Source organism: Pallidibacillus thermolactis, from assembly GCF_025660415.1.
Lineage (GTDB): Bacteria > Bacillota > Bacilli > Bacillales > Caldibacillaceae > Pallidibacillus > Pallidibacillus thermolactis.
On sequence record NZ_JAOUSE010000013.1, the window covers coordinates 1 to 57,671 of the forward strand.

Sequence of the window (57,671 nt, forward strand, 5' to 3'; positions counted from 1 at the left end):
TGGACATGGAAAAGACCATGTCCAGCCTAAATAAGATAAGAATCTTAGAAAATGATGAGCAAAAAAAGACAAATCCCAACTCAAATGAAGCATTTGAGTTGGGGTTTGTCGACAGTCTGAAACCTTCAGTTAGAAAACTGAAGGTCTTTTTTACTCGTTTATATTATAGATTTTATTTACCAACTTTAATTTTACCTGTCCATTTTTTAAAGCCACCCTGAAGTTGATAAAGCTCTTTGCATCCATTTTTATATAAGATCTGTGCAGCTCTGCCACTACGAGAAGTATTTTGGCAATATAAGTAGACTGGTTTATCTGTTCTTATTTCTTTTAAACGCATTTTTAATTGTGTTAATGGAATGTTTCTTGCCCCGAGAATATGCCCTGACTCAAATTCATTCGGTTCACGAACATCGATTAATTGGGCTTTACGATATCCTTTTATAAACTCATCTTGTGTTAAAACAGTAAGAATACGTTTTTGTTGAAGTTTATTAAATGCCCACCAAGCAAAGATAGCAATAATGATTGCTAGTAAAATGAGAAATGACGTCATTATTGTTCCCCTTTCTAAAACATATACGCTAATAAATATTATATATCTAAATACTGTTTTAGCAAACGAAAATATTATTTAATCATAATTTATTTTCATTGCAAATGAAATTTCATTGAAACGAGAAGAGGCTGCATAAATACAAGGGATTCGAGAAATATATTCTCAAATTTTTTAAACCAATGATGAGTTTTTTTATCGATTGTTAAAAAAATATGTTAGAATGAAAAAGTTAGTATTTAAACCGATAAAAAAATAGATGACTATGAAGTAATCAAATATCTAGCAAAAACTTATTTTCAATGTGGTGCCTTCGTAAAATTCCTTCCAAAATAAAATATTTTCCTTTTAAAAGATGAAATTATTGACAAAATTTATGAAATATGCATCCAAACACAATATATAGTGTATATAAAAATGTTTTTGCACTATATATTGATTTGTGATTGTTGTTATGTTATCTTTAGGTTACAAATTAATAGACAGCTAGAAGATGCAGAGTGATTTTTTTATTGTGTAAAGGAGATGGATGTATGGCGGTAACAATGACGAATCAGCCACAGATTAACGTGAAAAAATTAAATGAAGCAATACGACTCTTCCCACAAGTATTTCCGATTACAGAAGATATGCACATCACATATAAAGGTGTCTCGAGACTTGTAATGTTGGATCGCTATTCTTTTAAAGATACTGAAAAGTTAACTTTAACAGAAGGCGATTTTGTTGTGTTAACGATCAAAGAAGATACAAAGTTCCCTGCTCGTGGACTAGGATTCGTTCTACATATTGATTGGGAGGGAAATAAGGCACGAGTTTTAGTTGACGAAGAATATCGGAATATTTTAGAAGACCCGGAAGAAGCAGAATCAGGTATTATTACACGTTCACTAGATGTAATTGAAAAACCGCTTGAAGTATACTACGAACAAATTGCGAAAAGAAATGCGGCTGGACTGGCAGAAGTAGAAAAGACGCCTGAATTACGAGAAGAATGGTTTCATAAGTTTTATCAAGAACTTGTACAACTCAACTTTGTTCCGGCAGGTCGCGTTCTCTACGGTGCTGGTTCTGGAAAAGAAGTAACCTACTTTAATTGTTATGTTATGCCATTTGTACATGACTCTCGTGAAGGGATTTCTGAACATCGGAAAAAGGTAATGGAAATTATGAGTCGTGGCGGTGGTGTAGGCACGAATGGTTCTACGCTACGACCTAGAAATACATTAGCTAGAGGAGTTAATGGTAAATCAAGTGGTTCAGTATCGTGGTTAGATGATATCGCCAAATTAACTCATTTAGTTGAGCAAGGCGGATCCCGTTGAATAAACGGCGGGATTAAAATCTCGCGAATTGCTGGGACACCCTTAGAGCTATCTTCACCACAACGTGACTGGTGACAGTGAGCGTGATGGTTTAAAAAGAAGATAGATTGGGCAATCAGCAGCGAAGCATCTCTGGAAACGGAGATGAACGTTCAACGACTATTGAAATTTCCTAAGGTTCCCAATAGCAAACGATAAAAAGGGAATGGGAACTATGGAAAGAGTAAACCATAACAAACGGCAACGTGGTTATGGGGCGCGAGACAAAGAAGAAATAATCGAATCAATGATAAATCTTAATGATAGTTATAGCCAAGTTGATATAGCTAAAATATAAGTCGTGGAAGGATAAAAATTTAAAATGAGGAATTACATTATCAAGCTATATCAACATGGAGAAAAAAGCTGATTCGAAAGTTTACAAATTTTCTTCTTTGATGAGATAGTCTGATCTCATACGAAAGTATGAGAGGATGGCAGAAATGACCATCCCCGTTCAATATTAATGAACGAGTAACAAAAAGCGTGGAGCTCAAATGATTATGCTAGCAGATTGGCATCCAGATATTATTGAATTCATAATTTCAAAAATGCAAAATCCTCGTATTTTACGGTTTTTAATCGAAAATGCGAAGGATGAACAAATTATTCGTCTTGCTCAAGAAAAATTAAAATTTACTCCGCTAACTGAAAAAGAACGAACAATGTATCAAAGCATTGTTAATTTCAAACATATTCCAGGTTATGGTGGTTTTACAGAAGAAATCATTAAAGATGCCGAAGAAAAATTGCGTGATGGCGGAACTTACGATGTCAATAATCCAGAATTTTTAACAGGAGCCAATATTTCGGTTTGTTTAACAAAAGAATTTATGGAAGCTGTTGAAAATGATGGAGAATATGAACTTCGTTTTCCTGATGTTGAAAAATATAATCAAGAGGAAATGAAGATTTACAATGAAAAATGGCATGAAGTTGGTGATGTTCGCGAGTGGGAAAAAATGGGGCATAAAGTTCGCACATACCGTAAAATAAAAGCTCGTGAATTATGGCAATTAATTAATATATGTGCAACTTATTCAGCAGAGCCTGGAATTTTCTTTATCGATAATGCAAACGACATGACAAATGCGAAAGCATACGGACAAAAAGTTGTTGCGACAAATCCTTGTGGTGAGCAACCTCTTGCACCTTATTCAGTCTGCAACCTAGCAGCGATTAACTTAGCAAATATGGTAAACAAGGAAACGAAGGAAGTTGACTTTGAAAAATTAAAACAAACAGTTAAAGTTGGTGTTCGTATGCAAGATAATGTCATTGATGCGACCCCATATTTTTTAGAAGAAAATAGAAAACAAGCTCTTGGCGAACGTCGTGTTGGACTAGGTGTTATGGGATTAGCAGATCTGCTCATTTATTGTGAAAAGGTTTATGGCTCACAAGAAGGAAATGAACTTATTGATAAAGTGTTTGAAACAATTGCAACTACAGCTTATAGAGAGTCTGTTGAATTGGCTAAAGAAAAAGGGAGCTTTCCATATTTAACAGGTGAAACAGAAGACGAAACAATCGCATTACGAAAAGCCTTTATCGAAACAGGCTATATGAAAAAAATGCCAGAAGATATTAAAGAGGCTATAGTAGAACATGGAATTCGTAATTCGCATTTGTTGACGGTAGCCCCGACTGGATCTACAGGTACAATGATTGGTGTCTCGACAGGACTTGAGCCTTACTTCTCCTTTAAATATTATCGCAGTGGCCGTTTAGGGAAGTATATTGAAGTGAATGCGGAAATTGTTCAGGAATATTTAGACAATCACTCAGAAGCTTCCGCTGACAATTTACCAAAATGGTTTGTATCAGCAATGGAATTAACACCTGAAGCACATGCAGATGTTCAATGTGTTATCCAACGATGGGTAGATAGTTCTATCAGTAAAACAGTTAATGCGCCAAAAGGATATACCGTAAGACAAGTACAAAAAGTCTATGAACGCTTGTATAAAGGTGGAGCTAAAGGTGGTACTGTGTATGTTGATGGAAGTCGTGATACTCAAGTTTTAACTTTAACAGCAGAACAAGAATCAAATGAGATGGCGGAGGACGTTCAAACAGAAGAACCGATGGTTGTTATAGTAGATACGATTCAGGATGTCCGTTCTACCGACGTCACAGTAGGCTCAGAAATCGGTGATACTTGCCCAGTATGTCGTAAAGGTAAAGTCAAAGAGATCGGTGGTTGTAACACGTGTGACAATTGTGGTGTACAATTGAAATGTGGTTTATAAATTAGCTTATTCAGGTCAGCTGTAGGCTAGAAAAGAAGTCGCGATGTTTTGAAAAGTTGAAATGAAGTACCCCTTTGGACTATATTTGTCTAAAGGGGTGTTTTTTAACGGGAACATGGGTTATTTTAGATTTAGAAAAAAATTACTTTTATATTTCTGAATTCTCTGAATTTGTTATTTTCATATTGTTATTGGTAATGAATTAGGGATTAAACATTCTACAAATCCAAAAACGAATAAACCAGTTGTAATGACTATAGATTTTCTATTAACAATAGATAAGGATAATAGTTTAATTGATGTTGCAAGAACGATAAAGTGGAACGATGTATTATTGAAAGACCTTGTTGTTAGGAAATTTTAAATTGATAGATTTTGTTGGAAAATAAGAGGGGTGATAGGGGAATTGTAACGGAAGTAAGTTAAATGACCTAGAAGAGCTAATTTTCCCTTATTTCTCAGAGCACGAATTTTATTCTTAATATTGTATTATGCACCATTTTATGAAGATCTTCACGCTTATAAACAAACAAGCATTTATCGCCAGTGAAAAAGTGCGTCAGTGTATAAGTAGTTAAGGAAGTAGGGAAATCTTGGTCGAAATGAGGAATTAAATGAAGTACACTTTGATGGGGTGGAAAAACCCGGCGATTTTATTATTATCTATTGGTTTTTCTAGTATAGGAGACTTTATTTATTTAGTTGCAATTAATATTATTGTATATAAGTTAACAGGATCGGCAGCTGCAGTTGCAGGACTTTAGATAGTAGGTCCACTGACAAATATTTTTACAAAGTTCTGGACTGGGAGTTTTATTGATTATCGCAGCAAGAGAAAAGTAATTATTGTAACGTACATAGTCAGATCTGTTTTCATCTGCTTAATTCCATTCGCATCAAACATGGTATTTATATATGGAATTTTAGTTGTCTTAAGTGTGGCAAAAGCATTTTTTAATCCATCTTCGATGACGTATATTGCTATATTAGTTCCAAAAGAAAAAAGAAAACGTTTTAACTCTATTCAATCCTTTACTAGTTCTGGGGCGTTTATAATAAGACCAGCAATCGGTGGATCACTTATTTTCATAACCTCTGTTGAAATAACATTGTGGCTAAATGCTTTCTTCTTTCTGATTTCGGCAATTTTATTATTTTTTCTACCAGAAAAAGAAAACATTGATAAAGAATCAATTCCGACATTGACAATTACTCAAGTGATTCATGACTTTACGATTGTGAAGAAATTCATGGTCAACAATAAATATGTCTCTTTTGTTTATCTAGGTTATATTATGATTATGATTTTTTCTTTTGCCATGGATGCACAAGAAGTCGTTTTCACTCAACAAGTAGTAGGTCTTTCCGAACTTGATTATAGCTTATTAATTAGTATAACGGGAATCGGATCGGTTGTAGGAGCTTTTTTATTGTCAGTTTTCTCAAATAAATTCTCACTTAGATATATGATTTGTATCGGTCTAATCATGATGACTTTTGGTTATACAATCTATGCCTTTTCATGGTCTTTTACATCGATTGTTGTTGGTTTTGTAATCTTAGGTTTTTTTAATGTGTTTTTAAATGCAGGAATTATGACCTTCTATCAAAATAATGTTCCTACTCATGTAATGGGAAGAGTTACAAGTATCTATCAGTTCATCCAAAGTGTTGCTCAAGTAAAATTTCTTTTATTTATAGGTTTCATTGCAGATCTTATAAACTTACGACTTACAATAGTAGTGTTGGCACTAGTTATGCTGCTATCATCTTTTATTTTTTCAGTTTCAATATTGAAACCGAGTAAAAAGGGCTTTTATCAAGAAGATGATATAGAAAAGAGGAATTAAATTTATCATTATAATAAAATTGAGCCAGTACAGGGTGGTAACGTCCATCTGATTGTATTAACTATAGGAACTTCAATAGCTGGAAATTTCGTAAGTACAATGGACAAAATTTCGCATTTTACTCATCTTCTACCGTTCACATATTTAAACAGTGGAAAAATCATCAATGGCGAAATTGCTACTATACTCAATAACAATTCTATCGGGATAAGTTCAGGTGTCGTTGTATTACTATTTAGTTCACTTATTTTATATTTAATCGGAGTTTTCACTTTCAATAAAACAAACACATAAAAAGGATTCATTCTGCATATGAATCCAGAAAAAAATAATATAAAGCAAAGTTCCAATGATTTATTCAAAAGAATTTATATATAGCTCTCTAACTTAATTCAACTAACGGGGGACTTTAACAAAACACTTCACAATGGCGTCTTATCTGATTAAAGGGGAGGATTGTGATAAAATGTGTTGGAATTTTATGGTAAAATAAGTATACTATTTTAAAGTGGAGGAATTTATGGGCTTAGGTACAACAATTTTAGGACTGGTAATAATCTTTGTGTTCCAACTTCTAATATCAGAATATTTTGTTAGAAGATTGGACATCAAAAGAACAAAAATAGGAGTGTTCTCAAAAGGAAGAAAAAAAGGCTTTATTGCTGTTGAAATAATCCTTATGGTCTTATTCATAATTAGTCTTTATGCACTTTTTGACTATTTTCTTTATTCAGTTAGTCTTTCTATGACTATGTATTTCACATTAACATATTTGTTCCGAGGAATTGAAGAATGGGTTTATAAAAAAGAGAATAAAGACTATTTTCACGAATGGTTAGCTTCAATTACATCTTTAATTATGTTTTTATTTTTTATAGGTGACATGACTTTAAACTAACAGGGTACTTTTCTTAAATAAGGAAAAGTGCCTTTTTTTACTAACGGAAAATTACTTTAAGTAGGAAATCAAAACTTACTGGGATAAATAAATGGAGAGGTGTTTTTTATGAAAAAGATCATAATAGGATTATGCACAGTGTTAATTTATGGTACTCGATGAATTTAAAGGAAATGAAAATACAAACTGTATTGATAAAATGTTTTTTGATCAAGTTTTTGATGACATATAAGAGTAATATACTGTACACGGAATAGGGGTTAGTCCAGAAAAAGTCCTTACAGTTAGAATTGAAAAAACACAATAAAAGGAACAGGCTGAAAAATACTTTAGAGCTATTTTAAATGCTTATGGTATGAAAAGCTATAAACTTGAAGTATTTACTGATGATTTAGATTTACATTAAAGATATTGTGAAGTGATATAGTGAAACTAACGGGTGCGATTGTTGGTTGAAGATAAGCAGAGAAAATGATCTAACTATTTTTTAAAGCTACATCGGCAATTTGTCGATCTTTTTATCTAACATTTTATGCTCAAGAATAAAATAAAAAATTTATTTATAGATTTTAAAAAAACAGTTTGTCCGCTGTACTAAAACAAATAGACACAGATTACATATGAAATAATGAAGTACTTGTTGGAGGCGGATGAATTGGACATTGATGGCGTATTTTCTGGAGGAGGCATTAAGGGGTTAGCTTTTGTCGGTGCGTATCAAGAACTGGAAAAACGCGGTTATCGATTTAAAAGACTAGCAGGAACAAGTGCAGGATCTATTGTGGCTGCAATGATTGCTGCAGGATACAACTCTAAGGAAATGTTGGACGAATTAAATTCATTAGAAGCTGAAGAAATACTAGATGAACAACGTTCGATATTTCCATTTAAATTTATTAAATGGATACCGATCTATTGGAGACTAGGTCTTTACAAAGGGCAGGCATTAGAAAATTGGATTGATGAACGACTCAAAAAAAAAGGCGTCAAAACTTTCGGAGATTTGCCGCCTGGTGGTTTACGCGTGGTCGCATCAAATTTAACAAACGGGAAAATTTTAATCATACCTGATGATTTGTATAAATATAATATACCTTTCGAAAGTTTTTCTGTAGCTAAAGCGGTACGGATGAGTTGTAGTTTACCTTATTTTTTTGAGCCCGTACGTCTTAAAACGAGTGAAGGAAAGGTAATAATCGTAGATGGTGGTGTATTAAGTAACTTTCCTATGTGGCTATTTGATCAAGAAAATGTTAAAAAAATTCGACCTGTCCTTGGGCTAAAACTAAGTCCCGATTATAAGAATATACCACCGAATGAAATTAACAATGCACTACAAATGTTTGAAGCATTATTTACAACGATGAAAGATGCTCACGATGCTCGCTATATATCTAGGAAACACGAAAAAAATATTATATTTATACCAACGGAAGGAATTTTAACAACTGAATTTGGTTTAACCGAAGAGAAAAAACAGGAACTTGTAAATATTGGTAGAGAACAAACAATTAAGTTTTTACAAAAATGGACATATTAACTTTAAACCTTACTCACTTTTAGTATTGTCAATGAAGGGCACGATTCTTTTTCTTCCCTTTTTTTCCTTCGATAACCGTTAGATGAGTTGAAGATGCAGTTCGTTTCCGAATTGCATTTTTCTTTTTATATGTTGGTTGTTTCGTATTCCTTCTATATTTTCTTTTCGAAAATCGAGCTGCTTTTTGAAATGCTTTATGTTCCTTAGTAAAAATCGTACTACTTTTAAACACAAATTTTTTCATAATAAAATAAATGATACCGATGATTATTGCAGTAATAAGAATAAAACGGAAAAGCCACATCGGATCATTCATGAGAGTGATGAGTAAACCGATAAATGAGAACGATAATAAACTAACAAAAAGAATGTAGCCGATTTTATTATTCATGCTAACACCTCCTACATGCATCATGAGCAAAAATTCTTTATTTTAAACAAATATCTTTATTTTTATGAATTCTTTTTTATAATTCATAATTCCTTCTGTTTTGGAAAAATATTATGACGAAAAGTTTTTAATGTGTCGGAAGTTGTGGGATAGGAAAGCCCAAGGAATAGTTAAATCAATATTATTGAGGCGAGTATATGAGTTGATGTTAAGATTTAGTACAGAATTTCATATTTATATTCATTGTATTACGTATTTAATTTTATTTTACAAAAAAAAGGGCAAAACCTCTACAATAATTACCTGATTTATGTAAAACATGGATAAACGGGCATACTAATATTGGAGGTGTCGTCATGGCAGACAAAAAATTAGAACAAGATAAGCATGCAAAGCCATTATCACTTACTGCAATTGCCGCGATTACAGGCTTTTTTGGTGGAATATTTTGGGGATTCGTCGCTTTAATTGCCCATTTCTTTAAATTTTCAGAAATTAGCCCAACGACAATATTAGAGCCTTGGACGGTAGGAGAATGGAAAACAGGGTGGATCGGTATTGTTTTTTCATTATTATTACTTGGTGTATTAGGAATTGGTGTAGCATATATATATTATTTTACATTAAAAAAATATAATAATATTTGGGCAGGTTTACTATATGGTGCTGTTCTATTTGTGCTTGTCTTTTATGTATTAAACCCTCTTATTCCAACTTTAAATCACATTAATGAATTAAAGTTCAATACGGTAATAACCATGTTATGTATTTATTTATTATTCGGATTATTTATAGGTTATTCCATTTCCTATGAATACAATGAACAGCTAGAAAGAGAAAAAACGAAAGAGATAGAAAAAAGTAGGTAACCGGTTGAAATATATGGTAAAATATGTGTTGTGAATTTTATGTAGGGAGAGAGAAAAATGGTAAAATTAAATCGGTTGCGTACGACTTTTTCTAAATTTGATATTGATGCGCTACTCATAACAAATTTATACAATGTACGATATATAACAAATTTTACAGGCGATTCTTCAGTTGCGCTGATTACTGAAGAAGGAGCCTACTTTATTACCGACTCTCGTTATACTGAACAAGCAAAAGCTGAATGTATTGCTTTTGAAGTGATCCAACATCAAGGTTCGATTCCACATGAGGTAGCAAAGATTTGTAAGGAAAAAAACGTTAAACGTTTAGGTTTTGAAGAGAAAGATGTGACTTATGCACTCCATCAAACTTATGTCAAGGAATTGACCGCGGAATTTATTCCGATAACTGGTATTGTAGAAGAATTACGTCAAATTAAATATCCTGAGGAAATAAAGTTAATTAAAATTGCTGCAGATATTGCTGATGCTGCCTTTAAACATATTTTAGAATTTATCAAACCTGGTAAAACAGAATTGGAAGTTTCTAATGAATTAGAGTTTTTTATGAGAAAAAGTGGTGCAACATCTTCATCTTTTGACATCATAGTAGCCTCGGGTGCTAGATCTGCTCTCCCACATGGTGTTGCATCTGATAAAGTCATTGAAAAAGGCGATATGGTTACGCTAGATTTTGGTGCATTGTATAAAGGATATGTTTCTGACATAACGCGAACAATAGCGGTTGGCCAACCCTCTGATCAAATGAAAGAAATTTACGATATTGTTCTTGGGGCTCAACAAAAAGGAGTCGAAGAAATTCGTAGTGGTTTGACAGGAAAAGAAGCAGATGCCATTTGTCGTGATTATATAACTGAAAAAGGATATGGCCCTCATTTTGGTCATTCAACAGGACATGGTATCGGATTAGAAGTACATGAAGGTCCTGGTCTTTCTTTTCGCTCTGATACGGTTTTAAAGCCAGGCATGATTGTGACTTGTGAACCTGGCATATATATAGAGGGAATTGGCGGTGTTCGGATTGAAGATGATTTATTAATCACTGAACATGGAAACGAACCGCTTACACATTCAACAAAAGAATTAATCATACTGTAATTGGTAGGAGGATATTTTATGATTTCAGTAAACGATTTTAAAACTGGATTAACAATTGAAGTTGATGGTGGAATTTGGAGAGTGCTTGATTTCCAACACGTGAAACCTGGTAAAGGTGCAGCTTTTGTTCGGTCTAAATTAAAAAATTTACGCACAGGTAATGTACAAGAAAAAACATTTCGTGCGGGTGAAAAAGTAGAAAAAGCCCAAATCGATAATCGTAAAATGCAATATTTGTATGCTAGTGGCGATACCCATGTATTTATGGACATGGATAATTATGAACAAGTTGAATTGCAAGCATCACAAATTGAACATGAATTAAACTTTTTACAAGAAAATATGGAAGTACATTTAATTATGTTCCAAGGCGAAACATTAGGTGTTGAACTTCCAAATACAGTTGAATTAGAAGTGATAGATACTGAACCAGGTATTAAAGGAGATACGGCTTCAGGTGGTTCAAAACCTGCCAAATTATCAACAGGCTATGTTGTTCAAGTACCTTTCTTTGTTAATGTTGGCGACAAAATCGTTGTAAATACAAGTGATGGATCTTATGTATCAAGAGCATAATTTCGGTAGACTGTCCGATCGGACAGTCTATTTTTTTGAAAAAACTTTTCTATATGAATCTTTTCATACTAACTTCATAATATTTCTCTTCACAGTGCAGTAATTTCCCCAAATTGTAGTCATACTTTGTCCAAACATGAAATACATTTAAATAGAAAAGTAATCCAGAATCTGTCTATAGGAGAGGTTCGATCATGAAACAAATAATAGATCTATTACCATTATCCTTACGAGAACAATTTGAAAACCTGCCGAACAATCTTTTAGAAAAGATAGAAGAAATTCGGATTCGTATTTCTCGTCCAATTGAACTAATAAGTAATCGAGAAGTGATTTATCTCTCCTATGTTGTGAATCCTCATGATGCGGAACAATTATTAAACAAAATTAGTAAACATTCGTTTTATACGTTAGATGAAGAATTAAAAAGGGGATATATCACGATTGAAGGCGGGCATCGAATCGGACTAGCAGGAAAAGTGATTTTAGAAAAAGGAGATGTCAAAGCGATTCGGGATGTGGCTTCGTTCAACATACGAGTGGCAAAAGAAAAAATCGGTATTTCAGAAAAATGGTTACCATATATTTACCAATCAGATTGGAAAAGTACAATGATCATCGGTCCGCCGCAAACAGGTAAAACTACTTTATTAAGAGATCTTGCAAGAGTCATTTCAACAGGATGTAAAAAACCAAATATTCCGCCTCTTAAAGTCGGTATTATTGATGAAAGAAGCGAAATAGCGGGAAGTGTTGGAGGCGTGCCACAACTTACCTTTGGTGTTCGAGTGGATGTAATGGACTCATGTCCGAAGGCAGAAGGAATGATGATGATGATTCGATCAATGAGTCCCGATGTTTTAATAGTCGATGAGATTGGAAGAAAAGAAGACACCGATGCTATTTTAGAAGCAGTCAATGCAGGGATATGTTTAATGATGACGACCCACGGTGAATCTTATCAAGATATACAGAGAAGACCTATATTAAAGCCAATACTAGAACAAAAAATATTTAAACGCTTTATTGAATTATCACGAGGGAAGGGTCCAGGCAACGTTATCAGCATAAAAGATGAGAATGGAAATGAATTAGTACGAAGAGCGAGTGTTGTAACATGATCAAGATCATTGGTGCTATTTGTATAATCATTGCCACTAGCTGGATTGGCTTTGAAGCTTCTAAAGCATTAACAGAAAGAACGCGTCAAATACGTATATTAAAATCGGCTTTGCAAAGTTTAGAAGCAGAAATCATGTATGGACATACCCCATTACATGAAGCATCGCGAAGAATTGCAAAGCAAGTAGGAAGTCCGGTTAAAGACTTATTTGAATGTTTCGCCATGAATTTAATTAAAGGGGATACAACAGCAAGTAATGCTTGGGTTGAAGCCCTGGAGCACATTTGGAAACGAACAGCCTTTAAAACTACGGAATTGGAGATTTTAAAACAGTTTGGTGAAACTTTAGGTAAGCATGACTTAGTGCAACAACAAAAACAAATTCGATTAGCTTTAACTCATTTAGAACGTGAGGAAGAAGAGGCACGAGATAAACAAACATCCTACGGAAAGATGTTTCGGAATTTAGGGATACTAACAGGACTATTTATTATTATCTTGCTAATGTAGAGGTTTGGATTAGGGGGAAATGTGATGGGCATCGATGTGGATGTAATTTTTAAAATTGCCGGGGTTGGAATCATTGTTGCATTTTTAGTCACGATCTTAGATCAAGCAGGAAAAAAGGAATATTCCCAATGGGTAGTCCTCATTGGCTTTATTTATATTCTTTTTCAAGTAGCAACTATAGTCAATGATTTGTTTCAAAAAATTAAATCAGTATTTTTATTTAATGGTTAGAGGGGGGCTTTTCGATTGATATTTTACAAATCGTCGGAATTGGTTTAGTTGCCACCTTTTTAGCATTAATTTTAAAGGAACAAAAGGCGAATATCGCATTTCTTCTCATTGTATTTACGGGTTGTGTTATCTTTCTATTTTTAATCGATCAAATTTACATGATAATTCAAATGATAGAAAGAATTGCAATTAACGCCAATGTGAATTCAGTATATGTGGAAACTATTTTAAAAATCATCGGTATTGCATATATTGTGGAGTTCGCTTCACAAATTACGAAAGATGCGGGACAAGGTTCGATCGCTTCCAAAATAGAAATGGCGGGGAAAATTGTTATATTAGCAATGGCGGTGCCAATACTTACGATTCTAATCGAAATGATCATAAAAATGATTCCATCTTAAGATCTTCATAAATCACTCCTTTTTCGAGGTGAAAAGATGAGGCAAAGGATAGGGCATTTTTTTCTGTTTGTTGGAATCATCTTATTGTTTTTTACACCGGTTCCTACCGTTGCAAATACAAATGTTCCACAAGAACAATTAGATAATGACAAACAGCCTATTAATGCAATGGATTTAGTAAATGAACAAATCGATAACATGGATTTCCAAGAGATCGAAGGTTTCTGGAATAACATTATTCATGAATACGGAGGGTTCTTACCCGGAATTGAAAAACAAAGCATTGTTGAATATATTAAACAAGCTGGTGAATTCTCGTTTAAAGAATTAACGTTCGGAGCAATAAATTATATTTTTCACGAATTAATTCTGAATGGAAAGTTACTAGGTACATTAATTTTATTAACCGTATTAAGTATGTTCTTACAATCTTTACAAAATGCATTTGAAACAACAACGGTGAGTAAAATCGCATATGCAGTTATTTTTATGGTTTTAATGATACTTGCATTAAATAGCTTTCATTCAGCCATCTCATATGCATCGGATGCTATCCAACAAATGATCAATTTTACAATTGCCTTTATACCATTACTATTAGCATTAATTGCAACAAGTGGAAATATCATTTCCGCAGGTTTTTTTCATCCAGTCATTGTATTTTTAACTAATATTAGTGGAGTGTTTGTGGACAAGATTGTTTTACCATTATTATTTTTATCTGTTCTCCTAAGTATTGTAAGCACTCTTACAACTAATTATAAGGCAACGAAATTAGCCAGCCTTTTACGGAATTGGAGCGTTGGATTATTAGGTGTATTCATGACGGTATTTTTAAGTGTTGTTTCGATTCAAGGTTCTGTTACAGCCGTTGCTGATGGAGTTGCGATCAAAACAGCAAAGTTTGCAACGAGCAATTTTATACCTGTTGTTGGTCGTATGTTTACGGATGCTGCAGATACGGTTATTAGTGCCTCTGTTATCTTAAAAAATACAATTGGACTAGCTGGTGTCGGTATCCTTTTATTTCTCGTTTTATTTCCATCATTAAAAATATTAATGATTGCTTTTATTTATAAATTTTCAGCAGCACTTTTACAACCTTTAGGTGGAGGATCTATTATTCATTGTCTTGATATTATTTCAAAAAGTATTATTTATATTTTTGCTGCCTTAGGTATCGTATCCATCATGTTTTTCTTAAGTATCACGGTTATCATTTTAGCAGGAAATATAACGTTAATGGTTCGTTAAGGCAGGTGTCAGAATGGATTTTTTAACCGATTGGATTACAAATATTCTTTTGTTTATATTACTTGCTGTAGTAGTTGAACTATTATTACCTCAAACGTCTTTGCAAAAATATGTAAAAATGGTCATTGGTTTGTTACTCATTAGCATAATATTAAATCCTATTTTTAAATTGTTTTCTTCAGATCTTGAAGATCTAATAAAAAATGCAAACGTTTTATTTGAAAAAGATGTAAATACAAATATAGAAAATTCGATAGAAAATCAGAAAATAGATATACAAGCTGATCAAAATGCATATATTTTAGAACAAACGGCTGTCCAATTAGTAGAAATGACTGAAAAGGAGTTGATGGACACATTTAATTACCAATTTCGTAATGTAGAGCTTGTTGTAGATGAAAATTACCGTTCATATCTACAACCAGAAGATGTAATGGAAAATCTATTAAGTATTCAAGTTTCTTTACAAGAGGCAGCTGAAGAGAAACCAGTGGTTAAACAAATTGATGAAGTAAGGATTAATTTAAGTGAGCCATACGAAACCGAATTTAAGCCTGATATAGAACCAATCGCGCGTTTTCTTGCTGATAAGTGGGAGGTGGATAAAGAATTGCTTGCGATATCGTTTGAAAGGGGGCAGAACGAAAATGAGTGAGGATAAGGGGCCACTTCCATTTTTAAAAAAACTATTTTCCTCTGATGGAAAAGAAAAACAGAAATTGACAAAAAAACATTACTTTATAATTGTACTAGTTGTCGGAATAGCTTTTATGCTCATGAGCAATTTCTTTTCCAAAAACAATCATTTGTTATCAACACCCGTTCCTGTAGCAACAGAAGATGATGAAAAAATGGAGGAAGTCGAAACTTTTGGAAAAGCTTCTAGTCAACCATCTACAATGAAAGAATATGAGGAACATTACGAGAATCAATTAAAAGAAGCAATTGAAACAGCCGTCGGTGTTGAGGATGTAACGATTGTTGTCAACCTTGAATCAACCGAAAAAAAGATTTACGAGAAAAATACGATAAATAAAAAACAGACAACAAGTGAAACAGACACAAATGGTGGACAACGCGAGGTGGAAGATCATTCAATTGAAGAACAAATCGTGATTATACGTGAAGGAGATAAAGAAATCCCACTCGTTAGCGAAACAAAAAAACCTCAGGTAAGAGGAGTACTTGTTGTAGCAAAAGGTGCTGATAATATTCAAGTGAAAAAATCAATTATCGAAGCTGTTATGCGCGTATTAGATGTTCCAAGCCATCGTGTATCTGTGATGGCAAAAAAATAAAGTAAGAAGAACATTTCGATAAAAATTATGATTAATGAAATATTAAGTGGAGGGAGTATCATTGATGTTAAAAAAGCAAACTGTTTGGTTATTGACTATGTTGAGTTTAGTTGTCGTTTTATCTGTCTACTATATTACGGCAGAGCCAACCAAAAATAATCATGTGGCAAATATTGCAGAGGAAGAACAAAATGTAGAATCAAACGATGAAGGAACAAATACGACCATTACACAAGTGTCTAAAGATGAAGTTTTCGAAGAAATTCGACTTCAAAAAATGGATGAGCGTAGTCAAAAACTAGAAGAATTGCAACAAATGGCGGGTTCGAATGAACTATCTGCAGCTGAAAAAAGCGCTGCAAAGGATGAGATGCAACGCATACAGCAAATTGCGGATAAAGAAAAACTAGTGGAATCTTTAATTGTTTCAAACCTTGGTTATGAAGATGCCCTTGTGCAAGTTGAAGATGATGAAGTTTTAGTTACTGTTAAAGGCATGGAACCTACAAAAGCGAATGCCAATGAAATTATTAAGATAGTAAAAAAAGAAATTGGTAGCTCTTTTGTTTCGGTAGCCTACGATAATAATAATGATGAAGAAACAAAATAAAAAACGGATAGGATCAAATTTGTATGAACCGTTAAGATGAAAGCAAGTTTAATCAATAAAGATTAAACTTGCTTTCATTTTGTAAAGAATTTATTTACTTTCCTATTGGACTAAAATAAAATTATATCGTATAGTTTTAATAGCTAGTACTAATTTTTTAAGTTTACAATAAGGGGTGTCAATATGTTAAAAGTACAAGAAATACGTGAATTAATCAGACTTGTGGATCAATCTAGTATTGATGAATTTGATTATGAATATGACGGTTTAAAATTAACTATGAAAAAAAATAAATCAGTTGTTGTAAATGAGCAGCCTGTAACTCAGGAAACAGAATATGTTGCTCCTAGTGTAGCTCAAACAGTTGCACAATCAGTAGAACAACCTCAAACAGAATCTGAAAATGCAAAAGCTCAACCAAAAGTTGACGAAGTAGAAGAAAAAGAAACGACTAGTTCGATAAATGCAGATCACTTACATAAAATTACTTCACCTATGGTCGGTACCTTTTATCGTAAACCGAACCCTGATGCTGAACCATATGTAAAAGTTGGCGATAAAGTAAACTCAGACACGATTGTTTGTATTGTAGAAGCGATGAAATTATTTAACGAAATTGAAGCAGAAGTAGAGGGAGAAATTGTTGAAATTCTTGTTGAAGATGGCCAATTGGTAGAATTTGGTCAACCACTGTTTTTAGTGAAGACAAATTAAGAGGTGGTACTGTGTTAAAGAAAATATTAATTGCTAATAGAGGTGAAATTGCCGTACGAATTATCCGTGCTTGTAAAGAGCTTGGGATTGAAACGGTTGCGGTTTATTCAGAAGCAGATGGTGAAGCACTCCATGTTCAAATGGCGGATGAAGCAATTTGTATCGGCCCAAAACAATCTCAGGATAGTTATTTAAATATGGCAAATATTATTAGTGCGGCAACATTAACAGGGTGTGATGGAATCCACCCAGGGTATGGATTTTTAGCAGAAAATGAAAATTTTGCCAATCTAGTTAAAGAGTGTCAACTAACATTTATTGGACCAAGTGCAGAAGCCATTGGAAAAATGGGAACAAAAGACGTTGCCAGGGAAACAATGAGACAAGCCGGTGTACCTATCGTACCAGGTTCCGATGGGATTGTTGAAGATATCGATGAAGCAAAAAATGTGGCTTCAGAAATCGGGTATCCAGTGATTATTAAGGCTACAGCAGGCGGCGGAGGTAAAGGTATACGAGTCGCGTATAATGAAGAAGAATTAATTAAAGGTATTAATATTACTCAACAAGAAGCGTTAACAGCTTTCGGTAATCCTGGTGTATATTTGGAAAAATATATAGAGGACTTTCGTCATGTTGAAATTCAAGTATTAGCTGACAATTTCGGAAACGTCATTCATTTAGGTGAAAGGGATTGTACGGTACAACGAAGATTACAAAAACTAATTGAAGAGGCACCTTCTCCTGCATTAAATGATGAAATACGGAATAAAATGGGAGAAGCAGCTGTTAAAGCAGCCAAAGCTGTCAATTATACCGGTGCAGGTACCATTGAGTTTATATTTGATTATCGAAACAAACAATTTTATTTCATGGAAATGAATACAAGAATTCAAGTTGAGCATCCTGTTACTGAATTAATTACAGGCGTTGATTTAATAAAAGAACAGATTCGTATTGCAAGTGGAGAAACATTATCTGTTAAGCAAGAAGATGTTACTTTTAACGGTTGGGCAATTGAATGTCGAATCAATGCGGAAAATCCTGAGAAAAATTTTATGCCATCACCAGGAAAAATTAATGTATACTTAGTACCAGGGGGGTTAGGTGTACGTGTTGATTCTGCATGCTATCAAGGTTATACAATTCCTCCTTATTATGACTCAATGGTTGCTAAGCTTATTGTTCATGCGCCAACAAGGAATGAAGCAATCGATCGCATGCAACGTGCATTAGATGAATTTGTCATTGATGGCGTTCATACGACAATCCCATTTCATCAAAAAGTGTTACAACATCCTGCATTTGTAAGTGGAGAATTTAACACGAAATTTTTAGAAATGTATGATGTGATGAAAAATAATAAGTAAGGTGGTGTATTCTATGGCGGAAAATCATGCGTTAGAAATGGTGCAAGATGAATTAGGTAAAATTGAGATTGCCCCTGAAGTTATTGAAGTCATTGCTGGAATTGCTGCTTCTGAAATTGAAGGAGTAGCGACAATGAGAGGCAATTTTGCAGCTGGTGTGGCAGAAAGATTTGGTCGAAAAAATCATGGAAAAGGCATTCGGGTTGATTTATCTGAAAATCAAATTAAAATTGATGTCTATTGTGTTCTAAATTACGGTGTTTCTATTCCAAAAGTAGCTCAACAAATTCAAGATAATATTCGTCAAGCATTACTGAATATGACAGGACTAGAAACGGATGAAGTAAATGTCCATATCGTCAATGTCAACTTTGAAACTCAAGAAGATCATGACAATGATGAATAAAAAGCGTTTTCAAGCAGGAAACTTCTCCTGCTTTTTCTTATAAATTTTTTAAATTCAAGAGTTAAAAATACTTAACAAGATTTTCTTTTATAATAAAATTATGTTATTATTTTTTTGGATTTTTATTAATCATTAAAAACAATACTTTGTATATTCAGAAGGAGTTCGTCTTGTATGAGTAGAAAGGCAGCACGAGAGAAGGCATTACAAGCCTTATTTCAAGTGGATGTAGGGAAAAATAATCCAGATACGGTTTTAGAAAATTTAGTAGAAGAAGGATTTAGTGAAGAAGTTTTCTTACATCACTTGTTTTTTAATACTATTAATAACTTGGAAGAAATTGATCGAATTATCTCTGAACATTTAGAAAAATGGACATTAGAGAGATTAGCAAATGTTGATCGAAATGTTTTACGGCTTGCAGTTAGTGAAATGAAGTATACTGATGACGTTCCTTCTGCTGTCACTATAAATGAAGCAGTTGAATTAGGGAAACGATTCGGTGATGAGAAATCTGGAAGTTTCATAAACGGTGTTTTATCCAAAATTAAAGATGAATTAAAACGATAACATAATGGGAGGGGTATAACGTGTCTGGCCAAATCATCAGCGGAAAAGAAATTGCAGCAAAAAAACGCGAAGAAATTAAATTAAAAGTTAAAAAGCTAAAGGAAAAGGGGATTCAACCAGGGCTTGCTGTTATTTTAGTAGGCGATGATCAAGCAAGTGAACGTTATGTACGGAATAAACAGAAGGCTTGTGAAGAAGTAGGGATATATTCTCTTTTACAACGATATGATAGCCATATTACAGAAGCGTTTTTAATAGAAAAAATAAAAGAATTAAATCATAATCCTGATATACATGGGATTCTAGTCCAGTTACCTTTACCTAAACATATTGATCCGCAAATCGTGATAGAAACAATCAGTGCTGATAAAGACGTTGATGGTTTTCATCCGATTAATGTCGGAAAACTAGTGATTGGAGAAGACAGTTTTATACCTTGTACTCCTTTCGGCATTATGGTCATGCTTGAAGATATCAATTATGATCTAACTGGTAAAAGGGCGGTTGTTGTAGGTAGAAGTAATATTGTTGGTAAGCCGATGGGACAACTGTTGTTACAAAAAAATGCAACTGTAACGTATTGCCATTCAAAAACGGCTAACTTACCAAGTGTTACGAGAGAAGCTGATGTTTTGGTCAGTGCTGTTGGAATTGCAAATTTCATAACAGCTGAACATGTGAAAGAGGGAGCAGTTGTAATCGATGTCGGTATGAATCGTGATGAAAATGGAAAACTTTGTGGAGATGTATTATTTGAAGAAGTGAAAGATAAGGCTTCTTACATTACACCTGTACCAGGTGGTGTTGGGCCAATGACCATCACCATGCTTCTTGAAAACACATTAAAAGCAGCTGAAAAATTACAAAAAGTCAATTAAGAGAACGAATAGAGTAGCAGCTCCTTAATTTAGGTGACTGCTTCTCTTTTTTTTAGTAGAATGTAAGAAGTATAAGAGAATGAGCATTCATAAAAGTAAAGGAATGATTCAAAGGGGAATTCTAATGAAACAAAAACAATATTTAACTGTTGAAGCATTAACGAAATATATAAAGCGAAAATTTGATTTTGATCCCCATTTACAAAATATTTATGTTAAAGGCGAGATATCAAATTTCAAACGACATACGAGTGGCCATATGTACTTTACCTTAAAGGATAAAAAAGCACGTATTGCTGCTGTTATGTTTGCTAGTTCTGCTCGAAGCATACGGTTCGAACCAGAAGATGGAATGACGGTACTGCTACATGGTGAAATAACCGTGTATGAACCGAGTGGACAATATCAAATCTATGTTAAAGGTATGGAGCCAGAAGGAATTGGTGCCTTATACTTGGCCTATGAACAATTAAAAGAAAAGCTCGATAAAGAAGGTTTATTCAATTTACAATATAAGAAAAAAATACCAACCTATCCAGATGTGGTCGGTGTTATAACTTCTCGAACAGGAGCAGCAATTCGAGATATCATTACAACCATTAAAAGACGTTTTCCGATTGCAAAAATTATTATTTATCCAGCACTTGTCCAAGGAACACAAGCAGCACCATCAATTGTTCAGGCTATTAAAATAGCCAATGAAAGACAAGAGGCTGATGTGTTAATTGTGGGCCGCGGTGGCGGTTCCATTGAAGATTTATGGGCTTTTAATGAAGAAATTGTGGCGAGAGCTATTTTCTCATCAAAAATTCCAATTATTTCTGCGGTTGGTCATGAAACTGATACAACGATAGCTGATTTTGTTGCTGATATGCGAGCACCAACACCAACTGGGGCTGCAGAACTTGCCGTACCAAATATTAAAGATTTATTAGAAAAAATCTTAAATCGTAAGGTACGACTAACGAGGGCGACAAAAGAAAAGTTAACTTTTTCTAAAGAAAGACTAAATCGAATCGAGAAGTCTTATGCTTTCCGATATCCTGAAAAATTATTCGTACAAAAAATGGAACTTCTAGATCGGACAATCAATCAAGCAAATCGATTGGTGAATCAAAAGATATTGAATGCGAATCAAGAATTAATTCATTTGAAACAACGTTTAAAAGGAAAAAAACCAGAGGCGCAATTAAAATTAGCTCAACAAAAAATGGACGCTTTATATAAACGTCTAAATCGTGTAATGATTACAACAGTTAATCAAAAAAATCAAAATTTCGTGAAACAATTGAGTACACTTAATGCATTAAGTCCATTGAAAATTATGGAAAGAGGATATAGCATTGCTTTTAATCATGAACAAAAAATAATTAAAAGGATACATGATGTAAATATCGGAGAAACCATTACAGTAAGAGTGTCAGACGGAACTTTAGAGGGGAAAATAATCGAAAAAAAGAAGGTGTAAAATATGACGGATAAAGAAAATCTAACCTTTGAAGAAGCAATGGAAAAGTTAGAGGAAGTCGTGGAAGCATTGGAAGAAGGTGACGTTCCATTAGAAGAGGCGATTGAAAAATATAAAGAAGGTATGGAACTAGCAAAAATTTGTCATCAAAAATTAACGAATGTTGAGGAACAATTAACGGAAATTTTAAAGGAGAATGGTGAAACGGAAAGTTTCTCCATCAATGAGGTGGACTAAATTGCAAATGCCAGACTATATGAAGGTACAAATTGAAAAAATAAATATTGAACTAAAAAAATATATTCAGTCCCTTAATACCCCTGAATCATTACGCCAAGCAATGGATTATTCTTTACAAGCAGGGGGCAAAAGAATTCGTCCATTATTAATATTTTCAACTTTATCTGCTTTTAATAAAAATCCACTAATCGGCCTTCCGGTTGCATGTGCTGTGGAAATGATTCATACCTATTCACTCATTCATGATGACTTGCCAGCAATGGATGATGACGAATTGCGACGAGGCAAACCAACAAATCATAAAGTATTTGGTGAAGCAACAGCAATATTAGCCGGGGATGGATTATTAACTTACAGTTTTCAAGTGTTAGCAGAAATGAAAGGATTTTCAGCTAATAAAAAGGTTGCCCTTATTCGTGAACTTGCAAAGTCTGCTGGTCCTGAAGGAATGGTTGCTGGACAAGTTGCAGATCTAGAAGGGGAAAATCAAGATTTAAACCTAGAACAACTGGAGTATATACATAAACATAAAACAGGTAATCTCTTAGCGTTTTGTATTAAAGCAGGAGCCATAATGGCTGATTCAGATCACAAGACGCTAACGAAATTGGAAGAATATGCCTTCCATATTGGCCTTGCTTTCCAGATTCGGGATGATATTTTAGATATTGAAGGATCAGAGGAAATGATAGGGAAAAATATCGGCCGAGATGTTGAAAAGCAGAAAAGTACTTATCCGAAACTGTTAACTATGAAAGGTGCAAAAGAGAAATTAAAAGATCATTTATTAAAGGCAGAACAAATATTATCAATTTTACCAATTGAAAAGCAGTACTTATCATATATAACAGAATTAATTGGTAAAAGAAACAGATAACGATTTCCCACAGAAATTAGGAAGAAAAATGCTGGAATATTGACATCATGTTATAATTATAGATATTCTAAATTATACTGGAGAGTAGGAAATCGAATGAAAGTGAGTGATCCAATATGGATCTTTTATCCATAGAAAATCCATCATTCTTACAAAATTTAACAAAAAAAGAATTAGAGCAACTAAGTGAACAAATTCGGAGCTTTTTAATTAAAACGCTTTCTAAAACCGGCGGACATATCGGACCGAATCTTGGCGTTGTTGAATTAACCATTGCATTACATCGGGCATTTAACAGTCCTAAGGATAAAATTATTTGGGATGTCGGACATCAATGTTATGTACATAAAATTTTAACCGGACGAGCCAAAGATTTTCATTCTTTACGTCAGTATCAAGGATTATCTGGCTTTCCAAAGATGAACGAAAGTCCTCATGATGTATGGGAAACTGGCCATAGTTCAACGAGTTTATCTGCAGCGATGGGTATGGCGATTGCCCGTGATTTAAAAGGAGAAGATTATTTTATTGTACCTGTTATTGGTGATGGTGCCTTAACAGGAGGTATGGCGTTAGAAGCGCTGAATCATATTGGACATGAAAAGAAAAATATAATTGTCATTCTGAACGATAATGAAATGTCGATTGCCCCGAATGTTGGTGCACTTCACAATATTTTAGGTCGACTTCGGTCTGCTGGAAAATACAATCGGGCAAAAGATGAATTGGAAGCATTACTGAAAAAAATTCCGGCTGTAGGCGGAAAAATGGCTCAGACTGCAGAGCGGTTCAAAGATAGCTTGAAATATTTATTTATCAATGGTGTGTTTTTTGAAGAGCTAGGGTTTACTTATTTTGGACCAATTGATGGTCATAATTATGATGACCTGTTTGAAAACTTAAAATACGCGAAAAAAACGAATGGTCCGGTTCTTTTACACGTTGTTACGAAAAAAGGAAAAGGTTATAAACCAGCAGAAAATGATAAGATTGGTACATGGCATGGGACAGGACCATATAAAATTGAAACAGGTGACTTTATTAAACCCGTTGATAGTAAACCTGCATGGAGCAAGTTAGTAAGCGAAACAGTACGGAAATTGGCAAGAGATGATGAACGAATTGTAGCCATTACACCAGCTATGACTGTCGGCTCAAAATTAGAAGGTTTTCAAGAGGAGTTTCCGGAACGAGTGATTGATGTAGGAATTGCAGAACAACATGCTGCAACAGTAGCGGCTGGACTAGCTACTCAAGGAATGAAACCATATTTAACCATTTATTCTACCTTTTTACAACGTTCCTATGACCAATTAATTCATGACATATGTAGACAAAATTTAAATGTATTTATAGGGATTGATCGTGCTGGACTTGTTGGTGCAGATGGAGAAACCCATCAAGGGGTATTTGATATCGCCTTTTTACGACATATCCCAAATATCGTTTTAATGATGCCTAAGGATGAAAACGAAGCGCAACATATGATTTATACGGCGATTCAATATGATAACGGTCCGATCGCGATGCGTTTCCCAAGAGGTAGTGTTTATGGTGTCGAACTTGATAATAAATTGAAGAAACTTCCAATTGGCACATGGGAAGTTTTACGTGAAGGAACAGATTATGCCATTTTAACATTTGGCACAACAATTCCGATGGCATTAGAAGCAGCGAAGAAATTGGAAAAATATGGTATCCAAACGAAAGTTATTAATGCTCGTTTTATAAAACCGTTAGATGAAGAAATGCTACGCAGTTTACTGCACAATCAAATTCCAATTTTAACCATTGAAGAAGCGATTCTTCAAGGTGGATTTGGAAGCAGCGTATTAGAGTTTGCGTGTGACAATGGGTATACCGATCATGAAATCAAACGAATGGGGATACCGGACCGTTTTATTGAACATGGCGATGTGAAGAATTTACTTCATGAAGTTGGATTAACGTCGGATAACATCGTTCAAACGATAAAAAATGAAATACAAAAATTAATAAAAAGGGCTTGAGGAATTTGGTGAAAAAAGAAAGACTTGATGTTATTTTAACTGAGCGTGGTCTTTTTGAAACGCGAGAAAAAGCAAAACGAGCAATTATGGAAGGAATTGTATTTTCGAAGGAAGAACGCCTTGAAAAACCGGGGGTAAAGGTCCCGGTTGACATCGAGATTACGATTAAAGGTAAGAAAATGCCTTATGTGTCTCGCGGTGGTTACAAACTTGAGAAAGCTTTAAAAACATTTGATTTAAATATAAAAGATAAAATCATGATTGATATTGGTGCTTCAACAGGTGGTTTTACCGATTGTGCATTGCAAAATGGTGTACGGTATAGTTATGCTGTTGATGTAGGGTACAATCAATTAGCATGGAAGTTAAGAAACGATGATCGTGTGATCGTCATGGAACGTACAAATTTCCGTTATATAAAACCGGAAGATTTGACTAGAGATATGCCGGAATTTGCTTCGATTGATGTATCTTTTATTTCATTAAAATTAATGTTACCGCCATTAAAAAAACTGCTTGTTGATGGAAGTGATGTTGTGGCATTAATTAAACCGCAATTTGAGGCGGGACGTGAATTTGTTGGTAAAAAAGGAATCGTCCGTGATCCGAAAGTTCATATGCAAGTCATTCAAGAAATTATTGATTTTGCAATTGCTGAAGGTTATGATGTCCAAAACCTAACCTTCTCTCCGATAACCGGAGGTGAAGGAAATATTGAATTTTTAATTCATTTAAAATGGCGAGTTAAAGATGAAAGCGAACAAGGGAAGAACTTTTTAAATATTAAGGTAAATGATGTGGTGCAATCTGCCCATGAGCAATTTAAAGAAGGAAAAATTCAAAATTCAGTTAATTAGAAGGCTGTCGATTCGACAGCCTTTCTATTTTCATTCATGGTATGTATTGATGTAAATGTGTATAATAATGTCGAGATTTAAATAATTCTTTTCTAAAATGAGGTTCATTTTGTAAAATATAAGATAAAGAAATGAATGTACAAAAAATGGATAAGCAGGTGACAAATCTTGACAAGTAAATTACAACGACATTTAAAAATACGTGAGCTAATTGCCAAATATAACATTGAGACACAAGATGAACTCGTTGAACGAATGCAAGAATCAGGATTTCAAGTTACTCAAGCAACGATTTCCCGAGACATAAAAGAGCTCAGGTTAGTGAAAGTACCATACCGGGATGGATTATATAAGTATAGTTTGCCATCAGACCAAAAATATAACACTTTGGAAAAACTGCAAAAATTATTAATTGATGCCTTTGTAAAAATCAATAGTGCTGGACATTTAGTCATTCTAAAAACAATACCAGGAAATGCCAATGCTGTTGGTAATTTGATTGATCAATTAGATTGGGATGAAATTTTAGGTACTGTTTGTGGTGATGATACATGCTTAATCATTGCTGATACACAAGAAAACGCAGAAAAAATAAAAGAAAAATTTTTCAATATGCTGGAATGATTGGATAAAACGTTTAGCAATACAATGAATTAAAGGAGAGGGAAACGGTTGTTAGCGGAATTAGCGATAAAAAATATTGCCATTATTGAATCGGTAACGGTATCCTTCCAAAAAGGTTTTACAGTTTTAACAGGAGAGACAGGAGCGGGGAAATCCATTATAATCGATTCAATTCATTTATTAGTCGGTGGTAGAGGATCATCGGATTTTGTACGTCATGGTGCGGATAAGGCAGAAATTGAAGGTCTCTTTTTAATAGAAGATGATCATCCAGCAATTGCTAAATGTTCGGAATTTGGGATTGAAATTGAAGAAGGAATGTTACTTTTAAAAAGAGACATTTATCCTTCTGGAAAAAGCGTTTGTCGAGTAAATGGAAAACTTGTCACAATTACAATTTTACGAGAAATCGGTCGAACACTCGTCGATATTCATGGTCAACATGATAACCAAGAAATGCTAGATGAAAAAAGTCATTTACGTTTACTGGATGAATTTGGCGGAAAAGAAATCTACCCTGCTCTAAATGAGTATCAATCGATATATCGAGAATATGTCAAAATAAAAAAAGATCTTGCCTCTTTAAATGAAAATGAACAAATGATGGCACAACGGCTTGATTTATTAAAATTTCAATTAAATGAAATAACAAATGCTCAATTAAAAATTGGTGAAGATGAACAACTTTTAACTGAAAAGAAGAAGTTAACCAATTTTGAAAAATTGTTTTCAAGTTTAAATACAACCTATGAGGCATTACAAGGTGAACAAAAGGGTCTAGACTGGGTTGGACTAGCTTTATCTAATTTAGATGAAGCACAAACGATAGATGAAGAATTAAAGGAAATTTATAATATTGTTTCAAATAGTTATTATCAATTAGAAGATATCGTTCATACATTACGAGATAAACTGGATGAACTTGAATACGACCCGAATCGACTTAATGAAATAGAGAATCGTTTAAATATCATTCATCAAATGAAAAGAAAATATGGGGATTCCATTGAAGCGATTTTAGAATATTGTGCAAAAATTGATGATGAAATTGAAATGATCACAAATCGTGAGTCACATATTGAGACGTTAAATAAGAAATTAGTTTCTATAGAAAAAGATCTATTAGTTGAAGCCAATCATCTAACTTCATTACGTAAAAACGCAGCAGAAAAATTAACAGAGGCCATTCATAAGCAACTGAAAGATCTATATATGGACAAAACGGTGTTTGAAGTTAAATTTTTTGAGCAAGATAATATCGAATTTCAACCAGATGGCATTGACAAAATCGAATTTTATATGAGTACAAACCCAGGAGAGCCATTGAAACCATTGGCAAAAATCGCATCAGGCGGAGAATTATCTCGTATTATGCTTGCCTTAAAAACGATTTTCTCACAACATCAAGGAGTAACATCAATTATTTTCGATGAAGTAGATACTGGTGTAAGCGGTCGTGTTGCTCAAGCAATTGGTGAAAAAATATATCGAATTTCCGTCAATTCACAAGTATTATCTATTACTCATCTTCCTCAGGTTGCTGCATTAAGTGATCATCATTTCTTTATTCGAAAAGAAATAAAAGAACATCGAACGATCACTTCAATTCAACAATTAAGTGAGCGTGAACGGATTGAAGAAATAGCTCGCATGATATCTGGATCACATATAACAACTGCTACGGAAGAACATGCAAAAGAGCTTCTTGATTTAGCACATCAATATAAGTATCAGCATCATTAATATTATATTTAGTCGTCCATCCATTGGACGGCTTTTTTTATACCAAATTTTCCTCAACCAAAGTTATCCATTCTGTACAGTATTTTTTTAAATATGTCGATTATAATTATAGGGCGAAACGGCTAGATTATAAATGTACCCTTTGTGTGGACATGAAGCGAGGAGAGTGAGTGTATTGAATAGAGATAAAATAAGAAAAATATTTGGTTTAATTCTCCTTGTTTCTTTCGTTTATATCGGCTTTTTCTCACCAGTTGGAAAAGTTTTAAATAATCCAAATGAATTAACTTTATTTAAAGGACAATCATTTGAATTGGCTTCTACAGAAGTTGTAAATACCGTACAAGGTACACAAGAACATATTCAAATTAATAAAGATAAAAATTTGACAGTTGAAGCATTGAAAGAAGGTAAGAGTGATCTAATTTTTGACATTGCTGGTATCCCTATAAAAAAAGTGAGCGTTAATGTATTAAAGGATTTCAAAGTGATACCAGGTGGTCAATCCATCGGTGTAAAAATAAATTCAAAAGGTGTACTTGTCGTTGGACATCACTTAGTAAATTCCCCTTCAGGCAAAGTATCTCCAGGTGAAAAGGCAGGTATTCAAACAGGAGATTTAATTATTAGTATTAATGGTGAAACAATTGAATCCATTAATGATATTGGTCCCCACGTTCAAAAGTCGGGAAAAGAGGGGAAACCATTGAAAATAGGAATTCAGCGAAAGAATGAACAATTCGAAACCGATTTATATCCTGCTATCGATGAATCTGAAAGTAAATATAAATTAGGATTATATATTCGTGATTCTGCTTCCGGTATCGGAACATTAACCTTTTATGATCCAAAAACAAAAAAATATGGAGCATTAGGACATGTTATCTCTGATATGGATACAAAAATGCCTATTGTAGTGAAAGATGGTTATATCGTTCCTTCAACAGTTACTTCCATTCAAAAAGGAACCAATGGCGCACCTGGTGAAAAATTAGCCAGATTTTTAAATGAAAGAAATATAGTTGGAAATATACAGAAAAATAATCAATTTGGAATATACGGAACATTAACGAAGGATTTAAACAATAAGATCATGAATAAGCCCCTTCCAATCGCTCTATCCCATCAAGTGAAAAGAGGCCCTGCACAAATTTTAACGGTAGTTGATGAGGATAAAGTTGAATTATTTGATATAGAAATTATTAGCTCTACACCACAAAAGTTTCCGGCAACGAAAGGAATGGTAATAAAAATTACGGATGAACGACTACTTGATAAAACAGGTGGTATTGTTCAAGGAATGAGTGGTAGTCCGATCATTCAAGATGGAAAACTCATAGGAGCAGTCACCCATGTATTTGTAAATGACCCATCCAGCGGATATGGTGTTCATATTGAATGGATGCTAAACGAGGCTGGTTTGGATATATATGTAAAGGGAGAAGAAAAAGCGAGCTAAAACAGCTCGCTTTTTTCATTCCTAACCTTGAATTTCTTGGGAATATGAGTAATATATTTATTAAAAATATTTCAAAAAGTTACATTTGCCGGGATGGTGCGATGATTTTTATTATAAATATAGTAAAAACGACTTTTTTTCGGATGAATTAAAAGGGATTTTATTAGCAATTGTCGAAATTGTAGATTACAATGAAATTTAAGATATTAGGGGAGGAAGTCTCGTGAAGAAAATAAAAGTGTGTATTGTGGATGACAATCGGGAACTTACTGTGCTTTTGAAGGATTACATAAATAATCAAGAAAATATGGAAGTGGTTGGAGTTGCATACAATGGCCAGGAATGTTTAAAAATGTTAGAAAATATTCGGCCGGATGTATTAATTTTAGATATTATTATGCCACATTTGGACGGTCTTGCGGTGCTAGAAAAACTTAATGTAGACAAAAATCCTCCGAAGATCATTATGCTTACAGCTTTTGGTCAAGAGGATGTGACAAAGAAAGCAGTTGAATTAGGCGCATCCTATTTTATTTTAAAACCGTTTGATATGGATCATTTAGTAGCACAAATACGTCAAGTAATGGGTAAGGGTGAAACATCAAAGAAAAATACCAATATAAACAATAATGCTTCCATAATTATTCAACAATCTGATGAACCGAAAAGTTTGGATGCGAGCATAACAAATATAATTCATGAAATTGGTGTTCCAGCACATATTAAAGGCTATTTATACTTAAGAGAAGCTATATCCATGGTTTATCATGATATTGAATTATTAGGTTCCATCACAAAGGTGTTATATCCTGATATTGCAAAAAAATATAATACAACAGCAAGTCGTGTGGAACGTGCAATTCGCCATGCCATTGAAGTTGCTTGGAGTAGAGGGAATATTGAATCAATTTCAAAGCTTTTCGGATACACTGTTAGTATGTCAAAAGCAAAACCAACAAATTCCGAGTTTATTGCTATGATAGCTGATAAATTAAGATTAGAACATCAAGCTTCATAAGTAGCAATGATGTGGTTAGATAAGATAAAAAGATCAAACGATCGAGTAAATGCTTGCTCGGTCCTTTCTTTTTTACCCAACCTAATCAATGAAAAATAAAAGGGTAGGTTTAGGAATAAGTTAATTCCTTGGTTTATGGAAACAAAAACACCTGTCCCTTACAGGTGTTTTATATCTAAAAGCTACATATAATGAGTAATTGAAACGATCGTTGAATTGAGTTAGAAATTTCAGGATAAATGAAAAAGGAGATGAATCATGACACATATATTTGCTCACCGAGGTTCAGCAGGTACACATCCTGAAAATACGATGTTAGCCTTTAAAGAAGCAGCCAGGGTCAAAGCGGATGGTATTGAGTTAGATGTTCGCTTAACAAAGGATGGTGAGGTTGTGATCTTGCATGACGATAAGGTGGATCGGACAACAGATGGTACTGGATTTGTTAAAGATTTAACAACTAAAGAATTAAAAACATTAAATGCAGGTGCAAAATTTAAAGATGGGAAATTTCGAGCCGAGATTCCTTTATTAAAGGAATTTTTAGAATGGTTTAAAACAACAGAACTGGTTTGTAACATTGAGTTTAAAACACGTTCATTAAAAAATTTTGAATTAGTGAGAAAAACCATCGCGTTCATCCGAGATATGAAATTAGAAGAACGAATTATCTTCTCATCTTTTAATCATTTTGCTATTGTGTATGCTTATCGTGTAGCTCCTGAGATTGAAACAGCCCCATTATATTCAGAAGGTCTGTTTAATCCATGGATTTATGCAAAAGCAATACGAGCGAAAGCTATTCATCCTAATTTTCGGTCTTGTCCAAAAGAATTAATTTTGAAAACACAAGAGCATGGTATAAAGGTGAGACCATATACCGTCAATGAAAAAAATGAATGGTTGCGATTATTTAAGTGTAAAGTTGATGCGTTGATTACAGACTTTCCTGAAAAGGCTAGAACATTTCGTGACGAACTAAAAAGGTAATCAGGAGGTTAAGTAGGTTATCTTTTCCTAATTCACCTACTTAATCTTCTTTTTTTAACTCGTTGCCTTTTTTTATCTCGGTGATAAATAAAACCACCGATAAAGGCAATTCCTAAAATGACCATGATAAAGCCAGAAAAAGCTTGGACCCACAATAATGGAAATGGCCACTGTAATTCATTAAACATTGTGTCACGAATGTATTTTATTCCTAGTGTAGCCATTAAACCTGGTATTAATAAAAGTAAGAATGCGAATAAACGTTCCATATCGGTTCCTTTCACCTGTATGTTAATATTTTATATATTGAATATGGTCTAAATTGTCTAAATTGTCAAGGGTGTTGTCTTTTTACATAATGGAGGTGTTTGAATGCAAAATGTATTAATTTTTGGAGCGGGTGAGAAGGGATTAGCTATCCTTGAAATATTACAAAAGGTTAAGGATTTTAATATCATCGCCATAATTGATAAGGATAAAAATGCACCAGGAATATTGGCAGCGCAAAAACTTGGTATTCCATTTTTACATACTTTTCCTAAAAAACTAGAAACAGAAATTCACATTATATTTAATACAATCGAAGAAAATTCCGGGCGATCTATATTGAATGATGAGAAAAAGCCCATGATGATTTGTGAACCAATTCTATCTTTAATTTTGAACCAAAAAGAAGCGATTCGACAATTGACAAAAAAGACGAATGATTTAAACGAAATGCGTACGATGTTGGAAGCGATTATCCATTCAAGTGATGATGCAATTTCTGTTGTTGATGAAAAGGGAATTGGCATCTTAATTAATCCTGCTTATACACGTTTAACTGGACTTACGGAAAGTGAAATCATTGGAAAACCTGCTACAACAGACATTTATCGTGGTGAAAGTATGCATCTCCGTGTTTTAAGAACAAAAAAGCCGGTTCGGGGAGTTAAAATGTTAGTCGGTCCTAATAAAAAAGAAGTTGTCGTCAATGTAGCGCCAATTATAACTGGAGGAATTTTAAAAGGAAGTGTAGCAGTAATTCATGATATGTCTGAGATACGTGATTTAACAACTGAATTAGAAAAAGCAAAAGAAAGAATTCGTACGTTAGAGGCAAAATACACCTTTGAAGATATTGTCGGTACAACGAATGATATTTTAACTGCAATTGAACAGGCGAGAAAGGCAGCAAAAACTCCAGCAACGGTTTTGTTAAGAGGTGAATCTGGTACAGGGAAGGAGTTATTTGCCCACGCTATACATAATGAAAGCGATCGTAAATATAATCATTTTATTCGTGTCAATTGTGCAGCAATCTCAGAATCGTTATTAGAAAGTGAGCTATTTGGCTATGAAGAAGGTGCGTTTTCAGGAGCAAAAAGAGGTGGTAAAAAAGGGTTTTTTGAAGAAGCAAATAACGGCAGTATTTTTTTAGATGAAATTGGTGAATTATCGTTACAAATGCAAGCGAAACTATTAAGAGCTGTTCAAGAAAAGGAAATTGTGCGAGTAGGTGGGACAAAACCAATTCCGATAGATGTTCGAATTATTGCTGCTACGAATAAAGACTTGGAAAAGGAAATTGAAAAAGGTCAGTTCCGTGAAGATTTATATTATCGATTAAACCGTTTTCCAATAAGGATACCTCCTTTAAGAAATCGACTCGATGATATTCCGAAACTCTGTCAACGACTGATCCAAAAAATAAATCACGATTATGGACGTAATGTAGAAGGAATAGACCAAGATGCCATTACCATCTTAAAACAATACCATTGGCCGGGAAATGTGAGAGAATTAGAAAATATTTTAGGTAGGGCTATCATTTTCATGAATTATAATGAGACATTGATTCGAAAGGAACATTTACCACCACTTGACATTAATCAAACAAAAGTTGATGAAAATGATTTGAATCCTGAAAACACCAAAAGTTTACAAAAAATGCTTGACGATTATGAAAAGCAGATTATCCAGACAGTATTACGAAAACACCGTGGTAATAAAACAAACGCGGCAAAAGAATTAGGTATATCCATTCGTACCTTATATTATAAACTAGAAAAAATGCAAAATTTTGCATGAATTTTTTTGCATATACTGCAAATTTTTGCATGACCAATCAATCTAGAAATCGATAAATAACAAGAAAACGCTTTCAAAATTAAGTTGGCATAAAACTTGCATTTTATAATATTGGGCGAAGTTTTTTACAGGAAAAGGAGAGATAGCAAGATGAGTATCGAAATATTTAAAGAAATGGAAAAGTATGATTATGAGGAATTACATTTTGTTCAAGATAAAGGATCAGGATTAAAGGCAATTATCGCCATACATGATACAACTTTAGGTCCTGCTTTAGGCGGACTTCGTATGTGGAATTATAAAAGTGAAGAAGAAGCGATCATTGATGCTTTACGTTTAGCTAGAGGTATGACTTATAAAAATGCAGCTGCAGGACTTAATCTTGGTGGTGGAAAAACAGTTTTAATTGGGGACCCTAGAAAAGATAAAAATGAAGAAATGTTTCGTGCTTTCGGTCGTTTTGTTCAAGGACTTAATGGTCGTTATATTACGGCTGAAGATGTTGGTACTACAGAAGAAGATATGAATATTATTCATGAAGAAACAGATTTTGTGACGGGAACATCTGCTGCTTTTGGATCATCTGGGGATCCATCTCCGGTAACGGCTTACGGTATTTATAAGGGAATGAAAGCTGCTGTAGAGGAATACTTTGGTCATACTTCTTTAGAAGGTAAAACTGTTGCTGTTCAAGGTGTAGGTAGTGTTGCTTATCATTTATGTAAGTATTTGAATGAAGAAGGAGTAAATTTAATTGTTACGGATATCAATCAAGATTCCGTAAAGCGGGCAATGGAGGATTTTGGTGCAAAAGCAGTTGATCCTAAGGACATTTATAGTGTTGAATGTGATGTATTTGCACCCTGTGCTCTAGGCGGAATTTTAAATGATGAGACAATTCCCCAATTAAAAGCAAAAGTGATTGCCGGTTCTGCTAATAACCAATTAAAAGAAGATCACCATGGTGACCTATTAAATGAAGCTGGTATTATCTATGCACCGGATTATGTTATTAATGCTGGTGGCGTTATCAATGTAGCGGATGAATTATACGGTTATAATCGTGAACGGGCAATGAAGAAGGTTGAACAAATTTATACGAACTTAAAACGGGTATTTGAAATTGCAAAAAGAGACAATATCCCTACCTATGTAGCGGCAGATCGTATGGCGGAAGAACGAATTCAAAAGGTAAGAGATTCAAGAACAACATTTTTAAGAAATGAAAAAAGTATATTATCCCATAGAACCAATCGTTAATATGATGAACTTTAGGCTCTCAAAATTTTTGAGAGCCTAAAAAGAGAAAGAAAAATTGATAGGAGGACGGACATGGCAAAGGAATATGATTTAGTGATAATAGGTAGCGGACCAGGAGGGTATGTATCTGCAATCCGGGCAAGCCAACTAGGTTTAAAAACGGCTATCGTTGAAAAAAACAAATTAGGCGGCACTTGCCTTCATTCTGGTTGCATTCCGACAAAAACTTTATTAAAAAGTGCAGAGGTGTACAGAACGATAAAAGAAAGTGATCAATATGGAATCGCATCACAAGTAATTGGAATCGATTTTTCGAAAATTCAAAATAGAAAAAATGACGTGATAGACAATTTACATCAAGGCATCCAGTTTTTAATGAAGAAGGAAAAAGTTGATGTATACCATGGAACGGGTCGCATTTTAGGACCTTCTATATTTTCCCCGATGCCTGGGACTGTATCCGTTGAATTGGAAGATAAAAGTGATAATGAAATGCTTATACCAAAAAATGTTTTAATTGCGACAGGTTCAAGACCTAAGAAGTTGGAAGGAATTGAGTTTGACGGTGAGATCATTTTGTCATCCGATGACTGTTTAAATATGAAAAGACTACCGAACTCAATGCTGATCATCGGGGGTGGGGTCATCGGTGTAGAATGGGCATCAATGTTGGCTGATTTGGATGTGGATGTTACGATTGTTGAATATGCGGAACGTCTTATTCCGAGTGAAGATGAAGAGATTAGCAAAGAATTAGCAAATTCGTTAAAGAAAAAAGGAGTTCAAGTATTAACAAATGCAAAGGTATTGGCGGAAACATTAAAAAAATCTAATCGGGTAAAAATTCAAGTAGAAATTGGTCATGAAAGAAAAGAGCTTGAGGCAGATAAAGTTCTTCTCTCTGTTGGTCGGATAGCAAACACTAATGATTTAGGTTTAGAAAATACAGATATAGAACTTCATGATGGAAAAATCCGAGTCAATGATTTTTATCAAACTAAAGAATCACATATTTATGCAATTGGGGATTGCATTGGTGGTATACAACTTGCCCATGTCGCTAGCCGAGAAGGAATCATTGCTGTAGAACATATGGCAGGTTTAAATCCAACCACACTAAATGAGCGTCAAGTACCAAAATGTATTTTTTCTAGTCCAGAGGTGGCAAGTATTGGTTTAACCGAACAGAAAGCTAAAGATTTAGGCTATTCAATCAAAGTAGGAAAATTTCCGTTCAAAGCGATTGGTAAAGCACTCGTCAATGGAAAGACTGATGGCTTTGTTAAAATGATTGCTGATAAAAAAACGGACGATTTATTAGGGGTCCATCTCATCGGTTCTAATGTGACAGAATTAATATCTGAAGCAAGTTTAGCTACTTTATTGGACGCAACTCCATGGGAGATTGCCGAGGCGATTCATCCGCATCCGACTTTATCGGAAATATTTGCTGAGGTTAGTATGGCAGTTGATGGAAAAGCAATTCACGGATAATTTGTAAAGAGAATGAAAAGGGGGGCATTCACACAGATGGAAAACAATCGTCACCAAAAGCTTGGTTTAAGCGATCAGGATGTATTAGAAATGTATGAACTTATGGTACTTGCAAGAAGACTTGATGAACGTATGTGGTTGTTAAACCGTGCAGGGAAAATTCCATTTGTTATATCAGGTCAAGGTCACGAAGGAGCACAAATTGGTGCGGCTTTTGCATTAAATCGCAAGAAGGATTATCTATTACCATATTATCGAGATCTTGCTCTTGTTTTGGCATTTGGTATGAGTCCGCGAGAAGTAATGCTTGGTGCATTTGCAAAGGCAGAGGATCCAAGTTCTGGAGGTAGACAAATGTCCAGTCATTTTGGTCAAAAGAAAAATCGCATTGTGACAGGTTCATCACCTGTAACAACACAAGTGCCCCATGCTGTTGGTTTTGCCTTAGCTGCTAAAATGAAAAAACAAAATTTTGTCTCATTTACAACATTTGGTGAAGGTTCTTCCAACCAGGGTGATTTTCATGAAGGGTTAAATTTTGCGGGTGTTCATAATTTACCGGTCATTTTTATGTGTCAAAACAATCAATATGCGATTTCTGTACCAATAGAAAAACAATTACCAACCAAAAGTATAGCAGATCGGGCAGCAGGATATGGAATGCCGGGCTATAAGGTCGATGGAAGTGATCCATTAGAAGTATATCGTGTAGTTAAAGAGGCTAGAGAACGTGCAATTAAAGGTGATGGTCCGACATTAATCGAAGCGCTTACAAATCGATTCACACCACATTCTAGTGATGATGATGATAAAGCTTATCGCAATCCGGAAGAAGTAAAAAATGCGAGACAGAATGATCCGATTGTCATCTTTGGAAAATATTTAATTGAAGTTGGATTGTTAGATGAACCAAAAAGGAAAGAAATTGAAGAGCGGATGAAAGGAATCGTAAACGATGCAACAGATTATGCGGAACAAGCTCCATATGCTAAACCAGAAGATGCATTAAAATATGTATATAAGGAATAGGAGGGATATTGATGCCGGTTATTTCATATATTGACGCGGTAACACAGGCGATACGTGAGGAAATGGAACGGGACGAAAATGTTTTTATATTAGGCGAGGATGTTGGGAAAAAAGGAGGAGTGTTTAAAGCCACTCAAGGTTTATTTGAACAGTTTGGTGAAGAACGTGTTATTGACACACCTCTTACTGAATCTGCTATAGCTGGTGTAGCCATAGGTGCTGCTATGTATGGATTACGTCCTATAGGTGAAATGCAATTTGCAGATTTTATCATGCCCGCCGTGAATCAAATTGTCTCAGAAGCAGCAAGAATTCGGTATCGTTCAAACAATGATTGGCATTGCCCAATTGTTATTCGGGCTCCATATGGAGGTGGTGTTCATGGTGGTTTATATCACTCACAATCAGTCGAGGCTATATTCGCAAATCAGCCAGGGTTAAAAATTGTTATGCCTTCCACTCCTTATGATGTAAAAGGTCTTTTAAAAGCGGCCATTCGCGATGATGACCCTGTTCTGTTTTTTGAACATAAACGGGCTTACCGTTTAATCAAAGGCGAAGTACCTGATCATGATTATGTTGTACCTATTGGAAAAGCAGATGTAAAACGCGAAGGGGAAGATATTACCGTTATTACGTATGGATTATGTGTTCATTTTGCCTTGCAAGCGGCAGAGAAGCTGGCTCAAGAAGGAATCTCTAGTCACATCCTTGATTTGCGTACAGTTTATCCTTTAGATAAAGAATCAATAATGGAAGCGGCAATGAAAACTGGAAAGGTACTTTTGATAACGGAAGATAATAAAGAAGGTAGTGTGATCAGTGAAGTTGCTGCAATTATTTCAGAAAACTGCTTGTTTGATTTAGATGCTCCAATAATGCGCCTGGCAGGACCAGATGTTCCGGCTATGCCTTTTGCTCCAACAATGGAGAAGTACTTTATGATCAATCCAGATAAGATCGAGAAGGCAATGCGGGAATTAGCGGAATTTTAAGGAGAGGGGGAGCTAACATGAGCGTAGAAAAAATTTTAATGCCTCAATTGGGAGAAAGTGTGACAGAAGGAACAATCAATCAATGGCTAGTATCAGTTGGTACGAAAGTAAATAAATATGATCCGTTAGCTGAAATTATTACTGATAAAGTAACTGCAGAAGTTCCATCGAGCTTTACTGGTATCATTAAAGAAATTATTGCACAAGAAGGAGAAACCATAACGGTTGGTGAAATCATTTGCACCATTGAAACGGAAGAGAATAGTACAGAAGTTGAACAAATGGAAGTAACCGATTTACAAGAAAACTCAGATACATCAGAAAAAGAAATCCGTACTCCACAAAAACAACGTTATTCGCCAGCAGTCCTTAGACTATCTCAAGAGCATGATATTGACTTATCAAAAATAACAGGGACTGGAAGAGGTGGCCGGATTACAAGAAAAGATGTATTAAATTATATTGCAAACAACAAATCTACTGACATCGAACAAGAAACAACAACACATCAAGAAAATTCGATACAACAATTGTCACAAGTTAATGAAAAGGACTCTTTAGCCAAACAAAAAACAAAATCCGAACCATTGCATAATCCGACATCAGGTGATATTGAGATTCCTGTAAGCGGTATTCGAAGAGCGATCGCAACGAATATGAAGAAATCAAAACAGGAAATTCCACATGCGTGGATGATGGTAGAAGTTGACGTCACGAATCTTGTTCAATATAGAGATTCAATAAAAAATGAATTTTTACAAAAAGAAGGATTTAAATTAACATATTTTCCGTTTTTTGTAAAAGCTGTTGCTCAAGCGTTAAAAGAATTTCCGCAATTAAATAGTATGTGGGCTGGAGAAAAAATCATACAGAAAAAAGATATCAACTTATCAATTGCTGTTGCAGATGAAGATGCACTTTATACACCAGTTTTAAAACATGCAGATGAAAAGACCATCAAGGGAATAGCCCGTGAAATTTCTGAGTTAACACAAAAGGTGCGAACGGGTAAATTATCTCCAGATGACCTTCAAGGTGGTACATTTACTGTTAACAATACGGGTTCCTTTGGTTCAGTCCAATCGATGGGCGTTATTAATTACCCACAAGCGGCAATCCTTCAAGTAGAAAGTATTGTTAAAAGACCAGTTGTGATGGAAAATGGGATGATTGCTGTAAGAGATAAAGTAAACTTGTGTTTATCACTAGATCATCGCGTATTAGATGGCTTGATTTGTGGTAAGTTTTTAAAGCGGGTAAAAGAGATCTTAGAAAATATGTCTCAGGAAAATACGAATATTTATTAATATAAAAATAAAAATATTTCATTCCTCACATAATCATAATTTTATTATTATAATAATTTTTTGTTCATTACCTGTGAGGGATGATTTTTTTTGTTTGTTTTTTCTGTATTTGGGATAAAAATGATTAAATTATTTTCAAAATTTTTGTTTTAATATAAAATATTAATAAAGTGAATCTATTTCGAGAACAGGAGGGATCCTTTTGGAAAGCAAACATGGGGGAATTTTGCAACATACAATAGCTACAGAATTTCAAAAACCATCTTATGATGAATGGTTGGAAGTTGCAAATAAATCATTAAAAGGGAAAACAGTTAGTGAATATGTTCGCAATACATTTGAAAACATCAAAATTAAGCCACTGTATACTAAAGCGGATTTACCAAAGGAAAGAATCCATTTAGGAGATTACCGTTACAAATGGAAAATAGCTCAACAAGTTGAGGGAGAATCGATTGCAAAGATTAATAAGAATATTCTCGAAGCAATTGAATATGGACAACCTACTGTTGCTTTTAAAATTCCGAAAGGTCTAAATAAAAGTAATATAGAGGAATTATTTAAAGGAATAAATTTTGCTGAAGTGTCTTTTTTTATTGATGGGAAAGAGGAAATTATTCCATTTTATCAATTACTATTTCACTTTATAAAAAATGAGAGTGTGCATATTGAAGGGTTTATAGGGTTTGATCCTGTTAGGTCGATCGTAGAAAATTCCTATAAAGGTGAAGAAAAGAAAAATCTGTTGACATTATGGTGCAACACAATAAAGAAAGCTTCAGATCAAACTCAAAATTTAAAGACCTTATTTGTTGATGGTAGATTTTTTGAACAAACAGGAGGTAACGCAGTTCAGCAAATTGCCTTTACCTTGTCCACAGCCGTTGAGCAAATTGAAAACTTAAAGGAAGCCGGAGTACCAGTTGAATTTTTCTTTAAAAATACTGTAGTAGGACTCAACGTTCAGTCAAATTTCTTTATGGAGATTGCTAAACTTCGAGCGATGCGATATTTATGGAAGAAACTTGCTGAGAGCTATGAAGTGGATAACCAATTAGCTGTACTTGACTTATTTGCAGAAACAACAATGGTAAATAAATCAAAACTCGACCCATACACCAATATGCTAAGGTCCAGTGGGGAAGCATTTGCAGCGGTTATCGGACAAGTTCAAACATTACGTATACAACCATTTGATGCAGTATATGGAGAGACTAGCAAATTAGGTGTTAGATTCGCTCGCAACATCCACCATATTTTACGTGAAGAATCAAGTTTAGCAAATGTTAAAGACCCTGCAGCTGGTTCATATTTTATTGAACATTTAACTAACGAATTAATTGAAAAATCATGGCAGCTTTTCTTACAAATAGAGGAGTTGGGCGGGTTATTGGAAGCGTTTAATCAAAAGGCAGTTGAACAACTCATGATTGAAAACCGTCAAAACATGTTATCGGACTTATATAAACGAAAAATAAAATTAATTGGAACAAATCAGTATGCTGATATTTCGGAAAAGCTTCAAGAATCGGATTTTGCTGTTGAAACTTTAAAAAAATTAAAACCAATTGCAATTCAACAAATAGAAAATGGCATTGCTAATGGTGATTCTATTGAAGACTTTTTTGTTGAGTCTAGTGAAGAAAAGAGTGTTATAAATTACTTCCGTCTTAGTGAAGAATATGAAAAGTTACGTTTCTTAGCGAAAAAAAGCTATAAAGAAGGTAATCCTCCAAGAATCGGGCTAATTGGGCTTGGTATGGTAAAAGAATATAAAAAAATAACTGATTTTGTGTCTGACTTTTGTGCTAGTGGTGGTATTTTAGCCGAGCCAATCCAAGAAGAGATCCAATTAGAAGAAATTAGTCGTATTGTCAATCAAGCATCTGAAAAAATCATTGGTTTTGCTGGAACAGATGATCATTTTGAACAGGCATTACCATTCATTGAAAAAACGATAGTGGAAAATCACAAAAAGCTATACTTAATTGCAGGTTTACGTAAGAAAGAAGTCATACACAAACTAAAAGAATTAGGTGTTACATTTTTCATTGATGAAAAAGCGGATCATGTGGAAACATTAAAACGAATACTAGTAGAAATCGGAGGAGATCTAGATGCGGCCGGCGTTCGATAAAGTGCAATTGTTTAAAGATAATCGAAATGTAGCGACAGGTTCTACTGTTGAAACACATAAAACATATGAAAATATTACGATCAAATCTGAATATACGGAAAAAGATCTTACAGAAGCAAAACATTTGGATAGTTTACCTGGTCTACCTCCTTATACAAGAGGACCATATCCAATGATGTATGTCAACAGGCCGTGGACGATCCGGCAATATGCAGGCTTCTCAACAGCTGAAGAAAGTAATGCATTTTATTTACGAAATTTAAAAATGGGACAAAAAGGTTTATCTGTAGCCTTTGATTTGCCTACCCACCGTGGTTATGATTCAGATCATCCAAGGGTAGTTGGTGATGTCGGAAAAGCAGGTGTTGCGATAGATTCAATTTTAGATATGAAAATTTTGTTTGATCAGATTCCGTTAGACCAAATGTCTGTTTCGATGACCATGAATGGAGCTGTACTGCCAATTATGGCTTTTTATATCGTGACGGCTGAAGAACAAGGTGTTCCCCAGGAGAAATTATCTGGCACGATTCAAAATGATATATTAAAAGAATATATGGTTCGAAATACGTATATTTATCCACCAAAAATGTCAATGCGAATCATTTCAGATATATTCGCCTATACAGCCAAATACATGCCAAAATTTAACAGTATTAGTATTTCTGGATATCATATGCAAGAAGCAGGTGCACCAGCAGATTTAGAACTGGCTTATACTCTAGCAGATGGGCTGGAATATGTACGGACAGGTTTACATGCAGGTATTGATATCGATTCTTTTGCACCTCGGTTAAGCTTTTTCTGGGGAATTGGAATGAATTATTTTATGGAAGTGGCAAAACTACGAGCTGCAAGATTCATTTGGGCTAAATTAATGAAACAATTTGATCCGAAAAATCCAAAATCCCTTGCACTGAGAACCCACTCTCAAACGTCAGGTTGGAGTTTGACAGAACAAGATCCTTTTAATAACGTGACAAGAACTTTAATTGAAGCCCATGCAGCAGCAATGGGTCATACTCAATCTCTGCATACGAATGCATTAGATGAAGCGATCGCTTTACCGACAGATTTTTCTGCACGGATTGCAAGAAATACACAATTATATTTACAAGAAGAATCGGGTATTACTCAAACGATTGATCCTTGGGCTGGATCGTTTTATGTAGAGTCTTTAACGAATGAACTGATTGAAAAAGCTTGGAAGCATATTGAGGAAATTGAACAATTAGGTGGTATGACTAAAGCTATTGAACAAGGATATCCAAAATTAAAAATTGAAGAAGCAGCGGCAAAACGTCAAGCAATGATTGATTCTGGACAAGAAAAAATTATCGGTGTAAATACTTACCAAGTTAAAGAAGAAGAAGCGATTGAAATTTTAGCTATTGATAATACAAAAGTTCGTCAAAAACAAATTGAACGTTTACAAGAATTAAAACAATCAAGGGACGAAAAAACTGTTCAAAAAGCTCTTGAAAATTTGACAAAAGCAGCAGAAACCGGTGAAGGTAATTTACTAGAATTATCAATAGAGGCGGCAAGAAAACGAGCAACATTAGGAGAAATCTCTAAGGCAATAGAAAAAGTATGTGGTAGACATCAAGCAACAATCCGGTCCATTAGCGGAGTATATAGCAGTGCTTATGGAGATCAAGAAACGATTGAAGAGATTAAGAGTATGACCGATGAGTTTGCTGAATTAGAAGGAAGAAGACCACGCCTTTTAATGGCAAAAATTGGTCAAGACGGTCATGATCGTGGAGCTAAGGTTGTTTCTACTGCTTATGCGGACATGGGCTTTGATGTTGATATCGGTCCACTTTTCCAAACACCTGAAGAAACAGCTAGACAGGCTGTAGAAAATGATGTTCATGTCATCGGTATGAGTTCACTTGCAGGTGGTCACAATACATTTCTACCAAAACTTGTCGAAGAGTTAAAAAAACTAGGGAGAGATGATATTGTGATCACAGTTGGAGGCGTCATTCCATCACAAGACTATGATTTTCTAATGAAAAATGGTGCCTCTGCTATATTCGGTCCTGGAACCAAAATTCCAAACTCAGCCAAAATTATACTAGAAGAAATTTATAAACGACTTGGTTATGAGGAAGTGAATTAAATGGTATCAAATCGGTTTCGAAAAAAGAAGAAATCGATTCCTATTCAACAGTATGTTGAAGGAATAAAATCAGGCGACCGAATGACTTTGGCAAAGGCGATAACATTAATTGAAAGTAACCATCCTGATCATTTTCAAGCTGGACAACAATTATTGAAAGAAATATTACCGTTAACTGGAAAATCAATGAGAATAGGGATTACAGGTGTTCCAGGAGCTGGAAAAAGTACTTTTATTGAGCGATTTGGCACAGATCTGTGTCAAATGGGGAAGAAGGTGGCAGTTCTTGCCATTGATCCTTCTTCCACTATTTCTCAAGGGAGTATATTAGGAGATAAAACCAGGATGGCACAGCTTTCTCGTGAAGAAAATGCTTTTATTCGTCCGTCACCTTCGGGAGGAACGTTAGGTGGGGTTCATCGCAAAACGAGAGAGACGATTTTACTTTGTGAAGCAGCTGGATATGACATGATCCTCGTTGAAACCGTTGGCGTTGGTCAAAGTGAAGTTGTTGTGAGAACAATGGTTGATATGTTTTTAATGTTAACGATAACAGGTGCAGGTGATGACTTGCAAGGTATGAAAAAAGGAATGATGGAACTAGTTGATGCCATTATCGTTACAAAAGCAGATGGTGACAATAAGGAAAAAGCGATTAAAACGAGAAACGAGTATAATCAAATTTTGCGCCTTTTGAAAGCAGCAACTGAGGGGTGGCAAACGAAAGCGGTGGCATGTTCTTCCATTACCGGCGAGGGAATTTCCGATGTTTGGGAACTTATTTTGGATTTTTTTAATAGCACGAAGAAATCAGGGGTGTTTTATGCAAGAAGAAAGAAGCAAACAACCGATTGGATGTTGACATCGATTAGAGAACGTCTTGAACAAACGTTTTTCCAAAATGAGCAAATAAAAAAGCGATTACCTGTTGTTCAACGTAATGTTGAAACTGGGAGACTTCCTGTATCAATAGCAGTAGAAAATTTATTAGCTGATTTTTTTAATAATCAATATAAAGAATAGAAGAGCACGTAATGAGCATATAAGGAAATTTAGAAAAAATAATTCCACCAGTTTTGTTTCATACTATAAAAAAGGCTGGTGGATGTTTTGAAATCTTTCGTTTTTATTTTACTGACAATTGTTAGCATTTCACCATTATGGCCTATTGGCCCTGCTCTACCAGGCGATCCTTTTATTATCGTTAATAAACAAACGAATGAAGTCGCTTTTATAAAAGACAGTGAGGTCAAAAAGATTTATAAAGCTGCAACAGGAAAAACCGATGACCTTACACCTGAAGGGATGTTTACTGTGACCGTAAAAGCGATTAATCCTTATTATAGAAAATTAAATATTTCTGGAGGATCGCCAAAAAATCCTCTCGGAACAAGGTGGATTGGATTTGATGCCCTTAATACGAATGGTCGAACATATGGGATTCATGGCACAAACAATCCCCATTCAATTGGTTATTATGCTTCATTAGGTTGTATTCGTTTACGCAATGAAGATGTCGAAGAATTATACGAACTTGTTCCGATTGGAACAAAAATATTTATCACGAAAACTTGGAAGAACTTCGAACAAATTGGAACAGAAAAAGGGGTCATTTATCCTTAATTTTAGATGAATGACCCAAATCATAGCTTATAAAAACATTGAAATTCCGGTAAGGATAGTTGTAGCAACCATTGCAAATATCATCAAGTAAACAATTAATTTTCGAATTCTTTTATTACTCATGATATACGACCTCCACATACAGTGACAACTCTAGCATATATTTTAACGTGAATTTATATTTTGAACAAGCGTGCATGCATGACTTATTATTGGATATATGGATTTATTAAGAAAAATAGTATTAATTTTTAAAATCGAAACATTTAAAAATATTCGCTGTTTTTGTTATAATGTATTATAACAAAATAATATTGTGTTATAACAAACGGTTCGTTAGGGGGGAAAATATGCAAGGGATCGATCATATTGGGATAGCTGTTAAATCAATTGATGAAGCTCTTCCGTTTTATACGAATATATTACAATTTAAACATGTAGGAACAGAAATTGTAGAATCACAAAAAGTTAAAGTTGCTTTTATCAATGCCATAAATTGTAAAATCGAGCTTCTAGAACCAACAGATGAAAAAAGTCCGATACATAAATTTTTACAAAAACGCGGAGAAGGTATTCATCATATTGCATTAACATCAAAGGATATCGAAGGAAATATCACATATCTAAAGGAAGAAAATATTCAACTTATTGATGAAAGTCCAAGGAAAGGAGCAGGTGGGGCATTAGTTTCATTCTTACATCCGAAATCATGTCGGGGCGTATTATATGAACTTTGTCAACATAAAGAAGATGAATAGCTTACTAGATTGATAATGTAACAAAGGGGAGAAGGGAAATGATTGATGTAAAGAAAATGGATATGTATGATAAAATTCATGAGTTATATGATAAGCGTAGGGAAGTAGAACTCGGCGGTGGGGAAGAGCGAATTGATAAACAGCATGAAAAGGGGAAACTTACAGCAAGAGAACGAATTGATATATTGGTTGACGAAGGATCATTTGTTGAATTAAATCCATTTATTGAACATCGTTCTTCTGACCTTGGAAAAGGTCCTGGGGATGGTGTTGTAACCGGTTTTGCAAAAATTAATGGACGTCCGATTTATTTATTTTCCCAAGATTTTACTGTGTTTGGTGGAGCATTAGGGGAGATGCATGCAAAAAAAATTGCAAACATTATGGATTTAGCAGCGAAAAATAATGTTCCAATCGTTGGTTTAAATGATTCTGGTGGAGCTCGTATTCAAGAAGGGGTAGTATCTCTAGACGGTTATGGGCATGTTTTTTATCGTAACTCCATCTATTCCGGAGTAGTTCCACAAATATCTGTTATTATGGGACCATGTGCAGGTGGGGCTGTATATTCCCCAGCGATTACCGATTTCGTCATCATGGTTGAAAAAACAAGTCAAATGTTTATAACTGGCCCGAAAGTAATTGAAACGGTAACCGGTGAAAAAATTAGTTCAGAAGATTTAGGTGGTGCAAAAGTCCATAGTTCTATCAGTGGGAATAGCCACTTCAGTGCTAAAAGTGAAGAAGATGCATTACTTTTAGTTCGCACATTATTATCATATTTACCATCAAGTAATCGTGAGAAACCACCTGTCATAACCTTTGATGAAACAGATGATTATCGTCCAGATTTACCAGATATTGTCCCAATCGATACCGTTAGACCTTATGATATGAAGAAGGTCATTGAGCAAATTGTTGATCCAGGTTCTTTTTTAGAAGTTCAAAAGGATTTTGCAAAAAATATTATTATAGGATTTGGAAGAATAAGAGGAGAAGTCGTTGGACTAGTTTGTAACCAACCCAAATTTTTAGCTGGAGGACTCGATATTGATTCTTCAGACAAGGCAGCCCGATTTATCCGATTTTGTGATTCTTTTAATATTCCTTTGATTACATTTGAGGATGTAACAGGCTTTTTCCCGGGTGTGAAACAAGAACACGGTGGGATCATTCGTCACGGTGCCAAAATTCTTTATGCATATTCCGAAGCAACAGTACCGAAAATTACTGTAATTACTAGAAAGGCATATGGTGGAGCTTATGTCGCATTAAATAGTAAATCAATAGGTGCAGATCTAGTGTTCGCATGGCCTAATGCTGAGATTGCGGTTATGGGTCCTGAAGGAGCGGCTAATATTATCTTTGCTAAAGAAATCAACAATAGTCCGAACCCTGAAGAAACGCGTGCACAAAAAATAAAAGAATATCGAGAGAAATTTGCTAATCCTTATGTTGCGGCAAAAATGGGGATGGTTGATGATGTGATTGATCCTCGTGAAACCCGAATTAAACTTGTTCAAGCACTAGATATGTTAAAATCGAAAAAAGAAGATCGCCCGAAGAAGAAACATGGAAATATACCATTATAAGTTTGTTCCTCCTAGTATTAGGAGGATTTTTTGATGTACCATTCGTTTGTTTATATAAATAGATGAATAAATTTAACATAATTCAATAATAAAGAATTGAAGGAAGTGGTAATTAAAGGGTATACTTATTAAATAGAATGGAGGGTTATAATGATTAATGAGACACGATTACTAAATGAATTTTTAGAACTAGTTCAAATCGACTCTGAAACGAAACATGAGAGTAAAATTGCTGAAGTTTTAAAGCAAAAGTTTACTGAACTTGGTTTAGAAGTCGTTGAAGATAATGCGAAAGAAAAGACTGGCCATGGAGCTAATAATTTAATCTGTACTTTAAAAGGAACAAACAAACAAGCTGATCCGATCTATTTCACCTCCCATATGGATACAGTTGTTCCAGGTAAAGGTGTAAAACCTACGGTAGAAGACGGATATGTAAAATCTGACGGTACTACAATTTTGGGTGCCGATGATAAAGCCGGACTTGCAGTCATGCTTGAGGTTATTCGAATTTTAAAAGAAGAACAAATTGAACATGGTGATATTCAATTCGTTATTACTGTTGGTGAAGAGTCTGGTTTAGTTGGGGCAAAAGCATTAGATGCTTCATTTATTAAGGCAAAATATGGGTATGCCTTAGATAGTGATGGTGAAGTTGGAACGATTGTTGTAGCTGCACCGACTCAAGCTAAAATTAATGTTACAATAACTGGAAAAAGTGCCCATGCAGGTGTAGCACCAGAAAAAGGGATATCAGCAATACAAGTTGCAGCAAAAGCGATATCAAAAATGCCACTCGGCCGTATCGATGAAGAAACGACAGCGAATATTGGCCGTTTTGAAGGTGGACAAGCAACAAATATCGTTACAGAAAAAGCTTATATATTTGCTGAAGCTCGATCTCTTGTTCAAGAAAAGTTAAATAAACAAATTGAAGCAATGAAAAAGGCTTTTGAAGATACTGCAAGCGAAATGGGAGCAAAAGCAGAAGTTGATGTAAAAGTAATGTATCCATCCTTCAAATTTGGACCAGAAGATGAAGTGGTACAAATCGCACAAAAGGCTTGTCAAAAAATAGGAAGAACACCGAAACTAATTAAAAGTGGTGGCGGAAGTGATGGAAATGTCATTGCTGGCCTAGGCATCCCAACAGTTGTATTAGGGGTTGGTTACGAAGAAATTCATACTACAAAGGAAAGAATACCAGTAAAAGAATTAAATAAACTGGCTGAAATGGTGTTAGCGATTATAGAATCAGTTAATCAAAAATAAAGAGCTTTTGGACCATTTGCAAAATATCGGACCATTCAAATGTATTGGTTGAAGGTGAAACGAAATGGGTGAGGTAGAGAAAAGAAATGCAAGGGTTATTTTTCATGTCGACATGAATAGTTTCTATGCATCTGTTGAAATGGCATATGACCCTTCTTTAAAAGGTAAACCGTTAGCCATTGCAGGAAATCCTGAAGAAAGACGAGGAATAATTGTTACTTGTAGTTATGAAGCGAGGAAGTTCGGTGTTAAAACAACAATGCCGATTTGGCAAGCAAAAAAGTTGTGTCCAAATTTAATTGTTCTAACACCTAATTTTGAACGGTATCGAAAATTTTCACAAAAGATATTTCAAACGCTACGTGATTATACAGATTTGGTTGAACCCGTATCCATTGATGAAGGATATATGGACATTACACAATCCATAACAAAACACCCGATTTCCATAGCAAAAGATATTCAAAGTCGTTTACTGAAGGAATTGGATATCCCATGCTCTATCGGAATTGCACCTAATAAATTTTTGGCTAAAATGGCCTCTGATATGAAAAAACCCTTAGGTATTACGGTGCTTCGAAAAAGGGACATTTCAAAAATATTATGGCCAATGCCTGTTTCAGAAATGCATGGGTGTGGTGCCAAAACGACCGAAAAATTAAACAGCATCGGAATTAAAACCATTGGTGATTTAGCTAAAGCGAATGAAATTCAACTAAAAAATTTAATAGGGATAAACGGGGTTCGCTTAAAAGAAAGAGCAAATGGTGTCGATTCTAGGAAAGTAGATCCGGAAAGTATAAACGATTATAAAAGTATCGGTAATTCGACAACACTTCCTCGTGATATTTCTTCGCAAACGGAATTGCTCAGTATTATACAAAGCCTTGCCCGAACCGTTTCAGCTCGTCTAAAAAATAAAGAGGTCTATACTACAAATTTGGCCGTAACTATTCGATATAAAGATCGAAAAACAGTAACAAGAAGTGAAAAATTAAAAAATCCGATTCGTGATGAAAAAGATTTATATTATCAAGCAAGACATATTTTTTTAAAACATTGGAATGGTACACCGATAAGACTTTTAGGTATAACTGGAAATGACCTTGTTGAAGAACAATATGGATATAAACAACTGGATTTATTTACCTTTGAAGAAGATGCTAAAGAAGAACCATTAATTGAAACGATAGAACAATTAAGAGAAAAATTTGGGCATGATATTATAAAAAAGGGAATAAAAGTGGACAGTAAAGATGGGCAAACAAATACTAGTTTTAATAAAGATTTTTTAAGAAAAAAACTATAAAGAAAGAGGTAAACTTAAATGGCAAAACAACAAATAGGTGTAATTGGACTTGCTGTAATGGGAAAAAATTTAGCATTCAATATCGAAAGTAGAGGATATACGGTATCTGTGTTTAACCGTTCTCGGGAAAAAACAGATGCGCTGATGAAAGAAGCAGATGGAAGAAATATTGTTCCTACATATTCAGTGGAGGAGTTTGTTAACTCCCTAGAAAAACCGCGTAAAATTTTAATTATGGTAAAAGCGGGTGCTGCAACAGATGCAACCATTGAACAATTAATTCCATATTTAGATAAAGGTGATATTTTAATTGACGGTGGTAATGCTTATTTTGAAGATACGATCCGTCGCAATAAGAATTTAAGTGAATTAGGTTTTAATTTTGTCGGAATGGGCGTATCAGGTGGAGAAGAGGGCGCTTTAAATGGTCCATCACTTATGCCTGGCGGTCAAAAAGAAGCCTACGATTTAGTTGAGCCGATTATAAAGGCCATTTCTGCAAAAGTAGACAATGAACCGTGTGCAACATATATCGGTCCTGATGGTGCAGGACACTATGTAAAAATGGTCCATAATGGAATTGAATACGGAGATATGCAATTAATCGGTGAGTCATACTTTATTTTAAAACATTATTTAGGATTATCGAATGAAGAATTACATGAAGTATTTTCAGAATGGAATAAAGGCGAACTAGACAGTTATTTAATTGAAATTACAGCAGATATATTCAGTCAAAAAGATCCTGAAACAGGAAAGCACATGGTTGATGTAATCTTAGATAAAGCTGGACAAAAAGGTACAGGAAAATGGACTAGTCAAAGCGCTTTAGATTTAGGCATAAACTTGTCATTAATTACTGAATCTGTTTTTGCAAGAAATATTTCTGCTATTAAAGAAGAGCGTGTGAAAGCTAGTAAAGTACTAAACGGTCCTGCTAAATCAGAATTTACTGGTGATAAACAACAGTTTATTGAACAAGTTCGTCAAGCTTTATACTTAAGTAAAATTTGTTCTTATGCACAAGGATTTGCTCAATTACGAGCAGCTTCAAACGAGTATAATTGGGGCTTGAATTATGGTGAAATTGCCATGATATGGCGTGGTGGTTGTATCATTCGTGCGCAATTCTTACAAAAAATTAAAGAAGCGTATGACCGCAATCCAGAACTTAATAATTTGTTATTAGATGAATATTTCAAAGGTATTGCTGAACGTTATCAAGAATCATTACGTAAAGTTGTGGCAACAGCAGCATTGAATGGTATACCTGCACCATGTTTCTCAAGTGCATTAGCTTACTTTGATAGTTATCGTACAGAAACATTGCCAGCTAATTTACTGCAAGCTCAGCGGGACTATTTCGGTGCCCATACATTTGAAAGAGTAGATAAAGAAGGAGTATTCCATCATAATTGGATGGAGTAGGTTAAACTTAACGAACATCATATTATAGAAAAAATAGGACTGTTCACTAAAATCCATATTGGGTTTTTCTTCGAACAGTCCAATTTTTTTTGCAATTAATAAGAACCGTTTATTTTAACATATGGAGAGGTGTTAAAGAAGTATACTTTTTAAAAACTTTTGTGAAGTAATTAACGTATTGATAGCCTACCATAAATGCCACATCAGTAAATGAAATGATTTCCCGCTGTAAGTATATTTTGCTTCTTCCACTCGTTTGCGATTAATAAATGTACGGATGCAATAAATTTTGGAACGGGGTGTATTGCGCTTTTACATATTATAAGTGGGATGTAAATCTTTTTTCATATCAGAAGTGGAACAGTTTGTGCATAACCAAAATTTCCTTCAATCAGGAGGTAGGTAACAAATAACCCAAGAATGCTTGTAATTTATTTACAACCATTCTTGGGTTTGATTAGTAAGTATACATCATTGTTCGTTACTCATCGATAATTGACCACCATGAGAATCCATCTTTTTCAAGTAGAAGGTCAGCCTCTTTTGGCCCCATTGATCCAGCTGGATAATTCGGGAAAACAGCGGGTTCATTTTCCCAAACGGCAGAGATCTCGTCAACAAATTGCCAAGATAAGGCAACTTCGTCCCAATGGGTAAAGTTTGTTGCATCACCGCGTAAACAATCATATAGTAATTTTTCATAAGCTTCTGGTGTGTTCATTCCATCCACACCTTTTGTTGAATACTTCAATTTAATTGGAGTTGTAACAATCCCCTGCCCTGCTTTTTTGACATTTAAATGTAATGTGATCCCTTCATCTGGTTGAATATGAATAACAAGTAGATTTGGTTTTAAATTGGATCCTGTTTTAAAGTATAAATTCATCGGAATATCTTTAAACTGGATGACAATTTTTGTTGATTTAGCCGCCATTCTTTTACCAGTACGAACATAAAAAGGTACACCTGCCCAACGGAAATTATCAATTAACAATTTCCCGGCAAAATAAGTTTCTGTATTTGAATCTTCAGGAACATTCATTTCTTGACGGTAGCCAACTACTTCTTTCCCGTTTATTTGGCCTTTACCATACTGTCCACGAACAAAATAATCATGAATATTCTTTTTATCAACTGGTCGAAGTGCTCGTAGTACTTTCACTTTTTCACTACGAATCTCATCAGTTGTCAATTTAATTGGTGGCTCCATGGCTAGCAATGTTACCATTTGCATCATGTGATTTTGTACCATATCACGAATGGCACCACTTTTATCATAATAATTGGCACGTTCTTCAACACCGAGGGTTTCACTTGAAGTGATTTGAATATTAGATATGTATCTGTTGTTCCATAGTGGTTCGAAGATGGCGTTAGAAAAACGGATGACTTCAATATTTTGAACCATTTCTTTTCCTAAATAGTGGTCGATTCGATAGATTTCATCCTCATCAAATGCTTTGCGAATTTGGTTGTTTAACTTAATAGCGGATTGTAAATCGTGGCCGAAAGGCTTTTCAATGACTAAACGTTTAAAACCGTTAGTATCTGTTAAACCATCTTCTTTTAAATGTTCGGCAACCGTACCAAAAAATTCTGGAGACATAGCTAAGTAGAAAATTCGATTTCCACCTAACTCGTATTCCTTATCTAATCGATCAACTAATGTTTTTAACTGTTTATAGGATGCGGAATCAGTAACATCATGGGATTGATAATAAAAGTGGGAAGTAAATGCATTTATGTCTTTTTCATTTTCACTTTCACCGTACGTTAAGATAGAATCTTTAACCCATTCCCTTAATTCAGCATCATTTTTTAGTCTTCTGGCGACACCTACGACAGCAAAACGGTCAGAAAGTTGTCCTTTTATGTATAAATTATATAATGAAGGATATAACTTCCTTTTTGCTAAGTCACCTGTTGCTCCAAAAAGTAATATTAATGATGAAGGACTCTCAACTGTTTTCACTTTTCCCCCTCTTTTCTTGTGTATTAGTTAACAATTAAATTTTACATATGTATCCATTGAATAGCAAATTTGGTACCGTTTACTTTTATTGTTCGCAAAAATAATTTTTATATTATACGAAAGAATCGTAAAAAAGCTGTTTATCTAGTATGATTAAACTGTATAATGGAGTATGACAAATTTTTAAAAAACGCGACAATAACCATTGAAAATATTTGTTTCCTAATGTTTAAAAAATAAATTTGGAGGAATGATTTTGGAGATTACATTTTTAGGTACAGGTGCAGGGATGCCTGCAAAAAACCGAAATGTTTCATCAATCGCTTTAAAACATCTAGAGAATGGTTCAATTTGGTTATTTGACTGTGGAGAAGCAACTCAACATCAAATATTACATACATCGATTAAGCCTCGAAAAATATCAAAAATTTTTATTACTCACTTACACGGTGATCATATCTTCGGTTTACCTGGACTGCTTGGAAGTAGGTCATTTTTAGGAGGGACAGAACCGTTAACGATTTATGGTCCAAAGGGAATTCGTGACTTTATAGAAGTTAGTCTATCCGTTAGTCAAACCCATTTAAATTATAATATTGAAATTGTTGAATTTGAAGGTCATTGTGTCTTTGATTTAGGTCATATTATAGTAGAATCGAGATTGTTAGAACATGCGATTCCATCCTATGGCTATCGTATAGTAGAAAAGGATAAGCCAGGTATGTTATTAGTTGATAAATTAAAAGGCATCGGTGTACCACCTGGTCCACAATATCAATTATTAAAAAACGGGGAAACAATTGAATTAGAGGATGGTCGCCGAATTAACGGAAAGGAATTTTTAGGTCCAGACAAAAAAGGCAGAGTAGTGGCTATTTTAGGTGATTCCAGACCGTGTGAAAATGCTGTAGAATTAGCAAAAGAAGCTGACTTACTTATCCATGAAGCCACTTTGGACAAATCGTTGGAAAAAACGGCACATGAATTTTTCCATTCTACAACCCATCAAGCAGCCCAAATCGCCAAAAAAGCACAAGTAAAAAAACTTATTATTACTCATATCAGTTCACGTTATGAGAAACAGGAATGGGTTAGATTAGAGCAGGAGGCTAAAGAAATCTTTTCTAATACAATCATTGCCGAAGATTTCAAGAAAGTAACTATAAAAACATAATGAAGATGAGAAGACTGTTCAAATGGTGCTGAACAGTCTTTTGTTTATTGTGTGACATTTTTATATGAAAAAGATAAAATGTCTTTGTAACATTAGTGTTTAACATGTATTCTAGTTTAATTGAACACACTTCAGAACAAATTAACTTAATCGAAATAAGGAGATTACGATGGCAGAATGGATTCAGTCAATTGGAAAAATTACCGTACCAACACCACTTCCAATAGGTGATGTGAATTTGTACCTTTTAAAAGGAGATACGTTAACCCTCGTTGATGCAGGTATCAAAACAGAAGCAGCGTGGACAGTTTTTAAACAAGAATTAAAACAGCTTGGGTATTTGCCAAGTGATATTGAACAGGTTGTCCTTACACACCATCATACTGATCATGTTGGTTTCTTAGATTATATGCCGAATGTAAAAATTTTCGGTCATGAATATGGCCGGAAATGGATAAAAAAAGACCGGTCATTCATGGAGGAAACGCTCGCTTTCTTTTCAAAGGTTTATAAACAATTTGGAATACCAAAAAAATATGATGAAGGTTTTTCAGAGTTTCATTTACTTGCCAAGCTTGCTTGCGGTAATCAAGAGTTAACAGATGACTTATCTGAAGGAATGACAATACCAGGTCATCTGAATTGGTATGTTATTGAAACTCCTGGTCATTCACAAAGTCAGCTTAGCTTTTACAATGAATTGGAAGGTTTGTTAATCGGTGGTGACCATATTTTAGCGAGTATGTTATCTAATCCGGTCTTGGAACCACCGTTGGATGTGGAAAAGGAAAGACCAATGTCACAAATTGATTACCTTCATTCGCTTAAAAAAGTAAAACAGCTTCCTTTAGATATTGTTTTTGCTGGTCATGGTCCTGAGGTAAAACAAGTACACGCGTTAATCGACCGACGGCTAACAAGATTCCATGAATTTGCGATGAATATAAAAGACGAGCTTATGAATCATCCAATGACCGTCTTTGAACTTTGTAAAAGCATTTTTCCAAAGGCTTATGAAAAAAATATTTCGATGACAATTTCACAAACGGTTGGTTATTTAGATTATTTACATTCTTTAGGAGAGGTACAAATAATGGACGAACATGATATACAATACTTTGTAAGATCAAACAAAGGATAAAATGGAGGCAATTATGAATCATCGAATTCAAGGCAAGACGATTCTTATAACAGGGGCATCTCGTGGACTTGGCGAACAAATTGCCTATAAATGTGCAGAAAATGGAGCAAATTTAATATTAACAGCCAGGAGTATGGATAAATTAGAAAAAATCAAAGATATTATCGTTGATAAATATGGGGTTCAAGTAGCCACTTATCGTTTAGATGTTGGTGATCGTTTTGAATTGGAAGAAAGAATGGATACGATTATTGAGCAGAATCGGACGATTGATGTGCTCGTCAATAATGCTGGTTTTGGTAAATTTAAATATCTCGTAGATACGTCGATAGAAGAAGCGGAAGAGATGTTTCGTGTCAACGTCCTTGGTCTAATCACTGTAACTAAAAAAGTATTGCCAACGATGATGAATCAAAAATCTGGTCATGTTATTAATATTGCTTCTCAGGCTGGAAAACTAGCAACTCCGAAGTCAAGTATATATGCTGCTACAAAAGGAGCGGTTATAAAATTTTCTGACAGTATTAGGATGGAAGTCCAGAAGAATAATATATTTGTTACAACAATAAATCCAGGTCCAATTCATACGAACTTTTTTGATATAGCAGATGAAACAGGGAAATATTTACAACATGTTGGTCGTTGGGGATTAGATCCTGAATTGCTTGCCGAAAAAATTGTTATGCGTATGTTTGTACAGACCCGTGAAATAAATTTGCCTAAACTAATGAATTTTGGAAGTATATTGCATGCATTATTTCCAAATGTTGTAGAAAAGTTAGGAAAACGTGCTTTTAACAAAAAATGATCGATAAAAATAGGAGGCTGAAAATCTGGATAGCCTCCTTAAATTTGGTTAGAGAAAAATGTCTACAAATGTTGAATTTGAAAAGACTAAATTTAAAATGGTTATT

General features: G+C 34.5%; 55 protein-coding genes and 3 pseudogenes (1 of these 58 running past the window's edge). 50 read left to right on the forward strand and 8 right to left on the reverse strand.

Features of this window, described 5'->3' with window-relative positions:
• Positions 1-172: 172 nt before the first annotated feature.
• Positions 173-556 carry a rhodanese-like domain-containing protein gene (locus OEV82_RS06345; protein ID WP_173657836.1) on the reverse strand — a complete coding sequence of 128 codons (384 nt, stop codon included), beginning with the start codon at positions 554-556 and terminating at the stop codon, positions 173-175.
• Positions 557-1,089: 533 nt separating this feature from the next.
• Here OEV82_RS06345 and OEV82_RS06350 point away from each other — a divergent pair.
• The 6 genes and pseudogenes from OEV82_RS06350 to OEV82_RS06375 form a co-directional block, all read left to right on the forward strand.
• Positions 1,090-1,878 (forward strand): annotated as a pseudogene (locus OEV82_RS06350) (ribonucleotide reductase N-terminal alpha domain-containing protein); the annotation flags it as partial.
• Between the two features lie 524 nt (positions 1,879-2,402).
• Positions 2,403-4,172: pseudogene (locus tag OEV82_RS06355) on the forward strand (vitamin B12-dependent ribonucleotide reductase); the annotation flags it as partial.
• 629 nt (positions 4,173-4,801) lie between these two features.
• Complete coding sequence (locus OEV82_RS16085; protein WP_317634301.1) at positions 4,802-4,936, forward strand: hypothetical protein; 135 nt, start codon at positions 4,802-4,804, stop codon at positions 4,934-4,936.
• 51 nt (positions 4,937-4,987) lie between these two features.
• Complete coding sequence (locus OEV82_RS06365) at positions 4,988-6,022, forward strand: MFS transporter (protein WP_407672749.1); 1,035 nt, start codon at positions 4,988-4,990, stop codon at positions 6,020-6,022.
• Between the two features lie 520 nt (positions 6,023-6,542).
• Complete coding sequence (locus tag OEV82_RS06370; protein ID WP_263061353.1) at positions 6,543-6,920, forward strand: DUF4181 domain-containing protein; 378 nt, start codon at positions 6,543-6,545, stop codon at positions 6,918-6,920.
• 655 nt (positions 6,921-7,575) lie between these two features.
• Positions 7,576-8,460, forward strand: coding sequence for a patatin-like phospholipase family protein (locus OEV82_RS06375; RefSeq protein WP_173657758.1), 885 nt, complete (start codon positions 7,576-7,578; stop codon positions 8,458-8,460).
• Between the two features lie 28 nt (positions 8,461-8,488).
• On the opposite strand, the gene OEV82_RS06380 is transcribed toward OEV82_RS06375, so the two are convergent.
• Positions 8,489-8,851, reverse strand: coding sequence for an SA1362 family protein (locus OEV82_RS06380; protein ID WP_263061354.1), 363 nt, complete (start codon positions 8,849-8,851; stop codon positions 8,489-8,491).
• Between the two features lie 356 nt (positions 8,852-9,207).
• Here OEV82_RS06380 and OEV82_RS06385 point away from each other — a divergent pair, with 356 nt between their 5' ends.
• From OEV82_RS06385 to spoIVB, 24 genes are all read left to right on the forward strand, one after another.
• On the forward strand, positions 9,208-9,720 hold the full coding sequence (locus OEV82_RS06385) for a YqhR family membrane protein (RefSeq protein WP_173657760.1): 513 nt from the start codon (positions 9,208-9,210) through the stop codon (positions 9,718-9,720).
• A 57-nt stretch (positions 9,721-9,777) separates the two neighbouring features.
• On the forward strand, positions 9,778-10,839 hold the full coding sequence (locus OEV82_RS06390; protein ID WP_173657761.1) for a M24 family metallopeptidase: 1,062 nt from the start codon (positions 9,778-9,780) through the stop codon (positions 10,837-10,839).
• Positions 10,840-10,857: 18 nt separating this feature from the next.
• Positions 10,858-11,415 (forward strand): elongation factor P, encoded by a 558-nt coding sequence (gene efp, locus OEV82_RS06395; RefSeq protein WP_173657762.1) that lies wholly within the window; start codon positions 10,858-10,860, stop codon positions 11,413-11,415.
• A 194-nt stretch (positions 11,416-11,609) separates the two neighbouring features.
• A complete protein-coding gene (gene spoIIIAA, locus OEV82_RS06400; protein WP_173657763.1) occupies positions 11,610-12,536 on the forward strand; it encodes a stage III sporulation protein AA in 927 nt (308 codons plus the stop codon).
• Positions 12,533-13,048, forward strand: coding sequence for a stage III sporulation protein SpoIIIAB (spoIIIAB, locus tag OEV82_RS06405; protein WP_173657764.1), 516 nt, complete (start codon positions 12,533-12,535; stop codon positions 13,046-13,048). The genes spoIIIAA and spoIIIAB overlap by 4 nt, the downstream gene beginning before the upstream one ends.
• A 24-nt stretch (positions 13,049-13,072) precedes the next feature.
• Positions 13,073-13,279, forward strand: coding sequence for a stage III sporulation protein AC (gene spoIIIAC, locus OEV82_RS06410; RefSeq protein ID WP_173657765.1), 207 nt, complete (start codon positions 13,073-13,075; stop codon positions 13,277-13,279).
• A 14-nt stretch (positions 13,280-13,293) separates the two neighbouring features.
• Entirely contained in the window at positions 13,294-13,683 is a 390-nt protein-coding gene (gene spoIIIAD / locus OEV82_RS06415; protein WP_173657768.1) for a stage III sporulation protein AD, read from the forward strand.
• Positions 13,684-13,719: 36 nt separating this feature from the next.
• On the forward strand, positions 13,720-14,937 hold the full coding sequence (spoIIIAE, locus tag OEV82_RS06420) for a stage III sporulation protein AE (RefSeq protein WP_173657766.1): 1,218 nt from the start codon (positions 13,720-13,722) through the stop codon (positions 14,935-14,937).
• 13 nt (positions 14,938-14,950) lie between these two features.
• Complete coding sequence (spoIIIAF, locus tag OEV82_RS06425; protein WP_263061355.1) at positions 14,951-15,592, forward strand: stage III sporulation protein AF; 642 nt, start codon at positions 14,951-14,953, stop codon at positions 15,590-15,592.
• The gene (spoIIIAG, locus tag OEV82_RS06430) at positions 15,585-16,235 is read left to right on the forward strand and encodes a stage III sporulation protein AG (protein ID WP_263061356.1); all 651 of its coding nucleotides are present in this window, start codon (positions 15,585-15,587) and stop codon (positions 16,233-16,235) included. Before spoIIIAF ends, spoIIIAG begins: the two co-directional genes overlap by 8 nt.
• Before the next feature lie 64 nt (positions 16,236-16,299).
• Positions 16,300-16,845: a SpoIIIAH-like family protein gene (locus OEV82_RS06435; protein ID WP_263061377.1), complete on the forward strand. Its 546-nt coding sequence runs from the start codon at positions 16,300-16,302 to the stop codon at positions 16,843-16,845.
• Positions 16,846-17,028: 183 nt separating this feature from the next.
• Positions 17,029-17,559 carry an acetyl-CoA carboxylase biotin carboxyl carrier protein gene (accB, locus tag OEV82_RS06440; protein WP_263061357.1) on the forward strand — a complete coding sequence of 177 codons (531 nt, stop codon included), beginning with the start codon at positions 17,029-17,031 and terminating at the stop codon, positions 17,557-17,559.
• An 11-nt stretch (positions 17,560-17,570) separates the two neighbouring features.
• Complete coding sequence (gene accC, locus OEV82_RS06445) at positions 17,571-18,929, forward strand: acetyl-CoA carboxylase biotin carboxylase subunit (protein WP_263061358.1); 1,359 nt, start codon at positions 17,571-17,573, stop codon at positions 18,927-18,929.
• 13 nt (positions 18,930-18,942) lie between these two features.
• Positions 18,943-19,335 carry an Asp23/Gls24 family envelope stress response protein gene (locus tag OEV82_RS06450; protein WP_173658302.1) on the forward strand — a complete coding sequence of 131 codons (393 nt, stop codon included), beginning with the start codon at positions 18,943-18,945 and terminating at the stop codon, positions 19,333-19,335.
• Positions 19,336-19,509: 174 nt separating this feature from the next.
• Positions 19,510-19,905, forward strand: coding sequence for a transcription antitermination factor NusB (nusB, locus tag OEV82_RS06455; protein ID WP_173658303.1), 396 nt, complete (start codon positions 19,510-19,512; stop codon positions 19,903-19,905).
• Between the two features lie 20 nt (positions 19,906-19,925).
• Positions 19,926-20,783, forward strand: coding sequence for a bifunctional methylenetetrahydrofolate dehydrogenase/methenyltetrahydrofolate cyclohydrolase FolD (gene folD / locus OEV82_RS06460; protein ID WP_263061359.1), 858 nt, complete (start codon positions 19,926-19,928; stop codon positions 20,781-20,783).
• Between the two features lie 124 nt (positions 20,784-20,907).
• Positions 20,908-22,251: an exodeoxyribonuclease VII large subunit gene (gene xseA / locus OEV82_RS06465; protein ID WP_263061360.1), complete on the forward strand. Its 1,344-nt coding sequence runs from the start codon at positions 20,908-20,910 to the stop codon at positions 22,249-22,251.
• Positions 22,252-22,254: 3 nt separating this feature from the next.
• A complete protein-coding gene (gene xseB / locus OEV82_RS06470; protein WP_173658306.1) occupies positions 22,255-22,488 on the forward strand; it encodes an exodeoxyribonuclease VII small subunit in 234 nt (77 codons plus the stop codon).
• A gap of 7 nt (positions 22,489-22,495) precedes the next feature.
• Entirely contained in the window at positions 22,496-23,368 is an 873-nt protein-coding gene (locus OEV82_RS06475) for a polyprenyl synthetase family protein (protein WP_263061378.1), read from the forward strand.
• 116 nt (positions 23,369-23,484) lie between these two features.
• A complete protein-coding gene (dxs, locus tag OEV82_RS06480; protein WP_263061361.1) occupies positions 23,485-25,377 on the forward strand; it encodes a 1-deoxy-D-xylulose-5-phosphate synthase in 1,893 nt (630 codons plus the stop codon).
• Between the two features lie 5 nt (positions 25,378-25,382).
• On the forward strand, positions 25,383-26,234 hold the full coding sequence (locus OEV82_RS06485) for a TlyA family RNA methyltransferase (protein WP_263061362.1): 852 nt from the start codon (positions 25,383-25,385) through the stop codon (positions 26,232-26,234).
• Positions 26,235-26,402: 168 nt separating this feature from the next.
• Positions 26,403-26,858 carry a transcriptional regulator AhrC/ArgR gene (gene ahrC, locus OEV82_RS06490; RefSeq protein WP_263061363.1) on the forward strand — a complete coding sequence of 152 codons (456 nt, stop codon included), beginning with the start codon at positions 26,403-26,405 and terminating at the stop codon, positions 26,856-26,858.
• A 48-nt stretch (positions 26,859-26,906) separates the two neighbouring features.
• Positions 26,907-28,601, forward strand: a complete 1,695-nt coding sequence (recN, locus tag OEV82_RS06495; protein ID WP_263061364.1) for a DNA repair protein RecN — start codon at positions 26,907-26,909, stop codon at positions 28,599-28,601.
• 133 nt (positions 28,602-28,734) lie between these two features.
• Complete coding sequence (gene spoIVB / locus OEV82_RS06500) at positions 28,735-30,060, forward strand: SpoIVB peptidase (RefSeq protein ID WP_263061365.1); 1,326 nt, start codon at positions 28,735-28,737, stop codon at positions 30,058-30,060.
• A 60-nt stretch (positions 30,061-30,120) separates the two neighbouring features.
• On the opposite strand, the pseudogene OEV82_RS16140 reads toward spoIVB, so the two are convergent.
• Positions 30,121-30,165, reverse strand: a pseudogene (locus tag OEV82_RS16140) (H-X9-DG-CTERM domain-containing protein); the annotation flags it as partial.
• 118 nt (positions 30,166-30,283) lie between these two features.
• On the opposite strand from OEV82_RS16140, the gene spo0A reads away from it, so the two are divergent.
• Both spo0A and OEV82_RS06510 read left to right on the forward strand, forming a co-directional pair.
• Positions 30,284-31,078: a sporulation transcription factor Spo0A gene (spo0A, locus tag OEV82_RS06505; protein WP_173658312.1), complete on the forward strand. Its 795-nt coding sequence runs from the start codon at positions 30,284-30,286 to the stop codon at positions 31,076-31,078.
• 258 nt (positions 31,079-31,336) lie between these two features.
• On the forward strand, positions 31,337-32,068 hold the full coding sequence (locus OEV82_RS06510; protein ID WP_263061366.1) for a glycerophosphodiester phosphodiesterase: 732 nt from the start codon (positions 31,337-31,339) through the stop codon (positions 32,066-32,068).
• Between the two features lie 32 nt (positions 32,069-32,100).
• Here OEV82_RS06510 and OEV82_RS06515 read toward each other — a convergent pair whose 3' ends face one another.
• The gene (locus OEV82_RS06515) at positions 32,101-32,337 is read right to left on the reverse strand and encodes a DUF2627 family protein (RefSeq protein ID WP_173658314.1); all 237 of its coding nucleotides are present in this window, start codon (positions 32,335-32,337) and stop codon (positions 32,101-32,103) included.
• 103 nt (positions 32,338-32,440) lie between these two features.
• Here OEV82_RS06515 and OEV82_RS06520 point away from each other — a divergent pair, with 103 nt between their 5' ends.
• The 10 genes from OEV82_RS06520 (at position 32,441) to OEV82_RS06565 (ending at position 46,111) form a co-directional block, all read left to right on the forward strand.
• The gene (locus OEV82_RS06520) at positions 32,441-34,138 is read left to right on the forward strand and encodes a sigma-54 interaction domain-containing protein (RefSeq protein WP_173658315.1); all 1,698 of its coding nucleotides are present in this window, start codon (positions 32,441-32,443) and stop codon (positions 34,136-34,138) included.
• Positions 34,139-34,294: 156 nt separating this feature from the next.
• Complete coding sequence (locus OEV82_RS06525) at positions 34,295-35,398, forward strand: Leu/Phe/Val dehydrogenase (RefSeq protein WP_173658325.1); 1,104 nt, start codon at positions 34,295-34,297, stop codon at positions 35,396-35,398.
• 72 nt (positions 35,399-35,470) lie between these two features.
• A complete protein-coding gene (lpdA, locus tag OEV82_RS06530; protein ID WP_263061367.1) occupies positions 35,471-36,892 on the forward strand; it encodes a dihydrolipoyl dehydrogenase in 1,422 nt (473 codons plus the stop codon).
• Positions 36,893-36,928: 36 nt separating this feature from the next.
• Complete coding sequence (locus OEV82_RS06535; protein ID WP_173658317.1) at positions 36,929-37,921, forward strand: thiamine pyrophosphate-dependent dehydrogenase E1 component subunit alpha; 993 nt, start codon at positions 36,929-36,931, stop codon at positions 37,919-37,921.
• Between the two features lie 11 nt (positions 37,922-37,932).
• Positions 37,933-38,916 (forward strand): alpha-ketoacid dehydrogenase subunit beta, encoded by a 984-nt coding sequence (locus tag OEV82_RS06540; RefSeq protein ID WP_173658318.1) that lies wholly within the window; start codon positions 37,933-37,935, stop codon positions 38,914-38,916.
• A gap of 17 nt (positions 38,917-38,933) precedes the next feature.
• Complete coding sequence (locus OEV82_RS06545) at positions 38,934-40,223, forward strand: dihydrolipoamide acetyltransferase family protein (protein ID WP_263061368.1); 1,290 nt, start codon at positions 38,934-38,936, stop codon at positions 40,221-40,223.
• Between the two features lie 202 nt (positions 40,224-40,425).
• Positions 40,426-42,360, forward strand: coding sequence for a methylmalonyl-CoA mutase family protein (locus tag OEV82_RS06550; RefSeq protein ID WP_263061369.1), 1,935 nt, complete (start codon positions 40,426-40,428; stop codon positions 42,358-42,360).
• Positions 42,341-44,488, forward strand: coding sequence for a methylmalonyl-CoA mutase (scpA, locus tag OEV82_RS06555; RefSeq protein ID WP_263061370.1), 2,148 nt, complete (start codon positions 42,341-42,343; stop codon positions 44,486-44,488). The genes OEV82_RS06550 and scpA overlap by 20 nt, the downstream gene beginning before the upstream one ends.
• Positions 44,489-45,511: a methylmalonyl Co-A mutase-associated GTPase MeaB gene (gene meaB / locus OEV82_RS06560; RefSeq protein WP_263061371.1), complete on the forward strand. Its 1,023-nt coding sequence runs from the start codon at positions 44,489-44,491 to the stop codon at positions 45,509-45,511.
• A gap of 87 nt (positions 45,512-45,598) precedes the next feature.
• The gene (locus OEV82_RS06565) at positions 45,599-46,111 is read left to right on the forward strand and encodes a L,D-transpeptidase (RefSeq protein ID WP_173658323.1); all 513 of its coding nucleotides are present in this window, start codon (positions 45,599-45,601) and stop codon (positions 46,109-46,111) included.
• A gap of 27 nt (positions 46,112-46,138) precedes the next feature.
• Here OEV82_RS06565 and prli42 read toward each other — a convergent pair whose 3' ends face one another.
• Entirely contained in the window at positions 46,139-46,234 is a 96-nt protein-coding gene (prli42, locus tag OEV82_RS06570) for a stressosome-associated protein Prli42 (protein WP_173658326.1), read from the reverse strand.
• A gap of 227 nt (positions 46,235-46,461) precedes the next feature.
• On the opposite strand from prli42, the gene mce reads away from it, so the two are divergent.
• The 5 genes from mce (at position 46,462) to gndA (ending at position 52,470) form a co-directional block, all read left to right on the forward strand.
• Positions 46,462-46,869, forward strand: a complete 408-nt coding sequence (gene mce, locus OEV82_RS06575; RefSeq protein WP_263061372.1) for a methylmalonyl-CoA epimerase — start codon at positions 46,462-46,464, stop codon at positions 46,867-46,869.
• 56 nt (positions 46,870-46,925) lie between these two features.
• Complete coding sequence (locus tag OEV82_RS06580) at positions 46,926-48,461, forward strand: acyl-CoA carboxylase subunit beta (protein WP_173660383.1); 1,536 nt, start codon at positions 46,926-46,928, stop codon at positions 48,459-48,461.
• 150 nt (positions 48,462-48,611) lie between these two features.
• Positions 48,612-49,733 (forward strand): tripeptidase T, encoded by a 1,122-nt coding sequence (locus OEV82_RS06585; protein ID WP_173660310.1) that lies wholly within the window; start codon positions 48,612-48,614, stop codon positions 49,731-49,733.
• A 64-nt stretch (positions 49,734-49,797) separates the two neighbouring features.
• Complete coding sequence (locus OEV82_RS06590; RefSeq protein WP_263061373.1) at positions 49,798-51,042, forward strand: DNA polymerase IV; 1,245 nt, start codon at positions 49,798-49,800, stop codon at positions 51,040-51,042.
• A gap of 18 nt (positions 51,043-51,060) precedes the next feature.
• Complete coding sequence (gndA, locus tag OEV82_RS06595) at positions 51,061-52,470, forward strand: NADP-dependent phosphogluconate dehydrogenase (RefSeq protein WP_263061374.1); 1,410 nt, start codon at positions 51,061-51,063, stop codon at positions 52,468-52,470.
• Positions 52,471-52,579: 109 nt separating this feature from the next.
• Here gndA and OEV82_RS16145 read toward each other — a convergent pair whose 3' ends face one another.
• Both OEV82_RS16145 and zwf read right to left on the reverse strand, forming a co-directional pair.
• Positions 52,580-52,663: a hypothetical protein gene (locus OEV82_RS16145; RefSeq protein WP_377701911.1), complete on the reverse strand. Its 84-nt coding sequence runs from the start codon at positions 52,661-52,663 to the stop codon at positions 52,580-52,582.
• A 288-nt stretch (positions 52,664-52,951) separates the two neighbouring features.
• A complete protein-coding gene (zwf, locus tag OEV82_RS06600) occupies positions 52,952-54,442 on the reverse strand; it encodes a glucose-6-phosphate dehydrogenase (protein ID WP_263061375.1) in 1,491 nt (496 codons plus the stop codon).
• A 256-nt stretch (positions 54,443-54,698) separates the two neighbouring features.
• Here zwf and rnz point away from each other — a divergent pair, with 256 nt between their 5' ends.
• From rnz to OEV82_RS06615, 3 genes are all read left to right on the forward strand, one after another.
• Positions 54,699-55,616, forward strand: a complete 918-nt coding sequence (gene rnz, locus OEV82_RS06605) for a ribonuclease Z (RefSeq protein ID WP_263061376.1) — start codon at positions 54,699-54,701, stop codon at positions 55,614-55,616.
• 169 nt (positions 55,617-55,785) lie between these two features.
• Positions 55,786-56,757, forward strand: coding sequence for an MBL fold metallo-hydrolase (locus OEV82_RS06610; protein WP_173660320.1), 972 nt, complete (start codon positions 55,786-55,788; stop codon positions 56,755-56,757).
• A gap of 13 nt (positions 56,758-56,770) precedes the next feature.
• Positions 56,771-57,565 carry an SDR family NAD(P)-dependent oxidoreductase gene (locus OEV82_RS06615; RefSeq protein WP_173660322.1) on the forward strand — a complete coding sequence of 265 codons (795 nt, stop codon included), beginning with the start codon at positions 56,771-56,773 and terminating at the stop codon, positions 57,563-57,565.
• A gap of 48 nt (positions 57,566-57,613) precedes the next feature.
• On the opposite strand, the gene OEV82_RS06620 is transcribed toward OEV82_RS06615, so the two are convergent.
• A protein-coding gene (locus OEV82_RS06620) for a zinc ribbon domain-containing protein (RefSeq protein WP_173660324.1) crosses the window boundary here: on the reverse strand, positions 57,614-57,671 show its end. Its footprint extends 746 nt past the window's final position; only the last 58 of its 804 coding nucleotides appear in the window; its start codon lies beyond the right edge, outside the window — the gene reads right to left on this strand; it ends in the stop codon at positions 57,614-57,616.

Bases quoted from the DNA above. Each gene is read 5' to 3' on its own strand.
- OEV82_RS06590 (WP_263061373.1), top strand. From the start codon at position 49,798: ATGGGTGAGGTAGAGAAAAGAAATGCAAGGGTTATTTTTCATGTCGAC.
- spoIIIAC (WP_173657765.1), top strand. From the start codon at position 13,073: ATGGGCATCGATGTGGATGTAATTTTTAAAATTGCCGGGGTTGGAATC.
- accB (WP_263061357.1), top strand. From the start codon at position 17,029: ATGTTAAAAGTACAAGAAATACGTGAATTAATCAGACTTGTGGATCAA.
- meaB (WP_263061371.1), top strand. From the start codon at position 44,489: ATGGTATCAAATCGGTTTCGAAAAAAGAAGAAATCGATTCCTATTCAA.
- OEV82_RS16085 (WP_317634301.1), top strand. From the start codon at position 4,802: ATGGGGTGGAAAAACCCGGCGATTTTATTATTATCTATTGGTTTTTCT.
- OEV82_RS06580 (WP_173660383.1), top strand. From the start codon at position 46,926: ATGGATATGTATGATAAAATTCATGAGTTATATGATAAGCGTAGGGAA.
- OEV82_RS06585 (WP_173660310.1), top strand. From the start codon at position 48,612: ATGATTAATGAGACACGATTACTAAATGAATTTTTAGAACTAGTTCAA.
- mce (WP_263061372.1), top strand. From the start codon at position 46,462: ATGCAAGGGATCGATCATATTGGGATAGCTGTTAAATCAATTGATGAA.
- OEV82_RS06385 (WP_173657760.1), top strand. From the start codon at position 9,208: ATGGCAGACAAAAAATTAGAACAAGATAAGCATGCAAAGCCATTATCA.
- OEV82_RS06435 (WP_263061377.1), top strand. From the start codon at position 16,300: ATGTTAAAAAAGCAAACTGTTTGGTTATTGACTATGTTGAGTTTAGTT.
- OEV82_RS06535 (WP_173658317.1), top strand. From the start codon at position 36,929: ATGGAAAACAATCGTCACCAAAAGCTTGGTTTAAGCGATCAGGATGTA.
- OEV82_RS06545 (WP_263061368.1), top strand. From the start codon at position 38,934: ATGAGCGTAGAAAAAATTTTAATGCCTCAATTGGGAGAAAGTGTGACA.
- spoIIIAF (WP_263061355.1), top strand. From the start codon at position 14,951: ATGGATTTTTTAACCGATTGGATTACAAATATTCTTTTGTTTATATTA.
- OEV82_RS06475 (WP_263061378.1), top strand. From the start codon at position 22,496: ATGCCAGACTATATGAAGGTACAAATTGAAAAAATAAATATTGAACTA.
- OEV82_RS06370 (WP_263061353.1), top strand. From the start codon at position 6,543: ATGGGCTTAGGTACAACAATTTTAGGACTGGTAATAATCTTTGTGTTC.
- OEV82_RS06615 (WP_173660322.1), top strand. From the start codon at position 56,771: ATGAATCATCGAATTCAAGGCAAGACGATTCTTATAACAGGGGCATCT.
- OEV82_RS06540 (WP_173658318.1), top strand. From the start codon at position 37,933: ATGCCGGTTATTTCATATATTGACGCGGTAACACAGGCGATACGTGAG.
- dxs (WP_263061361.1), top strand. From the start codon at position 23,485: ATGGATCTTTTATCCATAGAAAATCCATCATTCTTACAAAATTTAACA.
- spoIIIAA (WP_173657763.1), top strand. From the start codon at position 11,610: ATGAAACAAATAATAGATCTATTACCATTATCCTTACGAGAACAATTT.
- OEV82_RS06380 (WP_263061354.1), bottom strand. From the start codon at position 8,851: ATGAATAATAAAATCGGCTACATTCTTTTTGTTAGTTTATTATCGTTC.
- spoIIIAE (WP_173657766.1), top strand. From the start codon at position 13,720: ATGAGGCAAAGGATAGGGCATTTTTTTCTGTTTGTTGGAATCATCTTA.
- spoIIIAG (WP_263061356.1), top strand. From the start codon at position 15,585: ATGAGTGAGGATAAGGGGCCACTTCCATTTTTAAAAAAACTATTTTCC.
- scpA (WP_263061370.1), top strand. From the start codon at position 42,341: ATGCGGCCGGCGTTCGATAAAGTGCAATTGTTTAAAGATAATCGAAAT.
- xseA (WP_263061360.1), top strand. From the start codon at position 20,908: ATGAAACAAAAACAATATTTAACTGTTGAAGCATTAACGAAATATATA.
- spoIVB (WP_263061365.1), top strand. From the start codon at position 28,735: ATGTACCCTTTGTGTGGACATGAAGCGAGGAGAGTGAGTGTATTGAAT.
- OEV82_RS06610 (WP_173660320.1), top strand. From the start codon at position 55,786: ATGGCAGAATGGATTCAGTCAATTGGAAAAATTACCGTACCAACACCA.
- nusB (WP_173658303.1), top strand. From the start codon at position 19,510: ATGAGTAGAAAGGCAGCACGAGAGAAGGCATTACAAGCCTTATTTCAA.
- OEV82_RS06390 (WP_173657761.1), top strand. From the start codon at position 9,778: ATGGTAAAATTAAATCGGTTGCGTACGACTTTTTCTAAATTTGATATT.
- OEV82_RS06520 (WP_173658315.1), top strand. From the start codon at position 32,441: ATGCAAAATGTATTAATTTTTGGAGCGGGTGAGAAGGGATTAGCTATC.
- OEV82_RS06345 (WP_173657836.1), bottom strand. From the start codon at position 556: ATGACGTCATTTCTCATTTTACTAGCAATCATTATTGCTATCTTTGCT.
- lpdA (WP_263061367.1), top strand. From the start codon at position 35,471: ATGGCAAAGGAATATGATTTAGTGATAATAGGTAGCGGACCAGGAGGG.
- xseB (WP_173658306.1), top strand. From the start codon at position 22,255: ATGACGGATAAAGAAAATCTAACCTTTGAAGAAGCAATGGAAAAGTTA.
- prli42 (WP_173658326.1), bottom strand. From the start codon at position 46,234: ATGAGTAATAAAAGAATTCGAAAATTAATTGTTTACTTGATGATATTT.
- spoIIIAB (WP_173657764.1), top strand. From the start codon at position 12,533: ATGATCAAGATCATTGGTGCTATTTGTATAATCATTGCCACTAGCTGG.
- OEV82_RS06450 (WP_173658302.1), top strand. From the start codon at position 18,943: ATGGCGGAAAATCATGCGTTAGAAATGGTGCAAGATGAATTAGGTAAA.
- OEV82_RS06515 (WP_173658314.1), bottom strand. From the start codon at position 32,337: ATGGAACGTTTATTCGCATTCTTACTTTTATTAATACCAGGTTTAATG.
- OEV82_RS16145 (WP_377701911.1), bottom strand. From the start codon at position 52,663: ATGGTAGGCTATCAATACGTTAATTACTTCACAAAAGTTTTTAAAAAG.
- gndA (WP_263061374.1), top strand. From the start codon at position 51,061: ATGGCAAAACAACAAATAGGTGTAATTGGACTTGCTGTAATGGGAAAA.
- efp (WP_173657762.1), top strand. From the start codon at position 10,858: ATGATTTCAGTAAACGATTTTAAAACTGGATTAACAATTGAAGTTGAT.
- OEV82_RS06510 (WP_263061366.1), top strand. From the start codon at position 31,337: ATGACACATATATTTGCTCACCGAGGTTCAGCAGGTACACATCCTGAA.